At 71.0% G+C, this 57,671-nt stretch carries 23 protein-coding genes and 1 pseudogene (1 of these 24 running past the window's edge); 8 read left to right on the top strand and 16 right to left on the bottom strand.

Translation table 11 applies throughout. From position 1 onward, the window contains the following. On the top strand, positions 1-36,742 hold the 3' portion of the coding sequence (locus tag V8688_RS09885) for a non-ribosomal peptide synthase/polyketide synthase (RefSeq protein ID WP_342800665.1). The gene continues 5,630 nt to the left of window position 1, outside the view; 36,742 of the gene's 42,372 nt are visible here — the last part of the coding sequence; its start codon lies off the left edge, out of view; it ends in the stop codon at positions 36,740-36,742. A gap of 250 nt (positions 36,743-36,992) precedes the next feature. Further along, entirely contained in the window at positions 36,993-38,015 is a 1,023-nt protein-coding gene (locus tag V8688_RS09880) for an ATP-grasp domain-containing protein (protein WP_218716774.1), read from the top strand. Here the strand turns inward: V8688_RS09880 and V8688_RS09875 are convergent, their stop codons facing one another. Further along, positions 38,016-38,651: a TetR/AcrR family transcriptional regulator C-terminal domain-containing protein gene (locus V8688_RS09875; protein ID WP_218716773.1), complete on the bottom strand. Its 636-nt coding sequence runs from the start codon at positions 38,649-38,651 to the stop codon at positions 38,016-38,018. A gap of 91 nt (positions 38,652-38,742) precedes the next feature. Here V8688_RS09875 and V8688_RS09870 point away from each other — a divergent pair, with 91 nt between their 5' ends. Next, complete coding sequence (locus V8688_RS09870) at positions 38,743-39,741, top strand: NAD(P)-dependent alcohol dehydrogenase (RefSeq protein WP_342800664.1); 999 nt, start codon at positions 38,743-38,745, stop codon at positions 39,739-39,741. Between the two features lie 74 nt (positions 39,742-39,815). Here the strand turns inward: V8688_RS09870 and V8688_RS09865 are convergent, their stop codons facing one another. Beyond that, positions 39,816-40,949 (bottom strand): GDSL-type esterase/lipase family protein, encoded by a 1,134-nt coding sequence (locus V8688_RS09865; RefSeq protein ID WP_342800663.1) that lies wholly within the window; start codon positions 40,947-40,949, stop codon positions 39,816-39,818. Between the two features lie 106 nt (positions 40,950-41,055). On the opposite strand from V8688_RS09865, the gene V8688_RS09860 reads away from it, so the two are divergent. Then, a complete protein-coding gene (locus tag V8688_RS09860; RefSeq protein WP_218716771.1) occupies positions 41,056-41,538 on the top strand; it encodes a MarR family transcriptional regulator in 483 nt (160 codons plus the stop codon). Positions 41,539-41,595: 57 nt separating this feature from the next. Here the strand turns inward: V8688_RS09860 and V8688_RS09855 are convergent, their stop codons facing one another. From V8688_RS09855 to V8688_RS09840, 4 genes are all read right to left on the bottom strand, one after another. After that, a complete protein-coding gene (locus tag V8688_RS09855) occupies positions 41,596-43,635 on the bottom strand; it encodes a 5-oxoprolinase/urea amidolyase family protein (protein WP_342800667.1) in 2,040 nt (679 codons plus the stop codon). A 128-nt stretch (positions 43,636-43,763) separates the two neighbouring features. Then, a complete protein-coding gene (locus V8688_RS09850; protein WP_218716770.1) occupies positions 43,764-44,384 on the bottom strand; it encodes an urea amidolyase associated protein UAAP2 in 621 nt (206 codons plus the stop codon). After that, positions 44,381-45,133: a DUF1989 domain-containing protein gene (locus tag V8688_RS09845; protein WP_342800662.1), complete on the bottom strand. Its 753-nt coding sequence runs from the start codon at positions 45,131-45,133 to the stop codon at positions 44,381-44,383. Before V8688_RS09845 ends, V8688_RS09850 begins: the two co-directional genes overlap by 4 nt. Before the next feature lie 204 nt (positions 45,134-45,337). After that, complete coding sequence (locus V8688_RS09840; protein ID WP_342800661.1) at positions 45,338-46,873, bottom strand: amino acid permease; 1,536 nt, start codon at positions 46,871-46,873, stop codon at positions 45,338-45,340. A 218-nt stretch (positions 46,874-47,091) separates the two neighbouring features. On the opposite strand from V8688_RS09840, the gene V8688_RS09835 reads away from it, so the two are divergent. Further along, positions 47,092-47,769: a TetR/AcrR family transcriptional regulator gene (locus V8688_RS09835; RefSeq protein ID WP_218716767.1), complete on the top strand. Its 678-nt coding sequence runs from the start codon at positions 47,092-47,094 to the stop codon at positions 47,767-47,769. A 19-nt stretch (positions 47,770-47,788) separates the two neighbouring features. Here the strand turns inward: V8688_RS09835 and V8688_RS09830 are convergent, their stop codons facing one another. Next, the gene (locus tag V8688_RS09830; RefSeq protein ID WP_218716766.1) at positions 47,789-48,610 is read right to left on the bottom strand and encodes an alpha/beta hydrolase; all 822 of its coding nucleotides are present in this window, start codon (positions 48,608-48,610) and stop codon (positions 47,789-47,791) included. 120 nt (positions 48,611-48,730) lie between these two features. On the opposite strand from V8688_RS09830, the gene V8688_RS09825 reads away from it, so the two are divergent. Continuing rightward, positions 48,731-49,729, top strand: coding sequence for a helix-turn-helix domain-containing protein (locus V8688_RS09825; protein WP_218716765.1), 999 nt, complete (start codon positions 48,731-48,733; stop codon positions 49,727-49,729). A 4-nt stretch (positions 49,730-49,733) separates the two neighbouring features. Here V8688_RS09825 and V8688_RS09820 read toward each other — a convergent pair whose 3' ends face one another. From V8688_RS09820 to V8688_RS09795, 6 genes are all read right to left on the bottom strand, one after another. Next, the gene (locus tag V8688_RS09820; RefSeq protein ID WP_316576121.1) at positions 49,734-50,261 is read right to left on the bottom strand and encodes a hypothetical protein; all 528 of its coding nucleotides are present in this window, start codon (positions 50,259-50,261) and stop codon (positions 49,734-49,736) included. A gap of 57 nt (positions 50,262-50,318) precedes the next feature. Beyond that, a complete protein-coding gene (locus V8688_RS09815) occupies positions 50,319-51,116 on the bottom strand; it encodes a family 1 encapsulin nanocompartment shell protein (protein ID WP_218716763.1) in 798 nt (265 codons plus the stop codon). Continuing rightward, positions 51,117-52,169, bottom strand: a complete 1,053-nt coding sequence (locus V8688_RS09810; RefSeq protein WP_342800660.1) for a Dyp-type peroxidase — start codon at positions 52,167-52,169, stop codon at positions 51,117-51,119. A 73-nt stretch (positions 52,170-52,242) separates the two neighbouring features. Next, complete coding sequence (locus V8688_RS09805; RefSeq protein ID WP_218716761.1) at positions 52,243-52,569, bottom strand: cupin domain-containing protein; 327 nt, start codon at positions 52,567-52,569, stop codon at positions 52,243-52,245. 103 nt (positions 52,570-52,672) lie between these two features. Continuing rightward, complete coding sequence (locus tag V8688_RS09800; protein ID WP_218716760.1) at positions 52,673-53,161, bottom strand: dihydrofolate reductase; 489 nt, start codon at positions 53,159-53,161, stop codon at positions 52,673-52,675. Continuing rightward, complete coding sequence (locus V8688_RS09795; protein WP_218716759.1) at positions 53,158-53,961, bottom strand: thymidylate synthase; 804 nt, start codon at positions 53,959-53,961, stop codon at positions 53,158-53,160. The genes V8688_RS09800 and V8688_RS09795 overlap by 4 nt, the downstream gene beginning before the upstream one ends. Positions 53,962-54,006: 45 nt before the next feature. On the opposite strand from V8688_RS09795, the gene cobF reads away from it, so the two are divergent. After that, complete coding sequence (gene cobF / locus V8688_RS09790; protein WP_316576120.1) at positions 54,007-54,747, top strand: precorrin-6A synthase (deacetylating); 741 nt, start codon at positions 54,007-54,009, stop codon at positions 54,745-54,747. Positions 54,748-54,824: 77 nt separating this feature from the next. Continuing rightward, positions 54,825-55,694, top strand: coding sequence for a DNA-formamidopyrimidine glycosylase family protein (locus tag V8688_RS09785; RefSeq protein WP_316576119.1), 870 nt, complete (start codon positions 54,825-54,827; stop codon positions 55,692-55,694). 3 nt (positions 55,695-55,697) lie between these two features. Here the strand turns inward: V8688_RS09785 and V8688_RS09780 are convergent, their stop codons facing one another. The 3 genes and pseudogenes from V8688_RS09780 to V8688_RS09770 form a co-directional block, all read right to left on the bottom strand. Then, a complete protein-coding gene (locus V8688_RS09780; protein WP_342800659.1) occupies positions 55,698-57,137 on the bottom strand; it encodes an NAD(P)/FAD-dependent oxidoreductase in 1,440 nt (479 codons plus the stop codon). Then, a complete protein-coding gene (locus V8688_RS09775) occupies positions 57,134-57,379 on the bottom strand; it encodes a DUF2630 family protein (RefSeq protein WP_218716755.1) in 246 nt (81 codons plus the stop codon). The genes V8688_RS09780 and V8688_RS09775 overlap by 4 nt, the downstream gene beginning before the upstream one ends. A gap of 107 nt (positions 57,380-57,486) precedes the next feature. Continuing rightward, positions 57,487-57,671: pseudogene (locus tag V8688_RS09770) on the bottom strand (PLP-dependent aminotransferase family protein); the annotation flags it as partial.

Below are 57,671 nucleotides of genomic sequence, written 5' to 3'. Positions count from 1 at the left end.
CGGTGAGGCCGGCGGCATGTCGGCCGAGTTCTCCTACGCCCTCGATCTTTTCGAGGAGTCGACGGTCGCCGCGTTCGCGCGCAGGCTCGACAACATCTTCGCCGCGATCGTGGCCGATCCCGAGGTCGCCGTCGGCGACATCGATCTGCTGGCGCCCGAGGAGCACGCGCAGGTCCTCGTCGACTGGAACGACACCGCGCGCCCGGTGCCCGCCGGCACGCTGGTCTCGCTGTTCGACGCGCAGGTCGAGCGGACCCCCGACGAGGTCGCGCTGGTCTTCGAGAACGAGCGGCTGACCTACCGCGAGCTGCAGGAGCGCGCCAACCGCATCGCCCGCAGGCTGATCGCGGACGGCATCGGCCCCGGTGCGCATGTGGCTCTGGCCATTCGGCGTTCCACCGAACTGGTCGTCGCCATGTACGCGGTGCTGCAGGCAGGCGCGGCCTACGTGCCGCTCGACCCGGACCAGCCCGCCGACCGCATCGGCCACATCCTCGAGACCGCGCGGCCGGAACTGGTGCTCACCAGCCGCCGCGACGCGTTCGAGGCCGACGGCGTCACCGTGCGGGCGGTCGAGAACATCGCCTCGCCCGCCGATTTCGGCTCGGCGCCGATCACCGACGCCGAGCGCACGCAGCCGCTGCGCGCCACCAACACCGCCTACGTGATCTTCACGTCGGGTTCCACCGGCCGCCCCAAGGGCGTCGCGGTCGACCATGCCGCGATCGTCAACCGCCTGCTGTGGATGCAGCACGAGTACCCGATCGACGGCGCCGACGCGGTGTTGCAGAAGACCCCCGCCACCTTCGACGTGTCGGTGTGGGAGTTCTTCTGGCCCTTGCAGACCGGCGCTCGCCTGGTCGTCGCCAAGCCCGACGGCCACCGCGATCCGGTGTACCTGGCCCAGATCATCGCCGAACACGGCATCACCACCGCGCATTTCGTGCCGTCGATGCTGTCGGTGTTCGTCTCCACCCTGGGCAGCAACGGCAACGGCGACGCGGTGCGGCTGCGTCAGGTGTTCGCCTCCGGTGAGGCGCTGCCCGCGCCCACCGCGCAGCGCCTGCGCGAGCTGACCGGGGCCCGCCTGCACAACCTGTACGGCCCCACCGAGGCCGCGGTCGACGTCACCTATCACGAGGTGGTCGACACCGACGTGGAGTCGGTGCCGATCGGTCGTCCGGTGTGGAACACCAAGGTGTTCGTGCTGGATTCGCGTCTGCATCCGGTGGCCCCCGGTGTCGCGGGTGAGCTGTATCTGGCGGGCGATCAGCTCGCCGTCGGCTACCTCAACCGGGCCGACCTCACCGCCGACCGCTTCGTCGCCAACCCGTACGGCGCGGCCGGTTCGCGGATGTACCGCACCGGCGACCTCGTCACCTGGACCCGCGACGGGGAACTGAACTACCTGGGCCGCACCGACTTCCAGGTGAAGCTGCGCGGTCTGCGCATCGAGCTCGGCGAGATCGAGGCGACCTTGCTCGCCCAGCCGGGCGTCGCGCAGTCGGTCGTCGTCGTGCGCGCCGACGCGCACGCGGGCGATCAGCTCGTGGGTTATGTGGTGCCCGAAGCGGATTCGAGCATCGACGTGGCGGCGGTGAAGGCGGGCATCACCGCCGAGCTGCCTGCGTACATGGTCCCCGCCGCGCTCGTCGTGCTCGCGGAGTTCCCGCTCAACGCCTCCGGCAAGCTCGACCGCAAGGCGCTGCCCGCGCCGGTGTTCGAGGCCAAGGTGTTCCGCGCGCCCTCGACCCCGATCGAGGAGATCGTCGCGGAGATCTTCGCCGACCTGCTCGGCGCCGAGCGCGTCGGCGTCGACGACGACTTCTTCGCTCTCGGCGGCAACTCGCTGGTCGCGACCCAGGTCGCGGCCCGCCTGAGCAAGGCTCTCGACGCCGAGGTGGGCGTGCGCACCCTGTTCGAGGCGCCGACCGTCGGCGCGCTCGCGGCCCGGGTGGAATCGCACGCGGGCACCGGCGTGCGCGCCGAGCTCACCGCGCGTGCGCGGCCCGAGCACCCGCCGCTGTCGCTCGCACAGCAGCGCATGTGGTTCCTCAACCGCTTCGACCTGGGCGACTCCGGCGGCGCGGGCACCTACAACATCCCGGTCGCGGTCCGTCTGCAGGGCCTGCTGGACCTGCCCGCGCTGCGTGGCGCGGTCGCCGACGTCATCGCGCGGCACGAGTCGCTGCGCACCGTCTACCCCTCGCACGACGGCACCGCCTACCAGAAGGTGCTGGCCGCCGCCGTTTCCATCCCCGAGCTGGAACTGGTCGAGGCCGACGAGACCGACATGGCGATCTCGCTCTACGAGTTCGCCCGCCGCGGTTTCGATGTCACCGCGCAGGCCCCGGTCCGCCTGCGGGTCTACGAGCTGGGCGAGCGCGAGCACGTGCTGGTGATGGTGGTCCATCACATCGCCTCCGACGGCTTCTCGCTGCGCCCGCTGGTGCGCGACCTGATGACCGCCTACGTGGCGCGCACCGCCAACGCGGAGCCGGGCTGGCCGCCGCTGGCGGTGCAGTACGTCGACTACGCGCTGTGGCAGCGCGAAACCCTCGGCGAGGAGACCGATCCCACCTCGCTGATCTCCGAGCAGCTCGACTACTGGCGCGGCGCGCTCGCCGATCTGCCCGACGAGCTGCGCCTCGGCCACAAGTCGCGGCCCGCGCAGGCCACCTACCAGGCGGGGACCCACCGCTTCGAGGTGCCGGGCGAGCTCGTCGACGCGCTGAACCGGGTCGCCCACGAGCACGGCACCACGCTGTTCATGGTGGTGCACAGCGCCTTCGCGGTGCTGCTGTCGCGCCTGTCGGGCACCGAGGACATCGCCGTCGGCATCCCCGTCGCCGGTCGTGGCGAGCAGGCTCTCGACGACCTGGTCGGCATGTTCGTCAACACCCTGGTGCTGCGCGCCCAGGTCGATCCGGCGGCCTCGTTCACCGAGCTGCTGGCGCGGGTCCGCGAGCACGACCTGGCCGCCTTCGCGCACGCCGACGTGCCGTTCGAGCGCCTGGTCGAGGTGCTCAACCCGGCCCGCTCGCAGGCGCGCCACCCGCTGTTCCAGGTGATGCTCTCGTTCCAGAACCTGGGCCGCACCACCCTGGAACTGCCCGGCCTCACCGTCTCCGAGCTGGGCATCGACCAGCACGTGGCCAAGTTCGATCTGCAGCTGGCGCTCAGCGAGGTGCCCGCCGACGACGACAGCCACATGGACGCCGAACTCGTCTACGCCACCGATCTGTTCGACGCGGGCTTCGCCACCACCTTCGGCGCGCGTCTGCTGCGCGTGCTCACCGGCATCGTGGCCGATCCGTCGGTCGCGGTCGGTGACATCGAACTGCTCGACGACGCCGAGCGCACCCTGGTGCTCGATCGCTGGAACGACACCGAGTTCGCCGTCGACGCCGCGCTGAGCACCCCCAGCGACGACGACCCGGCGACCCTCAACGCCCTGTTCGAGGCGCAGGTCGCGCGCACGCCCGACGCGACCGCGCTCACGTTCGAGGGGACGAGTCTGTCCTACGCCGAGTTCGCGATCCGCGTGCGCCGGCTCGCGCGCTGGCTCAAGGACGCCGGCGTCGGCCCGGAATCGTATGTGGCCCTGGGCATGCGACGCTCGATCGACCTGCTGGTCGGCATGTACGCCGTGTCCGCGGCCGGTGGCGCCTATGTGCCGCTGGACCCCGACCACCCGGCCGAACGCATCGAGCACATCCTCGACACCGCGCAGCCGGTGTGTGTGCTGACCTCCGGCGAGAGCCTGCCCGGCGTGGCCGGGCGCGAGGTGCGCATCGATCAGCTCGACCTGTCCGGCCAGTCGGCCGAGCCGGTCACCGATGCCGACCGGCATCGTCCGCTGCGCTCGGACAACACCGCCTACGTCATCTTCACCTCCGGCTCGACCGGTCGCCCCAAGGGCGTCGCGGTCAGCCATGCCGCGATCGTCAACCGGCTGGTGTGGATGCACGCCGCCTACGGCCTGGCCGCCGACGACGTGGTGCTGCAGAAGACCCCCGCCACCTTCGACGTGTCGGTCTGGGAGTTCTTCTGGCCCTTGCAGGTCGGCGCGCGCCTGGTCGTCGCCAAGCCGGACGGGCATCGCGACCCGGCCTACCTGGCCCGCCTGATCGCCGCCGAGCAGGTCACCACGGTGCATTTCGTGCCGTCGATGATGGCCGTGTTCGTCACCGAACCCCTTGCCGCGGAATGTGTCTCGCTGCGTAATGTGTTCGCCTCCGGTGAGGCGCTGCCCGCGCCGACCGCGCAGCGTCTGCGCGAGCTGACCGGTGCCGCGCTGCACAACCTGTACGGCCCCACCGAGGCCGCGGTCGACGTGACCTATCACGAGGTCACCGACGCCGACGCCGACACCGTGCCGATCGGCGCGCCGGTGTTCAACACCCGTCTGTACGTGCTGGATTCGCGTCTGCGGCCCGTTCCGGTGGGTGTCGCGGGTGAGCTCTATCTCGCGGGCGTGCAGCTGGCGCACGGCTATGTGGGTCGGCCCGACCTCACCATGGACCGCTTCGTCGCCGACCCGTTCGCTCCCGGCGAGCGCATGTACCGCACCGGTGACCTCGTCACCTGGACGCCGGACGGCGAGCTGGAATACCTGGGCCGCACCGATTTCCAGGTGAAGCTGCGTGGTCTGCGCATCGAGCTCGGCGAGATCGAGTCCGCGCTCACCGCGCTGCCGCAGATCGCCCAGGCGGTGGTCGTGGTTCGTGCCGACGAGCGCACCGGCGATCAGCTGGTCGCCTACGTCATCCCGCAGCAGGGCTCGACCGTCGACACCGACGCGGTCAAGGACGCCCTCGGCGCCGAACTGCCCGTCTACATGGTGCCCGCCGCGTACGTGGTGCTGAACGCCTTCCCGCTCAACGCTTCCGGCAAGCTCGACCGCAAGGCGCTGCCCGCGCCGGTGTTCGCCGCGCGCACCTTCCAGGCGCCGGTCACCCCGGTGCAGCAGATCGTCGCCGCCACCTTCGCCGAGGTCCTCGGCGCGGGTCAGGTCGGCCTCGACGACGACTTCTTCGAGCTCGGCGGCAACTCCCTGGTGGCCACCCGGGTCGCCGCTCGCCTGTCCGAGGCGCTCGACACCCAGGTGCCGCTGCGCGCGCTGTTCGAGGCCTCGACCGTGGCCTCGCTGGCCGCGCGGGTGGAGACCGCCACCGGTCGCGGCGGGCGTATCCCGCTGGTGCCGCAGCCGCGGCCCGAGCTGGTGCCGCTGTCGCAGGCCCAGCAGCGGATGTGGTTCCTCAACCGCTTCGACAACCGCACCGCCGTCAACAACATCCCGGTCGCGATCCGGCTCACCGGCGACCTCGATGTCGCCGCGCTGGAAGCGGCCATCGCCGATGTGACCGCGCGGCACGAGTCGCTGCGCACCTTCTACCCGGAGGTGGAGGGCGCCGGTTACCAGCAGGTCCTGCCCGCCGACGAGGTACGTTTCGCGCTGCCCGCCCAGCCGGTCACCGCCAACGAGGTCGTCGCCCGCGTGGTGGAGCTGGCGAGCGTGCACTTCGACGTCACCCGCGAGGTGCCGTTCCGCGCGAGCCTGCTGCGCGTCGACGACCGGAACCACGTCGCCGTGCTGGTCATGCACCACATCAGCGGTGACGGGTTCTCGCTGCGACCGCTGCTGCGCGACGTCGTCGTGGCCTACACCGAGCGTGTCCGCGGCGAGGTCCCCGCGTGGGCTCCGCTCGAGGTGCAGTACGCCGACTACACGCTGTGGCAGCGGGAGGTGCTCGGCGAGGAGTCCGATCCCGAGTCGGTCGCCGCGAGCCAGATCGCCTACTGGACCGAGCAACTGCGCGACCTGCCCGACCAGATCGAGCTGCCCGCCGACCGCCCGCGCCCCGAGATCGCCACCAACGCCGGTGACCTGTACCGCTTCTCGGTCGACGCCGACCTGCACCGCGCGCTGACCGAGATCGCCCGCGCGCACGGCGTCACCCTGTTCATGGTGATGCACGCGGCACTGGCCACCTGGGCCGCGCGCCTGTCCAACAGCACCGACATCGCCATCGGCACCCCGATCGCGGGCCGCGGCGAGCGCACCCTCGACGACCTCGTCGGCATGTTCGTCAACACCCTGGTGCTGCGCAGCGAGGTCGACCTCGGCGGCCGCTTCGGCGACCTGCTCGACCAGGTCCGCAAGGTCGACCTGTCGGCCTTCGCCAATGCCGACGTGCCGTTCGAGCGCCTCGTCGACGTCCTCAGCCCCACCCGCTCGCAGGCCCACCACCCGCTGTTCCAGGTGGCGCTGACCTTCGAGGCGGCCACCGCCGCCGATACCGGCACCGTCGCCCTGCCGGGCCTCGACCTCGACGTCGTCGACTTCGACCCGGGCACCGCGAAGTTCGACGTGCAGCTGACCGTGGGCGAGGCCGCCGACGGCTCGCTGGCGATGTCCTGGAACTACGCCACCGATCTGTTCGACGCCGAGACCGTCGCCGCCTTCGGCGATCGCCTGGTGCGCATCCTGCGCACCGTCGCGGACAACCCCGACGTGATCGTCGGCGACATCGACCTGCTCGGCGAGGCCGAACAGCGCGATGTCGCGCAGCGCTGGGTGTCCTCCGGCGCCGACGCCATCGCCCTGCCGGTGATCCACGACGCCAGCACCCCGGCGGGTCACCGTCGCGGGCTGTTCGGCAACAAGCACACGACGCTGGTCGACCTGTTCGACGCGGCGGCCGCGGCCTACCCCGATCGCATCGCCGCCAAGTTCGGCGTCGAGTCGCTGACCTACGCCGAGCTCGATCGGCGCGCGAATGTGCTGGCGCGCAGGCTGATCGACGACGGCGCCGGCCCCGAGTCGCTGGTCGCGGTGATCCTGCCGCGCTCGCTCGATCTCGTCGTCGCGCTGCTCGCCGTGGTCAAGACCGGCGCGGGCTACGTGCCGGTCGACCCGACCTACCCGGCCGAGCGCATCGCCTACGTGCTCGAGGACTCCCGTCCCACCAGCGTGGTCCTCGACTCCACCGTGCAGGTGACGGTGCCCGCGCACCTGCCCTCGGTGGTGCTCGACGGGTTCGCCGTGGAGACCGGCAATATCGAGGACGCCGACGATCTGCCGATCACCGACGCCGACCGGATCGCGCCGCTGTCGCCGGACAACGTCGCCTACGTCATCTACACCTCCGGCTCGACCGGTCGCCCCAAGGGCGTCGCGGTCGCGCACCGGAACGTGGTGCGGCTGTTCGCCAACACCGACCGCGACTTCGGCTTCGGCCCGCGCGATGTGTGGACGCTGTTCCACTCCTACGCCTTCGACTTCTCGGTGTGGGAGCTGTGGGGTCCGCTGCTGTTCGGCGGCTCGCTGATCGTCGTCGACTACTACACCTCGCGTTCGCCCGAGCAGTTCCTGGAACTGCTGCGTGTCGAGCAGGTGACGGTGCTCAACCAGACGCCGTCGGCGTTCTACCAGCTCGCCGAGGCCGACCGGATCGCCGGACCCGGCCTGGCGCCGCTGGCCCTGCGCTACGTCGTCTTCGGCGGTGAGGCGCTGGAACTGCGCCGCCTGTCGGATTGGGTTGCCCGCCACGGCGACAGCTCGCCGACGCTGGTCAACATGTACGGCATCACCGAGACCACGGTGCACGTGTCGTTCCGCGCGCTGGACGCGAAGACCATTGCCGCCGCGGCGGGTTCGGTCGTCGGCCGGGCCATCGCCGGCCTGGGCGTGTACGTGCTGGACAACCGGCTGCGGCCGGTGCCGGTGGGTGTCGCCGGTGAGATGTACGTCGCCGGACCGCAGTTGGCGCGCGGCTACCTCGGTCGCCCCGACCTGACCGCGACCCGCTTCGTCGCCAACCCGCTCGCGGGCCCGAGCCAGGCGGGCTCGCGCCTGTACCGCTCCGGCGACCTCGCGCGCTGGAACCGCTTCGGCGAGCTCGAATACCTCGGCCGCGCCGACGATCAGGTGAAGGTCCGCGGCTTCCGCATCGAGCTCGGTGAGATCGAGGCCGCCGTGCTGGCCCAGCCCGGCATCGCCCAGGCCGCGGTCATCGTGCGCGAGGATCAGCCGGGCGACCAGCGCATCGTCGCCTACGTGGTCGCCGACGGCGACGCCCAGCCCGACCTCGACGTCGTGCGCAGCGGTGCCGCCGAACAGCTGCCCGCCTACATGGTTCCGGCCGCGCTGGTCCGCCTCGAGTGGATCCCGCTGACCGTCAACGGCAAGCTGGACCGTCGCGCTCTGCCCGCTCCGGCGGTGCAGGCCAGGGCCTTCCGCGCCCCGGTCACTCCGGTACAGGAGACCGTCGCGGCGGTCTTCGCCGACGTGCTCGGCCTGGACCGGGTCGGCGTCGACGACGACTTCTTCGACCTCGGCGGCAACTCGCTCATCGCCACCCGCGTGGTCGCCCGCATCGGCGCGGCGCTCGGCGCCACCGTGCCGGTGCGCGCGCTGTTCGAGGCCTCCACCGTGGAAGCCCTTGCGGCGCGGGTGGAATCGCACACCGGCGGCACCGCCCGCGCAGCGCTGGTCGCCCGTGAGCGCACCGAAGGTGAACTGGTGCCGCTGTCGTTCGCGCAGCAGCGCATGTGGTTCCTCAACAAGTACGACACCACCTCGGCGGCCTACAACCTGCCCGTCGCGATCCGCCTCACCGGCGCGCTCGACACCGAAGCGCTGGCGCTGGCGCTGGCCGACCTGGTGCGCAGGCACGAATCGCTGCGCACCCGCTACCCCGAGCACGGCGGCACCCCGGTGCAGCAGATCGTCGCGGCCGAACGCATCTCGCTGGATCTGCGCCCGGTCACGGTCGCCCAGGAGCAGCTGTTCGGCACCGTGACCGAGTTCGTGTCCACCGGTTTCGATGTGGCCGAACAGGTTCCGCTGCGTGCGCGCCTGTTCAAGGTCACCCCCGAGTCCGCTGGCGGTGCTCCCTCCGGGCGCGCCGACGCCGAGCATGTGCTGGTCGTGGTCGTGCACCACATCGCGGCTGACGGTTTCTCCATCGCGCCGCTGACCCGCGACGTGATGCTGGCCTACACCGCTCGTGCCCAGGGCACCGCGCCCGGCTGGGCGCCGCTGCCGGTGCAGTACGCCGATTTCGCGATCTGGCAGCGCGCGGTGCTCGGCACCGAGGACGACGCCGACTCGCTGATGTCGCGCCAGGTCGGGTACTGGCAGCGCCAGCTCGCCGGTGTCCCCGACGAGCTGACCCTGCCGTTCGACCGTGCCCGCCCGGCCATCGCCTCGCATCGCGGCGCCACCGTGCACCGCGAGCTGGCGCCCGAGCTCATCGCCAAGCTCGACGAGGTGGCCCGCCGCCAAGGCGCGTCGCTGTTCATGGTCATGCACACCGCGCTGGCGGTGCTGCTCTCGCGCCTGTCGGGCTCCGACGACATCGCCATCGGCACGCCCATCGCGGGCCGTGGTGAACAGGCCCTCGACGACCTGGTCGGCATGTTCGTCAACACCCTGGTGTTGCGCACCGGCGTGCGCCCGGCCGAGTCGTTCACCGACCTGCTCGAGCAGGCCCGCAAGGCCGACCTCGACGCCTACGGCAACGCCGACGTGCCGTTCGAGCGCCTGGTGGAACTGCTGGCGCCGGAGCGCTCGCAGTCGCGCAACCCGCTGTTCCAGGTGATGCTGGCCTTCCAGAACCTGGACCGCACCACCCTGGAACTGCCCGGCCTGGCCGTCTCGGCGCTCGATCTCGACGAGAGCGTCGCCCGCTTCGACCTGCAGTTCACCCTGTCCGAACTCGGTGAGCCGGGCAGCGGCGGCATGGCGCTGGCCCTGAACTACGCCACCGAACTGTTCGACGAGGCCACCGTCGACACCATCGCGACCCGCTGGGAGCGCGTGCTCGAAGCCGTCGCCGCCGACGCCACGGTCACCGTCGGCGCCATCGATGTCCTCGATGCCGCCGAGCGGGCCGATCTGGTGTCGCGCGTCGGCGAGCCGCCGGTGCCCGCGCGCACCCTGCGCAGCCTGTTGGCCGAGGCCGTCGCGCTGAACCCGACCGGCGACGCCGTCGTGTTCCAGGGGACAGCTCTGTCCTACGCCGAGCTGGATGAGCGCTCGAACCGCTTGGCGCGCTTGCTGATCGCCGAGGGGATCGGCGCCGAGGACCTCGTCGCCGTCGGCGTGCCGCGCTCGGCCGACTCGGTGCTGGCCGCCTGGGCCGTCGCCAAGACCGGCGCCGCCTTCGTGCCGGTCGACCCGACCTACCCGGCCGACCGCATCGCCCACATGGTCACCGACTCCGGTTCACCGCTGGGCCTCACCGTCGCCTCCGTGCGCGCGGGCCTGCCGGAATCGGCACGGTGGCTGGTGCTCGACGAGCTGGACCTGGACGCCTTCGACGGCGGCCCGATCGCGGATTCGGAACTGGTCCGCGCGACCATGCCCGAGCAGCCCGCCTACGTCATCTACACCTCCGGCTCGACCGGTGTGCCCAAGGGCGTCGTGGTCACCCACGCCGGCCTGGCCAACTTCGGCGAGGAGCAGGCCCAGCGCTACGCCCTCGCTACCGATGCCCGCGCACTGCATTTCGCCTCGCCCTCGTTCGACGCCTCGATCCTGGAACTGCTGCTGGCGCTGGCCCGCGGCGGCGCGCTGGTCGTCGTCCCGCCGGGTGTCTACGGCGGTGACGAACTGTCCGAGCTGATCCGCGCCGAGCGGGTCACCCACGCCTTCATCACCCCCGCAGCGCTGGCGACCTTCGACCCGAGCGGCCTGGATTCGCTGCGGGTGCTGGTCGCCGGTGGTGAGGCGGTGCCCGCCGATCTGGTGAGCAAGTGGGCGGTTCCGTTGGCGGACGGCACGACTCGCGCCTTCCATAACGGTTACGGTCCCACCGAGACCACGATCATGACCAACATCAGCGCCGCGCTGACCCCGGGCGAGCTGGTCACCATCGGTGGCCCGACGCGCGGCATGCGCTCGCTGATCCTGGACGCCCAGCTCCAGCCCGTTCCGGTGGGTGTCGCGGGTGAGCTGTATCTGTCGGGCATCCAGCTGGCGCGCGGCTACCACGCCCGCGCCGGGCTGACCGCCGACCGATTCGTCGCCGATCCGTTCGTGCCGGGGGAGCGGATGTACCGCACCGGTGACGTCGTGCGCTGGACCGCCGACGGCACCGTCGAATACGTCGGCCGCTCCGACTTCCAGGTCAAGATCCGCGGTTTCCGTATCGAACTGGGCGAGATCGACTCCGCGCTCGCCTCGCACGAGACCGTCGACTTCGCGACCACCATCGGCCACAAGAGCACGGCGGGCGCGGTCTCGCTGGTCGCGTATGTGGTTGCCGCGCCGGGCCATTCGATCGACGTCGCGGCGCTGACCGCGCACGTCGAGGACCGCCTGCCCGCCTACATGGTGCCGTCGTCGATCATGGTGATCGACCACGTGCCGCTGACTCCGGTCGGCAAGCTCGACCGTAAGGCGCTGCCGGAGCCGGTGTTCGCCACCGAGGTCACCTTCCGGGCCGCGCGCACCTCGATCGAGCAGACCATCGCCGAGGTCTTCGCCGAGGTGCTCGGGGTCGAGCGCGTCGGCGTGGACGACTCGTTCTTCGCCCTGGGCGGTGACTCGATCGTCTCCATTCAGCTCGTCTCCCGGGCCAAGGCCCGCGGCGTGCTGTTCACTCCGCGCCACGTCTTCGAACAGCGCACCGTCGCCGGGCTGGCCTCGGTCGCCGAGACCGCCGAGGTCGGTTCGGCCGCCGCCGTCACGCTGGCCGAGCTGCCCGGCGGTGGCGTCGGCGAGATGCCGCTGACCCCGGTCGTCCGGTTCATGGCCGAGCGGTCCGGCTCGTTCGACCGGTTCAACCAGACCATGGCGCTGGAACTGCCGGTCGGCATCGACCGCGCGGGCATCGCCGCCACTGTCGGCGCGGTCATCGACCGCCACGACATGCTGCGTTCGCGCCTGCACCAGGTCGACGGCCGCTGGGTCGTCGACACCGCGCCCGCCGGCGCGGTCGACGCCGACGCGCTGATCGACCACAGCACCTTCCCGGCCGATGCCACCGACGACCAGCTGATCGAGATCGCCTCCGCCGCACTGGATGCCAGCCTGGACCGGCTCGATCCCGCCGCGGGCGTCGTCGTTCGGTTCGTCTGGCTGGAGCCGTCCGCCGCGACCGCCCCGGCTATCTCGCTGCCCGGTGATGCCGCCCCGACCGGCGACACCGCCGCGAGCGTTTCCGGCGACACGACCTCGGCGACCGCCACCGACGCCGCGGCGTCGTCCGCCGGATCCCGGTCCGTCGCGCGGGCAGGTCGCCTGATCGTCGTCGCCCACCACCTCGTGGTCGACGGCGTGTCCTGGCGCATCCTGGTGCCCGACTTCGTCGCTGCCTGGGGCCAGCTCTCCGCCGGCCAGCAGCCGGAACTGGTCGCCCCGGCCACCTCCATGCGGGCCTGGGCGCACGCGCTCGCCGACGAGGCGCGCAGCCCCGAACGCGCCGCCGAACTCGACTTCTGGCGCGAGGTCGTCGCCACCCCGGATCCGCTGCTCACCGAGCGGCCGATGAACCCGGCCGTCGACGTCTCCGGCGTCATCGAGAAGCTGCCGGTCGAGGTGTCGGCCGAGGTCACCAAGGCCCTGCTGACCACCGTCCCGGCGTTGTTCCATGGTGGCGTCAACGACGGTCTGCTCACCGCCCTCGCACTGGCCGCGGCCAAGTGGCGCTCGACTCGCGTCGGCGCCACGGGCTCGACCACCCGTGCGGTCCTGGGCGACGGATCCGCTGCCGGTGACGGCCACCGCGCCGACAACGACGCACTGCTGGTCCGGCTCGAAGGCCATGGCCGCGAGGAAGAGGTCGCGCCCGGCGCCGACCTGTCGCGCACCGTCGGCTGGTTCACCGCTATTTTCCCGGTCCGCCTGGACCTGGCCGGTATCGACATCGACGCCGCGCTCGCCGGTGGTCCCGCGCTCGGTCAGGCCGTCAAGGCGGTCAAGGAGCAGCTGCTCGCCGTGCCCGACAAGGGCATCGGCTACGGCCTGCTGCGGTACATGAACGCCGAGACCGCGGCGGAACTGCCCACCCAGCTGCCCGGCCAGATCAGCTTCAACTACCTGGGCCGCGTCGCCGACAGCGACGTGCCCGACGCGCTGCGCGGCTTCGGCTGGATTCCCGCGCCCGAGCTGGCCGCCCTCGGCGGCGCCTACGACGCCGACATGCCCGCCATGGCGCCGTTGGACGTCAACGCGATCGTCGTCGGCGACAAGCTCAGCGCCAATATCGGCTACCCGAGCACCCTGCTCGCCGCCGCCGAGGTGCGCGAGTTCGCCGACCTGTGGGTCACCGCGCTGGAAGCCGTCGCCCGGCACGCCAACTCGGCCGACGCGGGTGGCCACACGCCGTCCGATTTCGCGCTGGTGCGCTCCACCCAGGGTGATATCGACGTCTGGGAGAAGCGCTACCCCGAGCTGACCCAGGTGTGGCCGCTGGCCGCGCTGCAGGCCGGTCTGTTCTTCCACGCCCGTCTGGCCGCCAGCTCGGTCGACGTCTACACCGCGCAGGCGGTCCTGACGCTCACCGGTCGCGTCGACGCCACCCGTCTGCGCGCTGCCGCCCAGGCTCTGCTGGACCGGCACGAGACCCTGCGCACGGCGTTCGTCACCGACCACGACGGCAATGCCGTCCAGATCGTCCTCGAGCACGCCGAGGTGGCCTGGACCGACCACGACCGCACCGAAACGGGCGAGTTCGCCGACCTCGTCGAGGCCGACCGCCATGCCCGCTTCGACCTGGCCGCGCCGCCGCTGATCCGGTTCACCCTGATCCGCATCGCCGAGAACGAGTGGCGCTTCGTGGTGTCCAACCACCACATCCTGCTCGACGGCTGGTCGACGCCGCTGGTCATGCGCGACCTGCTCGCGCTCTACGCCCTGCACGGTGACACGAGCGCGCTGCCCGCGGTCCGCTCCTACCGCCACTTCCTGGAATGGGTTGCCCAGCAGGATCACTCGGTGTCGGTCGCGGCATGGTCCGCCGCGCTGCGCGGCGTCACCGAGCCGACTCTGCTGGCCCGCCCCGACGCCAGCCGCGAGATCGCGGCGCTGTCGGAGGAGTACCTGTTCGACCTGGACGAGCCGACCACGGCCCGCCTGGTCGCGCTGGCCGCCGACCTCGGGGTCACCCCGAACACCGTGCTGCAGGTCGCCTGGTCGATCGTGCTCGGCCGGATGACCGGCCGCGACGACGTGCTGTTCGGCACCACCGTCTCGGGCCGCCCGGCACAGCTGTCGGGCGTGGAATCCATGGTCGGCCTGTTCATCAACACCGTCCCGGTGCGCGTGCGCTTCGACGCCGCCGAATCGGTGCGCGAGGTGCTGACCCGTACCCAGGGCGAGCAGGCCGACCTGCTCGACCACCACTACATCGGCCTGGCCGACATCCAGTCGGCCGCGGGCATCGGCGCCCTGTTCGACTCGCTGGTGGTCTTCGAGTCCTACCCGGTCGACGCCGAGGGCATCAAGGCCCAGGCCGCCGACATCGACGGCATGGCCGTCACCGGTCTGGACGCCGCCGACGCGACCCACTACCCGCTGTCGCTGATCGCCCAGCTGGACACGCAGCTCCGTATCCGGGCCGGCTACCTGAGCGATCTGTTCGACGCCGCCACCGTGCACCGCATCGCCGAGCGCCTGATCCGGGTGCTCACCGCGATCACCACCGAACCCGGTGTGGCCGTGGGCGATATCGAGCTGCTCGACGCCGCCGAACGCGAACTGGTCGTGCGCGACTGGAACGCCACCGCGCACGAGGTCGACACCACGGCCACCCTCGTCTCGATGTTCGAGGCGCAGGTGGCGCGCACCCCGCAGGCCACCGCCCTCAGCTTCGAAGGCGAGAACCTGTCCTACGCCGAGTTCGCCCAGCGGGTCTACCGCCTGGCGCGCTGGCTGATCGATCGCGGTGTCGGCCCGGAAACCTATGTGGCCCTGGGTATGCGCCGCTCGATCGACCTGGTGGTCGGCATGTACGCGGTGAGCGTGGCCGGTGGCGCGTACGTGCCGCTCGATCCCGATCACCCGGCCGAGCGCACGGAATACATTCTGGCGACGGCGGATCCGGTGTGTGTGCTCACCTCGGGCACCGATCTGGAGATCGACACCGCGCAGGTCCGCATCGACCTGCTCGACCTGGTCGGCTACGCCGACACCCGCATCACCGATGCCGAGCGCACGGCGCCGCTGCGTCCGTCGAACACCGCGTATGTGATCTTCACGTCCGGTTCGACCGGTCGTCCGAAGGGTGTGGCGGTCAGCCACGGCGCGATCGTCAACCGTCTGGTGTGGATGCAGGCCGCCTACGGCCTCACCGCGGACGATGTGGTGTTGCAGAAGACCCCCGCCACGTTCGACGTGTCGGTGTGGGAGTTCTTCTGGCCCTTGCAGATCGGCGCGCGTCTGGTCGTCGCCAAGCCCGACGGTCATCGTGATCCGGCGTACCTGGCCGAGATCATCGCTGCCGAGGGTGTGACGGTCACCCACTTCGTGCCGTCGATGCTCGCGGTCTTCGTCGCCGACGCCGCGGCCGCGCGCTGCGCGTCGCTGCGGATGGTGTTCGCCTCCGGCGAGGCACTGCCGCCCAAGCCCGCGCATCGTCTGCGCGAGCTCACCGGTGCGGCCCTGCACAACCTGTACGGCCCCACCGAGGCCGCGGTCGACGTCACCTTCCACGAGGTCGTCGACACCGATACCGACACCGTGCCGATCGGCGCGCCGGTGTTCAACACCGAGGTCTACGTGCTGGACGCGCGCCTGCGCCCGGTCCCGGTCGGTGTCGCGGGTGAGCTGTACCTGGCGGGCACCCAGCTGGCGCGCGGCTATGTCGCGCGGCCGGACCTGACCGCCGACCGCTTCGTCGCGAACCCCTTCTCCGCTGTGTCCGATGGCGTGGCAGCCGAGGGCCCTGCGGGGTCACGCTCCGCTACCTCCTCCGGGCCCGCCGGCAGCCCCGCGGGCGGCGCTCGCATGTACCGCACCGGCGACCTCGTCGCCTGGACCGAGCACGGCGAGCTGGAGTACCTGGGCCGCACCGACTTCCCGGTGAAGCTGCGTGGTCTGCGCATCGAGCTGGGTGAGATCGAGTCGGCGCTGACCGCGCTCGACGAGGTCGCCCAGTCGGTGGTCGTGGTCCGCGGCGATCAGCACACCGGCGATCAGCTGGTGGCCTACGTCATCGCCGCGCCGGGCCGCACCGTCGACATCGAGGACGCCCGCGAGGAACTGGGCACCAACCTGCCCGCCTACATGGTGCCCGCGGTCATCATCGTCCTCGACGAGTTCCCGCTCAACGCCTCCGGCAAGCTCGACCGCAAGGCGCTGCCCGCGCCGGTGTTCGAGGCCGCGGTGTTCCGCGCCCCGACCACGCCGGTCGAGGAGATCGTCGCCGCCACCTTCGCCGATGTGCTGGGCCTGGAGCGGGTCGGCCTCGACGACGACTTCTTCGCCCTCGGCGGCAACTCGCTGACCGCGACCCAGGTCGCCGCCCGCCTCTCGGCCGCGCTGGAGACCGACATCGGCGTGCGCGAACTGTTCGAGGCCTCCACCGTCGCCGGGTTGGCCGCGCGCGCCGAGACGCACTCCGGTACGGACCGTCGCGCCGCGCTGGTCCCGCAGCTGCGCCCCGAGCGGGTGCCGCTGTCGCTGGCCCAGCAGCGCATGTGGTTCCTCAACCGCTTCGACCCCGAGTCCGCGGTCGACAACATCCCGGCCGCCGTGCGGCTGTCGGGCCTGCTCGACCGGCAGGCGCTGCAGGTGGCCGTGGCCGACGTGCTCGCCCGTCACGAGTCGCTGCGCACCTACTACCCGGAGGTCGCCGGCGCGGCCCACCAGGTGATCGTGCCGACCGGCAAGGTCATCCCCGACCTCGCGCCGATCGAGACCACCGGTGCCGAACTGCCGCAGCGCCTCTCGGAGCTGGTGCTCACCGCGTTCGACGTCACCGCCGAGGTGCCGTTCCGGGCCGCCCTGTTCGAGATCAGCCCGACCGAACACGTGCTCGCCCTGGTCGTGCACCACATCTCGGCCGACGGCTTCTCCATGGGCCCGCTGACTCGCGACGTGATGACCGCCTACAGCGCCCGCGTCGAAGGCGCCGAGCCCGCCTGGCGTCCGCTCGAGGTCCAGTACGCCGACTTCGCCCTGTGGCAGCGCGCCGTGCTCGGCGACGAGGACGACGCCAAGTCCGTGATCTCCCAGCAGATCTCGTTCTGGGGTCAGCGGTTGCGCGGCCTGCCCGAGCAACTGGACCTGCCCGCCGACCGGCCGCGTCCCGCGGTCGCCAGCGGTCGTGGCGCCACCCACACCTTCGAGATCGACGCCGACACCCATGCGGCACTGGCCGAGCTGGCCCGCAGCCGGGGCGCGACGCTGTTCATGGTCGCCCACGCGGCGCTGGCGCTGCTGCTCTCGCGCCTGTCCGGCGAGAACGACATCGCCATCGGCACCCCGATCGCCGGTCGTGGCGAGCGTGCCCTCGACGACCTGATCGGCATGTTCGTCAACACCCTGGTGCTGCGCACCGAGGTCGACGGCGACGCGAGCTTCACCGACCTGCTCGGCGAGGTCCGCGCGGCCGACATCGCCGCCTTCGGCCACGCCGACCTGCCGTTCGAGCGGCTGGTCGAGATCATCAACCCGGCCCGCTCGCAGGCCCGCCACCCGCTGTTCCAGGTCATGCTGGCCTTCCAGAACACCGGCCAGACCAGCCTGGAACTGCCCGGCCTGACCGTCAGCGGCGTCGAGCTGCCGATCGACGTGGCCAAGTTCGACCTGAACGTGGTGCTCACCGAGAAGCGACCGGCGGGCCCGGAGGCGGTAGCGAAGCGTGACCACGCAGGGTCCTCGGGAGCGGAGCGGTCCAACGCCGCGAAGCCCGCCGACTCGCCCGCGGGCATCGTCGCCGAGCTGATCTACGCCACCGACCTGTTCGACGCGGCCACCATGGATCGCTTCGGCACCCGCTTCGCCCGACTGCTGGCCGCGATCGCGGCGGCGCCGGACCGGGCCGTCGGCGATCTCGAACTGCTCGACGACACCGAAAACGCGCTGGCCGTGCTCGGCTGGAACGACACCGAGCGCGCGCTGCCCGGCGCGGGCACCCTGGTCGACGAGTTCGCCCGCCAGGCCGCCGCCACCCCGGACGCGGTCGCGATCGTCGACCCGGCCTCCGGTGCGACGCTGACCTACGCCGAATTCGCCGCGCGCGTGCACCGTTTGGCGCATCGCCTGATCGAGGCGGGCGTCGGCCCGGAGACCCTGGTCGCGCTCGGCCTGCGCCGCGGCGTCGACCTGGTCGTCGCGGCCTACGCCGTGCAGGAAGCCGGCGGTGGCTACGTGCCGCTCGACCTCGACCAGCCCGCCGACCGCATCGCCTACGTGCTGGAGACCGCCGCCCCGGTGGTCGTCCTCACCACGGCGCGCGACGGTTTCGACGCGGGTGAGCTGCCGACGCTGGCCGTCGACACCCTCGAGGTGGCGGCCTACTCCGACGCTCCGGTCACCGACGCCGAGCGGATCGCGCCGCTGCGTCCTCAGCACCCGGCCTACGTCATCTTCACCTCCGGGTCGACCGGTCGCCCGAAGGGCGTCGCCGTGCCGCACGCCGCCGTCGTCAACCAGATCCGCTGGATCACCGGCGAATACGGCATCGGCGCCGACGACGTGGTGCTGTTCAAGACCCCGGCTACCTTCGACGTCTCGGTGTGGGAGCTGTTCGGCCCGCTCAGCACCGGCGGCCGGATCGTCGTGGCGAGCCCCGACGGCCACCGCGACCCGCAGTACCTCGCCGATGTCATCGCGGCGCAGCGCGTCACGATGACCTCGTTCGTGCCGTCGATGCTGACTGTTTTCGCGGGCAGCATCGATGCCGAGGGCGGAGCTCTGTCCTCGCTGCGCGCCCTGCTGATCGCCGGTGAGGCCTTCACCGGCGACGCGGTCGCCGCGCTGCGCAAGGTGAGCGACGCGGCCCTGTTCAACCTGTACGGTCCGACCGAGTTCACCGTCCACGCGACGCACGGCCCGGTCGCCGACCAGGTCGACGGTGCCGTCCCGATCGGCGCACCGGTCTGGAATTCGCGGGCCTACGTGCTGGATTCCCGTCTGCACCCGGTTGCTGCCGGGGTCGCCGGTGAGCTGTACCTGGCCGGCGCGCAGCTGGCGCGCGGCTACTTCGGTCGCGCCGATCTGACCGCCGACCGCTTCGTCGCCGACCCGTTCGGCGAGGACGGCGCCCGCATGTACCGCACCGGTGACCTCGTGCGGCGCGACGAGCACGGTGTCATCACCTACCTCGGCCGCACCGACTTCCAGGTCAAGCTGCGCGGTCTGCGCATCGAGCTCGGCGAGATCGAGGCCGCGCTCACCGCGCACGAGACCGTCGCGCAGGCCGTCGTGGTCGTGCGCTCGGACGCCCGCACCGGCGACCAGCTCGTCGGCTACGTGGTGCCTTCCGCGGGCGCGGCCGTCGAGATCGACACGCTGCGTACGCAGCTGGCCGCGCAGCTGCCGTCCTACATGGTCCCGGCCGCGTTCGTCGCGCTCGACGAGATGCCGCTGAGCGCCAACGGCAAGCTGGACCGGCGCGCCCTGCCCGACCCGGTGTTCGAGGCGCGGGAGTTCCGTGCGCCGAGTACGCCGATCGAGGAGATCGTCGCCGCGACCTTCGCCGAAGTGCTCGGCCTGTCCGGGGACCGCGCCGTCGGCCTCGACGACGACTTCTTCGACCTGGGCGGCAACTCGCTGATCGCCACCCAGGTGGTCGCCCGCCTCGGCGCCGCCCTCGACACCCGCGTTCCCGTGCGCGTGCTGTTCGAGGCGCCGTCGGTCGCCGCGCTGGCCGCCAAGGTGGAATCGCACGCGGGTAGCGGCAGTCGTCGCGAGCTCGTCGCCGGAGCGCGCCCGGAGCAGATCCCGCTCTCGCTGGCCCAGCAGCGCATGTGGTTCCTCAACCGCTTCGACAACGCGACCGGGGTCAACAACATCCCGCTCGCCGTCCGCCTGACCGGCGACCTCGACATCGACGCCCTGCGCCAGGCCGTCGCCGACGTGGTCGACCGGCACGAGGTGCTGCGCACCGTCTACCCCGAGACCGCCGAGGGCCAGGGCGTGCAGGTCGTGCTGCCCGCGGGCCAGGTGCCGATCTCGCTGAGCCCGATCACGGTCGGCGAGGACGAGATCCGCGACCGGATCAGCGAACTGGTGCTCGCCGGGTTCGATGTGACCGCCGAGGTGCCGGTGCGTGCCGCGCTGCTGCGCGTCGCCGGTTCGATGGACGGTTCGCATCCCGACACCCACGTGCTCGTGTTCGTCGTGCACCACATCTCCGGTGACGGCTGGTCGGTGCGCCCGCTGGCCCGCGACGTGATGATCGCCTACGCCGCGCGCTCGCGCGGTGAGGCGCCGGGCTGGGCGCCGCTGCCGGTGCAGTACGCCGACTTCGCGCTGTGGCAGCGCGAGACCCTCGGCGCCGAGGACGACGCGACGTCGATGATCGCGCAGCAGGTCGCCTACTGGTCCGAGCACCTGGCCGGCCTGCCCGATCAGCTCGACCTGCCCGCCGACCGGCCGCGTCCGGCCGTGGCGTCCAACCGCGGTGGCGTGCACGAATTCTCGATCGACCCGGCACTGGCGGCGAGCCTGAACGCGCTGGCCCGCGAGCACGGCGCCAGCCTCTTCATGGTCGTGCACGCCGCCTTCGCGGCGCTGCTGGCCCGCCTGTCCGGCAGTGACGACATCGCCATCGGCACCGCCGTCGCGGGCCGTGGTGAAGCGGTCCTCGACGACGCGATCGGCATGTTCGTCAACACGCTGGTCCTGCGCAGCGCGGTCGACCCGGCCCAGCCGTTCACCGCCCTGCTCGCGCAGACCAGGGAGAGCGACCTGGCCGCCTTCGGCCACGCCGACCTGCCGTTCGAGCGCCTGGTGGAGATCCTCAACCCGGCCCGCTCGCAGGCCCGGCACCCGCTGTTCCAAGTGATGCTGTCGTTCCAGAACACCGGCGAGGCGGCCTTCGAGCTGCCCGGCCTCGAGGTCGCCGGGGTGCCGCTGGACGTGGTCACCGCCAAGTTCGATCTGCACCTGAACCTGGCCGACCGGCATCGCGAAGACGGTTCCGCCGACGGCATGACCGCCGAATTCGCCTACGCCACCGACATGTTCGACGCCGACACCATCGCCGCGCTCGCGCAGCGCCTGGTGCGGATGCTGACCGCCGTCGTCGCGACGCCGGATCGCGCCATCGGCGAGGTCGAGCTGCTGGCTCCGGCCGAATACCGCCAGGTCGTCACCGACTGGAACGCCACCGCGCACCCGATCGACCCGGCCGCCACGCTGGTGTCGATGTTCGAGGCCCAGGCGCTGACCAGCCCGAACGCGACCGCCCTCACCTTCGAGGGGACGAGTCTGTCCTACGGCGAGTTCGCCGCGAAGGTGAACCGCCTGGCCCGGCATCTCATCGCCCAGGGCGTCGGCCCGGACACCATGGTCGCGCTCGGCATGCGCCGCTCGCTCGACCTGGTGATCGGCATGTACGCGGTGAGCGTGGCCGGTGGCGCGTACGTGCCGCTGGACCCCGACCACCCGGCCGAGCGCACCCACTACGTGCTCGAGACCGCCGCGCCGATCTGCGTGTTGACCACGGCCGCGGACGACGTCGACGCGGGCTCGACGGTCGCGCTGCGGATCGAGAGCCTGGACCTGTCGGGGTACTCCGCGGCGCCGGTCACCGATGCCGAGCGCCTCGCCCCGCTGCGTCCGTCCAATACCGCGTATGTGATCTTCACGTCGGGTTCGACGGGTCGTCCGAAGGGTGTCGCGGTCAGCCACGGCGCGATCGTCAACCGTCTGGTGTGGATGCAGGCGGCTTACGGTCTGACCGGCGACGATGTGGTGTTGCAGAAGACTCCGGCCACGTTCGACGTGTCGGTGTGGGAGTTCTTCTGGCCCTTGCAGATCGGCGCGCGTTTGGTCGTCGCGAAGCCGGATGGTCATCGTGATCCGGCGTACCTGGCCGAGATCATCGCTGCCGAGGGCGTCACCACCGCGCACTTCGTGCCGTCGATGATGTCGGTGTTCGTGGCCGAGCTGGCCGAGTCCGCCGCCGTGGCGCTCGCCGACGGCTCCGCCGCCGCGAGCAGCCTGCGCCTGGTCTTCGCCTCGGGTGAGGCGCTGCCCGCGCCGACCGCCCAGCGGCTGCGCGCGCTCACCGGTGCGGCCCTGCACAACCTGTACGGCCCCACCGAGGCCGCGGTCGACGTCACCTTCCACGAGGTCACCGACGCCGACACCACCTCGGTGCCGATCGGCGCCCCGGTCTTCAACACCCAGGTCTACGTGCTGGATTCGCGCCTGCACCCGGTGCCGGTCGGCGTCCCCGGTGAGCTGTATCTGGCCGGTGTCCAGCTGGCGCGCGGCTATGTCGCGCGTCCGGACCTGACCGCCGACCGCTTCGTCGCCGACCCGTTCGGTGCCGACGGCGCCCGCATGTACCGCACCGGCGACCTCGTCGCCTGGACCGAGCACGGCGAGCTGGAGTACCTGGGCCGCACCGACTTCCAGGTGAAGCTGCGTGGTCTGCGCATCGAGCTGGGTGAGATCGAGTCGGCGCTCACCGCGCTGCCGTCGATCGCGCAGTCGGTCGTGGTCGTGCGCTCCGACGATCGTCTGGGCGACCAGCTGGTCGGGTATCTGATTCCGGCTGTGTCGGATCGGCGGCGTTCCCTTGACCCTGCGGGGTCACGCTCCGCTACCGCCTCCGGGCCTAGCGGTCACGCCGCGGAAGGTGCGAGCATCGACCTCGATGCCGTGCGCACCGAGCTCGGCGGCGCGCTGCCGACGTACATGGTGCCCACCGCGTTCGTGATCCTGGAGGCCTTCCCGCTCAACGCTTCCGGCAAGCTGGACCGCAAGGCGCTGCCCGCGCCGGTGTTCGAGGCCAAGGTGTTCCGCGCGCCCTCGACCCCGATCGAGGAGATCGTGGCAGGCACCTTCGGCGACGTGCTCGGGGTGACCCGGGTCGGCGCCGACGACGACTTCTTCGAACTCGGCGGCAACTCGCTGCTGGCCACCCAGGTCACCGCCCGCATCGGCGCGGCCCTGGACACCCAGCTCTCGGTGCGCGACCTGTTCGAGGCGTCCACGGTGTCCGCGCTCGCGGCCCGCGCCGAGCACAACGCCGGCTCCGGCCGGACCCGCCCGCGCCTGACGGCGGGGGAGCGGCCCGCGATCATCCCGCTCTCGCCCGCCCAGCAGCGCTACTGGTTCCTCAACCAGTTCGATACCTCGACCTCGGCCGTGGACAACATCCCGCTGGCCGTGCGCCTCACCGGCGAGCTCGACGTGCCCGCGCTCGAGCAGGCCATCGGCGACGTGTTCGCCCGGCACGAGATGCTGCGCACCACCTACCCGCGCTCGGCCGACGGCCCGCACCAGGTGATCCTGCCGATCGCGCAGAGCCGCGCCGTCGTCCACCACATCGAGGTCGACGAAGCCGATCTGCTCGGCACCGTCATCGAATTCGCGATGACCACCTTCGACGTCACCGAAGAGGTGCCGCTCAAGGTCGCGCTGTTCCGGCTCAACGAGACCGACCACGTGCTCGCGTTTACCGTGCACCACGTCTCCGCCGACGGCTCGTCGATGGGCCCGCTGGCCCGCGACATCATGGCCGCCTATGTGGCGCGCGTGCAGGGCGAGGCCCCGCAGTGGGCGCCGCTGCCGGTGCAGTACGCCGACTACGCGCTGTGGCAGCGCGAGGTCCTCGGCGACGAGACCGACCCGGAATCGCTGGCCGCCAAGCAGGTCGCGTACTGGAGCAAGGCCCTGGCCGACCTGCCCGACCAGCTCGAGCTGCCCGCCGACCGGCCGCGCCCGCCCGCGCAGTCGTTCCAGGGCAAGGCGATCCGCTTCGAGATCGACCCCGTGCGCCACGCCGCGCTGCACGAGCTGGCCAGGGCCAACAACGCCTCGCTGTTCATGGTCGTGCACGCCGCCCTCGCGGTACTGCTCGCGCGACTGTCGGGCACCGACGACATCGCCGTCGGCACCCCGATCGCGGGCCGTGGTGAGCGCGAACTCGACGACCTGATCGGCATGTTCGTCAACACCCTGGTGTTCCGCACGGCCGTCGACCCCGGCGCCACCTTCGCCGAGCTCCTCGCCGACGTGCGCGAACGCGATCTGGAGGCCTTCGCCAACGCCGACGTGCCGTTCGAGCGCCTGGTCGAGGTGCTCAACCCGGTGCGCTCGACCGCGCGCAACCCGCTGTTCCAGGTGGGCCTGTCGTTCCAGAACCTGGCCGACACCACCTTCGAACTGCCCGGCCTGACCGTCAGCGCCGTCGACTACGACTCGCAGCTGGCCAAGACCGACCTGCACGTCACCCTCTACGACCGCTACACCGACGACGGCGCACCCGCCCAGCTGGTCACCGAATTCGGTTACGCCATCGACCTGTTCGACGAGGCCACGGTCCAGAGCTTCGCCGACCGCTTCGTGCTGGTGCTCGACGCCGTCGCCGCCGACGCGTCCGTGCCGGTCGGCGACATCGACCTGCTCACCGAGCAGGAAGCCGCGCAGATCGTCACCGCGTGGAACGACACCGCGAACGCGATCGATACCGACGCCACCCTGGTGTCGTTGCTCGACGCGACCGTGGCGGCGACGCCGGACGCCGTCGCGCTGGTCGTGGACGAGCCGGAGTCCGACGTGAGCACCGAGGGCGCCGGCTCCGCAGCGGGCGCCGCCGGCGTGGCGGGCACCCGCGTCGCCGGTGGACGCCGCGAGCTGACCTATGCCGAACTCGACGCCGAGGTCAACCGCCTTGCCCGGCACCTGATCTCGCTGGGTATCGGCACCGAGGACCGGGTGGCGCTGGCCATCCGCCGTTCCGCGGAGCTGATCATCGCGATGTACGCGGTGGCCCGTACCGGTGCCGCCTACGTGCCGATCGACCCCGATCAGCCCGCCGAGCGCACCGATTACATCCTCGAGACGGCCGCGCCCGCGATCGTGCTGACCACGGCGAACGCCGAATTCAGCACGGCGGCGGCCGACGTGCTCGTCCTCGACGAGCTCGATCTGAGCACTGTCAGCGCGGCCGCGATCACCGAGCGCCGTGGCGCCCTGGTGCCCGCGAACACCGCGTACGTGATCTTCACCTCCGGCTCGACCGGCAAGCCCAAGGGTGTGGCGGTCTCGCACGGCGCGATCGTCAACCAGCTGCTGTGGGAGACAGCCGAATTCGGTATCGGCGCCGACGACGCGATCCTGCTGAAGACGGCCGCGACCTTCGACCTCTCGGTGTGGGAGTTCTGGACCGCCGCCGTCGCCGGTGGCCGCCTGGTGGTCGCCACCGCCGACGGTCACCGTGACCCGGCCTACCTCAACGACCTGATGCGGGCCACCGCCGTCACCACGCTGCATGTGGTGCCGTCGATGCTCGACGCGCTGCTCACCGAATCCGGTGCGGCGCTGCCGCGCACGCTGCGCCGGGTGCTGGCGATCGGTGAGGCGCTGCCCGCGTCCACCGCGCAGCGCTTCCGCACCGCCAACGCCGCCGAGCTGTTCAACCTGTACGGCCCGACCGAGGCCGCGGTCTCGATCACCAGCCACGCGGTGACCGACGCCGACCAGGTGTCGGTGTCGATCGGCGCGCCGGAGTGGAACAGCCGGGTCTACGTGCTGGATTCCCGCCTGCGGCCGGTCCCGGTGGGTGTCTCCGGCGAGCTCTACCTCGCCGGTGCGCAGCTGGCCCGCGGCTACTACGGCCGCGCGGACCTGACCGCCGACCGTTTCGTCGCCGATCCGTTCTCCGCGCTCGGCGAGCGCATGTACCGCACCGGTGACCTGGTGGCCTGGAACGCCGACGGCGAACTGGACTACCGGGGCCGCACCGACTTCCAGGTGAAGATCCGCGGCTTCCGCATCGAGCTCGGCGAGATCGAGGCCGCGCTGCTGCGCCAGGACGGCATCACCTCGGCCGCGGTGCTGGCCCACACCGATCCGGTCGTCGGCGACCGCCTGGTGGCCTATGTCGTGGCCGGTGGGGAGTTCGACAAGCTGGCCCTGCGCACCGCGCTGGCCGCCGAGCTGCCCTCGTACATGGTCCCGACCGTGTTCCTGCGCCTGGACGCGCTGCCGCTGAACGCCAACGGCAAGCTGGACCGCAAGGCCCTGCCGGAGCCCGAGGTCGAGAAGGCCGTGTTCCGCGCGCCGGTCAGCCCGAGCGAGCAGCTCGTGGCCGCCACCTTCGCCGAGGTCCTGCGCCTGGGCGACCAGCCGCGACCGGCGGGCCAGGAGGCGGTAGCGAAGCGTGACCACGCAGGGCACTCGGGCACGGCTGAATCCGGCACAGTCAAGCGCTTCGGCCTCGACGACGACTTCTTCGCCTGGGGCGGTAACTCGCTGCTGGCGACGCAGGTCGCCGCGCGCCTGGGCGAAGCACTCGACACCCGTATCCCCGTGCGCCTGCTGTTCGAGGCGTCCACGGTGTCGGCGCTGGCGCAGCGGATCGAGCAGCACGCCGAGACGGGTGATCGCAAGGCGCTCACCGCCGGTCCGCGCCCCGAGCACATCCCGCTCTCGCTGGCCCAGCAGCGCATGTGGTTCCTCAACCGCTTCGACACCCAGTCGGCGGCCTACAACGTGCCGGTCGCGGTCCGCCTCACCGGCGACCTCGACGTGGCCGCGCTGCGCGCCGCGATCACCGACCTGGTGTCGCGCCACGAGATCCTGCGCACGGTTTACCCGCAGACCGAAGCCGGTGCGGCACAGGTGATCCTGTCGCCCGCACAGGCCGCGCCGGAGCTGATCGAGCGCACCGTGGCGGCCGACGAGATGGAATCGGCCGTCGCGGAACTGATGTCGACCATCTTCGACGTCACCGTCGAGGTGCCGCTGAAGGTCGCGCTGTTCCGCGCCGAGAGCACCGACGCGGAACCGGCCGCGCCGGGCGCGGTCTTCGGGCCCGCCCGCACCGTCTCCGGCGACTTCGTGCTCGCCATGGTCGTGCACCACATCTCCGGTGACGGCTCCTCGGTCGCCCCGCTGACCCGCGACCTGATGACTGCCTACGCGGCCCGCTCCACCGGTCAGGAGCCCGGCTGGGCACCACTGGCCGTGCAGTACGCGGACTACAGCATCTGGCAGCGTGAACTGCTCGGCAGCGAGGACGATCCGGACTCGATGGCGGCCAAGCAGGTCGCGCACTGGAAGCAGGCCCTCGCGGACCTGCCCGATCAGCTCGACCTGCCCGCCGACCGTCCGCGACCGGCGGTGCAGACCTTCGCCGGCAGCAAGGTCGACGTCCAGATCGACGCCGACACCCACCGCGCGCTGGTCGAGCTGGCCCGCGCCGAGGGCGCGACGCTGTTCATGGTCGTGCACACCGCCCTCGCGGTGCTGCTGGCTCGTCTGTCCGGCACCGACGACATCGCCATCGGCACCCCGATGGCCGGTCGTGGCGAGGCCGCCCTCGACGACATGATCGGCATGTTCGTCAACACCCTGGTCTTCCGCACCAAGGTGGACGGCGGCGAGGCGTTCACCGAGTTGCTGGCTCGCCAGCGTGAGGACGACATCGCGGCGTTCGCCAATGCCGATGTGCCGTTCGAGCGTCTGGTCGAGGTCCTCAACCCGGTCCGCTCCACCGCGCGCCACCCGCTGTTCCAGGTCGGTCTGTCGTTCCAGAACCTGACCCGCGCCACCCTGGAACTGCCGGGCCTGACGGTGTCCGGCCTGGACATCGACTCCCAGCTGTCGCAGTTCGACCTGCACCTGATCGCCACCGACCGTTACGGCGACGCCGGTGAGCCCGAGGGTATTTCGGGCATCTTCACCTACGCCACCGATCTGTTCGATCACGCCACGGTCGAGGGCTTCGTCGAGCGGTTCGTTCGCCTGCTCGGCGCGATCGTCGCCACTCCGCGCACCACGGTCGGCGACATCGAACTGCTCGCACCGGCCGAACGCGCCCAGATCCTGGACGCCCGCAACGCGACCGCCTACCGGGTCGACACCGAGGCCACCCTGGTCTCGCTGCTCGACGCGTCGGTGGCCGCCGATCCGAAGTCGACCGCCCTGGTCACCGACGACGGCGCCCAGCTGACCTACGCCGAACTCGACGCGAAGGTGAACCGCCTGGCGCGGCATCTGATCTCGCTCGGCGTCGGTCCCGAGGCCCGCGTCGCGCTGGCGCTGCGCCGCTCGGTGGATCTGATCGTCGCCATGTACGCCGTCGCCAAGTCCGGTGGCGCGTACGTGCCGGTCGACCCCGATCAGGCGGCCGAGCGCACGAACTACATCCTCGAGACGGCGGCACCGGTCTGCGTGCTGACCAACGCCGAGGCCGAGTTCGACACCGCGGTCGCGCCGCTGGTGCGGATCGACGAGCTCGAACTCGACGAGGTCGGCGCCGCACCGGTTTCCGACGCCGAGCGCATCGCACCACTGCGGCCGGAGCACACCGCGTATGTGATCTTCACGTCCGGCTCGACCGGTCGCCCGAAGGGTGTCGCGGTGCCGCACGGCGCCATCGCCAACCAGCTCCAGTGGAAGCTGATCGAGTTCGGCATGGACGCCGCCGACGCGGTGCTGCTCAAGACCGCCGCCACCTTCGACCTCTCGGTCTGGGAGTTCTGGTCGGCCGCCGTCTGCGGTGGTCGCCTGGTGATCGCCTCGGCCGACGGCCACCGCGATCCGGCGTACCTGAACGAGCTGATGTCGCGCGAGTGGGTCACCACCCTGCACGTGGTGCCGTCGATGCTCGACGCGCTGCTTGCTTCGGGTATGCCCGATTCGCTGTGGCGGGTGCTCGCCATCGGTGAGGCGCTGCCGGGTTCGCTCGCGCAGCGGTTCCGCACCGCGTTCCCGCGCACCGAGCTGTTCAACCTGTACGGCCCCACCGAGGCCGCGGTCTCGATCACCTCGCATCGGGTGAACGCCGCCGATCAGGGCTCGGTCTCCATCGGTGGGCCCGAGTGGAACAGCCAGGTGTACGTGCTCGACGCGCGGCTGCGCCCGGTGCCGGACGGCGTCGCGGGTGAGCTGTACCTCGCGGGCGCGCAGCTGGCCCGCGGCTACTTCGGCCGCCCGGACCTGACCGCCGACCGCTTCGTGGCCAACCCGTTCACCCCCGGTACCCGCATGTACCGCACCGGTGACCTGGTGGCCTGGCACAACGGCGAGCTCGACTACCGCGGCCGCACCGACTTCCAGGTGAAGATCCGCGGCTTCCGTATCGAGCTCGGCGAGATCGAGGCCGCGCTGCTGGCGCTGCCCGAGATCGCCCAGGCCGCCGTCATCGCCAAGTCCGACCCCCGCACCGGTGATCGCCTGGTGGCGTACCTGGTGGGTACGGATATCGATGTGGCACAGGTGAAGTCGACGCTGGCCGCCGGGCTGCCGTCGTACATGGTGCCCGCCGCGTTCGTGGTCATGGACGCGCTGCCGCTCAACGTCAACGGCAAGCTCGACCGCAAGGCGCTGCCGGAGCCGGAGTTCGAGGCCCAGGCGTTCCGCGCGCCGTCCACCCCGATCGAGGAGATCGTGGCCGGCGTGTTCGCGGACGTGCTCGGCGTCGATCGCGTCGGCGCCGACGACGACTTCTTCGCCCTCGGCGGCAACTCGCTGCTGGCCACCCAGGTGGCGGCCCGCCTCGGCGCCGCCCTGGACAGCCGGGTGCCCGTGCGCCTGCTGTTCGAGGCGTCGACTGTCGCCGGTCTCGCGGTGAAGGTGGAGCAGGGCGCGGGCGCCGGTGGGCGACGCGCGCTGGTCGCCGGACCGCGTCCGGCGCAGGTGCCGCTGTCGCTCGCGCAGCAGCGCATGTGGTTCCTGAACCAGTTCGACACCAGCTCCGCGGTGAACAACATCCCGGTCGCCGTCCGCCTGACGGGATCGCTGGATGTCGAGGCGCTGCAGCTCGCGGTCGCCGACGTGCTGGCCAGGCACGAGACCCTGCGCACGGTGTACCCGTCGACCGACGGCACCCCGCACCAGGTGATCCTGCCGGTCGAGGGCAATGTCCCGGATCTGACGCCGGAAACCGTTGCACCCGAACAGGTTCGCGACAAGATCGCCGCGCTGATCTCCGCCGGCTTCGACGTGCTCGACGAAGTTCCGTTGCGCGCCGAGCTGATGCAGGTCGCCGATGACGAGTTCATCCTTGTCTTCGTCGCCCACCACATCAGCGCCGACGGCTGGTCCATGGGCCCGCTGACCCGCGACGTCATGGTGGCCTACGCCGCCCGCGCCGCCGGGGAACGCCCGGGCTGGGCGCCGCTGCCGGTGCAGTACGCCGACTTCAGCATCTGGCAGCGCGAGGTGCTCGGCTCCGAAGCCGACGCGACGAGCCTGATCTCCCAGCAGGCCGACTACTGGAAGCGGGCCCTCGCCGGCGTCCCCGACGAGCTGAACCTGCCGCTGGACCGGCCGCGTCCGAGCACGCAGTCCTTCGCCGGTGGCCGGGTGCTGTTCCCGATCGACACCGAGATCCACGCCGGACTCTCGGCCATCGCCCGCGAGCAGAACGCGACGCTGTTCATGGTCGTGCACACCGCGCTGGCGGTGTTCCTGGCGCGCATGTCGGGCACCGAGGACATCGTCATCGGTACTCCGATCGCCGGTCGTGGTGAGGCCGAACTCGACGACGTCATCGGCATGTTCGTCAACACCCTGGCACTGCGCACGCAGGTCGGCGGCCAGCTCGTTTTCGCCGAGCTGCTGGCCCAGGCCAAGGAAGCCGACCTGGCCGCGTTCGCGCACGCCGACATCCCGTTCGAGCGCCTGGTGGAACTGCTCAACCCCGAGCGCTCCACCGCGCGGCACCCGCTGTTCCAGGTGGCGCTGTCGTTCGAGAACCTGCCCGACGCCGGCTTCGAGCTGCCCGGCCTGTCGGTCTCGGCCGTCGACTTCGACGTCGACACCGCCAAGTTCGACCTGCTGCTCACCGTGCGTGAGGCGCAGGCAGGCGACACCGGCGCGGCCGGCGCCTACGCCGAGTTCTCCTACGCCAGCGATCTGTTCGACCAGTCCACGGTCGAGAAGTTCGCGCAGCGCTTCCAGCGCCTGCTCGCCGAGGTCGTCGCCGACACCACCACCCCGGTCGGCGATCTCGAACTCCTCGACGCGGTCGAGCGGACCGAACTGCTCACCCGCACCGGCGGTCCCGCCGCGTCGACGAGCACCCTGCCCGAGCTGCTGGCCCAGGCCGTCGCGACCAACCCGGACGGGCAGGCGATCGTCGCGCCCGGCGAGCCGGTCGATGCCGGGTTCGCCCGCGCGCTCGCCATGGGCAGCTCCGGCGACGAGGACGCGCTGGCCGGCACGGCGGTGTCCGCGCTGACTTACGCCGAGCTCGACGCGGCGTCCTCGCGCCTGGCCCGGGTGCTCATCGCCCGGGGCGCGGCACCGGAGACGGTCGTCGCCATCGCTATGCAGCGTTCGCTGGACACGACCCTGGCCATCTGGGCCGTGATCAAGTCGGGTGCCGCGTTCCTGCCGGTCGACCCGAAATACCCGGCCGAGCGCATCGCGCACATGATGTCGGACTCCGGTGCGGCACTGGGCATCACCGTGTCGGCCGAGGTCGACCATCTGCCCGCGCCCGCGCTGGACGAGTGGCTGGTCCTCGACGACGCGGTGCTGCGGGCCGAGGCCGGCAGGCAGCCCGCCGCGCCGATCACCGACGCGGACCGTCGGGGCGCCGTTCGCTCCGGCAACACGGCCTACATGATCTACACCTCCGGCTCGACCGGCCTGCCCAAGGGCGTCGTGGTCAGCCACACCGGTGTGGCCAACTTCGCCGCCGCCCAGGTGGCGCAGTTCGGGCTCGGCTCCGAGGCGCGCACCCTGGCGTTCGCGTCGCCGTCGTTCGACGCGTCGATCCTCGAGTTCCTGCTCGCGGTCGGCTCGGCGGGCACGCTGGTCATCACGCCGGTCGGCGTGGTCGGCGGCGAGGAACTGGCCGAGATCATCGTGGGCCAGCAGCTGACCCACGTGTTCCTCACCCCGCTGGTCGCGGCGTCGATGGAACCCGCGGCACTGGCCGGACTGGAAGCGCTGATCGTCGGTGGCGACAAGGCCCCCGTCGACCTGGTGGCGAACTGGCACAGCGCGGGCACCGACCCGGCGCACCACCGGTTCTACAACGCCTACGGCCCGACCGAGGCGACCATCGCGACCAACCTGTCCGACCCGCTGCTGCCCGGCGACACCATGAACATCGGTGGGCCGATCGCGGGCGCGACGGTGTTCGTGCTCGACAACCGCCTGCGCCCGGTCCCGGAGGGCGTGGCCGGTGAGCTGTACCTGGGCGGCGTCGCCCTGGCTCGCGGCTACCACGCGCGCCCCGGCCTCACCGCCGAGCGCTTCGTGGCCAGCCCGTACGCCGGGTCCGACGGCGAGCGCCTGTACCGCACCGGTGACGTCGTCGCCTGGCGCACCGTCAACGGCCGGTCCGTCGTGGAGTACGTGGGCCGCAACGACTTCCAGGTGAAGATCCGTGGCTTCCGTATCGAACTGGGCGAGATCGACGCGGTCCTGACCGCGCACGACGACGTCGAGTTCGCCGCCACCATCGGCCGCACCACCGACGCGGGCGCCACCATCCTGGTGTCCTACGTGCGGGCGGCCCCCGGCGCGGCCGCCGACCCGGCCGCGCTGGTCGAGTACGCGGCACAGCAGCTGCCCGCGCACATGGTGCCCGCCGCCGTGATGGTGCTCGACGAGATCCCGCTGACCCCCGCGGGCAAGCTGGATCGTCGGGCCCTGCCCGAGCCGGTCCTCGCTCCGCGCGAGTTCCGCACGCCCACCAGCGAAGTCGAGGCGATCATCGCCACCGTCTTCGCCGAGGTGCTCGGCGTCGACGCCGTCGGCCTGGACGATTCGTTCTTCGCCCTCGGCGGTGACTCGATCCTGTCCATCCAGCTGGTCTCCCGCGCCAAGGATCGCGGCGTGCTGTTCAAGCCGCGCGACGTGTTCGAGAAGCGCAGCGTGGCCGGCCTGGCCGAGATCGCCGTGCTCGCGGGCGATTCCGAGCAGATCGTGCTCGAGGAACTGCCGGGCGGCGGTGTCGGTGACATCCCGATGCTGCCGATCATGCGCCAGATCCTGAGCAGCGGCTCCACCTACGACCGGTTCTCCCAGTCGATGGTGCTGCGCCTGCCGGAGAACATCACCGAGGAAGTCCTGCACGCCACCATCGGCGCGGTCTTCGACCACCACGATGTGCTGCGTTCGCGGGTCGCCCGCGCGGAGCGACCGGCGGGCCCGGAGGGGGCAGCGGGGCGTCACCACGCAGGGCACTCGGGAGCGGAGCAATCCGACACCGCTGCCGAGAACGGCTGGGTCTTCGAGGCATTGGCGCCCGGCGAGGTCGACGTGACCGCGCTGGTGCGGCGCGTCGAGGTGGCCGGCGAGGTCACCGACGAGCAGCTGTCCAAGCTGGCCAGCGTCGAATACGACGAGGCCATGGGCCGACTCGATCCGGCGAACGCCGCCATGGTGCAGTTCGTCTGGTTCGCCTTCGGTGAGAACGCCGACGGCCCGCGCCGTCGCGACGCGCTGCTCATCGTCGGCCACCACTTCGTGATCGACGGCGTCTCCTGGCGCATCCTGATCCCGGACCTCGGCATGGCCTGGGGCCAGATCGCGGCCGGTCAGCCGGTGACGCTGCCCGCCAACGGCACCTCGATGCGGCGCTGGGCGCACAGCCTGGTCGAGCAGTCGACCGAGCGCCGCGCGGAACTGCCGTTCTGGCGCGAGGTCTCGGCCACCGCCGATCCGCAGCTGGGCGCACGGGCGTTCGACCCGCGGGTCGATACCTTCGCCACCGTCGACCGGGTGCAGGTCACCCTGTCGCCGGAGGTCACCGACGCGGTGCTCACGGCCATCCCCGGCCTGTACCACGGTGGGGTCAACGACGGTCTGCTCACCGCGCTGGCCCTGGCCGTCTCGCGGTGGCGCGGTGACGAATCCGGTACCGCGGCGCTGATCAAGCTGGAGGGCCACGGCCGCCAGGAGGAGATCGTCGCCGGTGCCGACCTGTCGCGCACTGTCGGCTGGTTCACCACCGCCTTCCCGGTCCGCCTCGACCTGGCCGGTGCGGACCTCGACGATGCCTTCGCCGGCGGCGCCGCGCTCGGTGCCGTGATCAAGTCGGTCAAGGAGCAGATGCTGGCCGTGCCCGACAAGGGCATCGGCTACGGCATGCTCAAGTACCTGACCGGTGAGGGTGCCGATCTGCCGTCCGTCGGCCAGATCAGCTTCAACTACCTCGGTCGCGCGACGGCGGGCGAGATCCCCGCCGAACTCGCCGAACTCGGCTGGGTGCCGGTGGCCGACCTGGGCCAGCTCGACGCCGAGATGGACCTGGACATGCCCGCCAACGCGACGCTGGACATCAACGCCATCGTCAACGACGGCGACGAGGGCCCGCAGCTGGGCGCGAACATCGCGTTCCCGACCGGGCTGCTGACCGCCGACCAGGCCCAGGAGTTCGCGGATCTGTTCGTGGCCGCGCTCACCGCGCTGGCCACCCATGCACAGCGGGTGGACGCGGGCGGTTTCACCCCGTCCGATATGCCGCTGGTGCGGGTGGAGCAGTCCGATATCGAGCTGTGGGAAGGCCATTACCCGGCGCTGTCGGAGATCTGGCCGCTCTCGCCGCTACAGGCGGGCCTGATGTTCCACGCCATGCTCAGCTCGGCGACCGTCGACGTGTACACGGTGCAGGCCGTCCTCGACCTGACCGGCACGCTCGACACCGAGCGGCTGCGGCGCGCGGCCCAGGCCGTGCTCGACCGGTACCCGAACCTGCGGACCGCCTTCGTCACCGACTCGGCCGGGCAGCCGGTGCAGGTCGTGATGTCGGAGCTCGAGGTGCCGTGGCGCGAGGTCGACCTGACCGACCTGCCCGCCGACGAGCGGCTGCCGCGCATGCAGCAGCTGCTGGTCGCCGACCGCGCCGACCAGTTCGACATGGCCACGGCCCCGCTGATCCGCTTCGGCCTCTACAAGACCGACGAGGGCAAGTCCCACCTGGCGATCACGGTGCACCACATCCTGATCGACGGCTGGTCCATGCCGCTGCTCATGCGCGACCTGCTGGTCCTCTACGCGGTGCACGGTGACCTCACCGCGCTGCCGCGCGTGGCCTCCTACCGCAACTTCCTGTCCTTCCTCTCGGGCTGGGATCGCGAAGTGTCGTTGCAGGTCTGGGCCGAGGCGCTGGCGGGGGTCGAAGGCCCCACCCAGCTGGCGCCCGCGCCGCGCACCGAGGAACGCTACGAGCTCGGCAAGGTCATCGTCGAGATCGACGCCGATCGCACCAGGGCACTCGGCAAGTTCGCCGGTGAACTCGGTGTCACCGTGAACACGCTGCTGCAGACCGCGTGGGGCATCGTCGTCGGCCGCCTCACCGGGCGCGACGACGTGGTGTTCGGCGCGACCGTGTCCGGCCGCCCGGCCGAACTGCCCGGCGTCGAGTCGATGGTCGGCCTGTTCATCAACACCCTGCCGGTGCGAATCCAGATCGACGACCGGATCAGCGCGGAGGAGTTGACCAAGCGGGTCCAGGCCGAGCAGGCCGACCTGCTCAGCCACCACTTCGTCGGTCTGTCCGACATCCAGCGGGTGGCGGGCGCTGGCGCGGCCTTCGACACGCTGCTGGTGTTCGAGTCGTACCCGATGGACAAGGACGCAGTCACCGCGGCGAGCTCGATCGACGGCATGCAGGTCACCGGTGTCGGCCTGGACGACGCCACCCACTACCCGCTCACGCTGGTGGTGATGGCCGAGGCCACCATCGAGATCACCATGCGCTACCTGCGCAGCACCTACACCGAGGACGAGGTCCGCACCCTGTCCGCCCGACTGCTGCGGGTGCTCGACGAGCTGCTCGCCAACCCGACCGGCCTGGTCGGCGACATCGACATCCTCGACGCGGGCGAACGCGCGCAGTTGCTCGCCGAATCCGGGGTGACCGCGGCGGTGTCGGCTCCGGTCGCCACGACGGGTGTCGGCGCGCAGACGGTGGCCAAGGTGCTCGCCGAGGTCGTCGAGGCGGATCCGCAGGCCCCCGCCCTGCTCCGCGGCGACAGCGAAATCGCCTACAGCGCATTGGATCGCAAGTCCTCGCAGCTGGCCCGCGTGCTCATCGCGCGCGGTGCGGGCCCCGGCGACATCGTCGCGATCTCGCTGCCGCGCAGCGTGGACTCCGTGCTCGCCGCCTGGGCGATCCAGAAGGCGGGCGCCGCGGTCCTGTTCGCCGGCGAACTGTCCGGTGTCGAGATCGCCGCGACCGGCGCGGCCTACGGCATCAGCGACGCCCCCGTCGCCGGTGTCGCGGGCGAGTGGCTGATCCTGCCCGACGTGGACGCCGAGATCGCCGCCGCCGCGGCGCATCCGGTCTCCTACGCCGACCGGGTCCGCCCGCTGTCCGAAGACCACCCGGCCTTCGTGCTGCCCGCGGCCGAGGCGATGTCGACGCTCACCCAGAGCGCCGCGCTCGCCCTCGCCGACACCCTGCGCGAGACCCACGGCATCGACTACGAGTGCACCACCTTCACCACCCACGCCTCCGGCCCGGCGGCCATCCAGGAATTCCTGGCCGCCGTCACGGCGGGCGCCCTGTCGGTCCTCCCCGACGGCCCGGTCGCCGACGACCTGGCCGACGGCGAGGTCACCCACTGGTTCGTCGCCTCCGGCGACCCGACCGAGGCGGCCGACGGCGAAGTCACGGTGATCGTCGCCGAGTAGCGCTGCCCGGCTGCTCGCCTACCGCGTTTCCCCGGTAGGCGAGCAGCCGCACCATTTCCCTCTGTCCGACCCGCCGCGGACCTCACGCGCCTGCGATATCCAGGGTGTGACCTGCGGTCTTGCGTTCCGAAATGTGCGGAACGCGGAACCGGGATAAGGTCCGGTTCTCACCGGGAAAAACAGGAAGGGAGCGGTTGCCATAACGCTTCGGATTTGGCTGAGCAGTGCAGGTGCGGCGACCGTTCAGGTCATGCGGTTGCTACGGGAGAACCCGGACGGTGTGGACGTCACCATCTACGCCAGCAATGTGGATCCGGGTGCGGCCGCTCTCTCGGCGTGCGATGTCTCGGCGATCGAGCCTCGGTATGTCGGCAACGAGGAGTACGCGCAGTTCGCGCTCGAGTTCTGCCGGACCCATCGCATCGATGTCCTCATCCCGCCCCGGCGTCTCGACGCGCTCGCGGGCCGGGCCGCGGACTTCGCCGCGGTCGGCACCAGTCTCATGTGCTCGCCGCTGGCGGCGGTGCGGGCGCTGACCAGCAAGGTCCGCACCTACGAGATCGCGGGCGCGGCGGGCATTCCCGTGCCCCCGTGGCGTGAGGCCACCGATGCCGACGAGTTCTACGCCGCCGTCGAGGAACTGTCCCGGGACGGGGAGACGCTGTGCATCAAGCCGAGCGGTGAGTACTCGGCCTTCGGCTTCCGCATCCTGGACGACCGTCCGCTGACGATGGCGAGCCTGCGGGTCGCGCCCCGGCCGGTGGCCTCGGTCGAAGCGGTTGCCGGGGCATTGCGTCGGGCGGCGGCGGACGGGGAGTCGGTGCCCCCGCTGCTCGTCATGCCGTTCCTCGACGATCCGGAGATCAGCATCGACTGTCTGTCGGCTCCGGGAGGTGAACTGCTGGTGGGTATTCCGCGGGCCAAGCAGGGTCGCTTCCGTATTCTGCTGGACGACCCGGCGGTGGTCGACATCGCGCGCAGGCTGGTCCGGCATTTCGAGCTCGCCTATCTGACCAACGTCCAATTGCGCTATCGCGGTGGGGAACCGGTGCTGCTCGAGGCCAATCCGCGCCCCTCGGCCGGGCTGTTCCATACAGCTTTCGCCGATGTGAATCTGCCGTGGGCGGCGGTGCGGCTGCTGCTGGAACGGGATTCGGGATTGCGGTTCCCGCCGCGACTCGGCGCCTGTCTGGCGGTGGCGGAAGCGGTCATGGAGGTCACCGGTCGGCGCGAGGACCAGAGTCGTCGGAGCGCGGATCTGGTCGCGGGCTGACTAGGGGAGCAGGCGAGCGAGGCCGTCGAGGAGCAGATCGAGGCCGAAGGTGAAATCCGCGGTACCGGAATGCGTTCCGTCGATGACCAGGGCGGCCAGGGCGTGCATGTGCGGGTGGGTCTCGGTGGGGATGAGGGGCAGGAATCGCTGTGCCGCCGAGGCGTACTCCGACGGGTCGAGGGGGAAGTTGATGGCCTGGAGGGTGAAGCCGTAGATGTGGCTGTCCAGCGCGTTCCAGGCACGGTCGGCCTGTTCGTAGGTGAAGCCCGCGGTGATCAGGCAGGCGAGCGTGGCGTCGATGTAGCGGAGCATGGCGGGCCCGACGTTCACCCGGGAACCGAGCAGGCCGGTGGCCCAGCGGTGGCGGAGCAGGACCTCGTGGGCGGAGACGGCGCGGCGGCGTAGCTCGGTCCGCCAGTCGCCGTCCGCGCCGGGGACGTAGATCTCGGCGACGACCAGGTCGATGATGCCGTCGAGAAGGTCGTCCTTGTTGGCGACGTGGTTGTACAGCGACATCGCCTCCACGCCGACTGCCTTGGCGAGTTTGCGCATCGACAGCGCGTCCAGACCCTCCCGATCGGCGAGATCGATCGCCGCGCGCAGGACGCGTTCCCTGGTCAGCGGGGTGCGTGGCATGCGGCTCCTGACTGCTTCCTTGACCTACTTACGGCGTAAGCGTACCGTCTGGGCAACAGACTTACGCTGTAAGTGCGAGATGAGGGATGTCATGACCGGTGTGGACACGGCTTCGATGACCGCGTGGGTGGCTCCTCGCTACGGCGGGAGCGAGGTGTTGCGGACCGAGACCGTGCCGCGCCCCGACCCGGGGGAGCGGGAGGTGGTGGTCCGGGTGCGAGCGGCCTCGCTGTGCAGCGGCGATCTGCATCTGCTCACCGGGACCCCGTATCTGCTGCGGCTGGGGTTCGGGCTGCGCGGGCCCAAGCGCCGGATGATCGGGCAGAATCTCGCGGGCGAGGTGGTCGCGGTCGGTGCCACGGTCACCGAATTCCAGCTCGGCGACCGGGTTTTCGGTGCGGTGCCCAGCGGCGCCTTCGCCGGGTTCGTGTGCGCCGACGCTGGTTCCTTCGCGCTGGTGCCCGCCGCGCTGAGCATGGAAGAGGCCGCGGCGATACCGGATTCGGGGATGACCGCGCTACAGGGCCTGCGTGACATCGGCGACGTCGGACCGGGCCACCGGGTTCTGATCAACGGCGCGTCCGGCGGCGTCGGTAGCTTCGCGGTGCAGATCGCGAAGGCGCTCGGCGCGCACGTGACCGCGGTGTGTAGTACCCGGCACATCGAGATGGTGCGCGGAATCGGCGCGGATGTCGTGATCGACTACACCGCCGAGGATTTCACGAAGTCCGACGAGCGCTACGACGTGCTCTTCGATCTGGCGGGCAATCACCGCCTGCGCGACTGTCGCCGAGTGCTGACGGCGGAGGGAGTGTTCATCTCTTCCGCCGCCGCACCCGGCGACGACTGGTTCGGTCCGGTCCGCTGGCTCGGCCAGGTGGTGCTCACCGACCTGTTCGCCCGTCAGACGCTGAAAGCGCTGCTCATGCGCCCCGCGGCCGCCGACCTGGACTACCTGGCCGGACTGGCCGCCGACGGTGCCCTGCGCCCGGTGATCGAGCGCCGCGTCCCCCTGTCCGACGCGGCGTCCGCCATCGAGATCTTCGCGCGCGGGCACGCCTCGGGGAAGACAGTGCTCACCGCCCCGTGAGGACCCGGCCGCAGCGACTGTCCCACCCCGTCTCCGGCCGAAAAGAGGCGCGCCGTGCAGCGCCCCCTTTGCCGTCACCTCGCGGTGAACAGTGCGGTCAGGTCGAGGGTGTGGGCCATGGCGGCGGCACCCGCGTCGTTGAGGTGCATGCCGTCGCCGCTGTCGAACTCGGGGCGGATGAAGTCCGGGCGCTGCGGGTCGGCCACCGCCTGGTCGACGTCGAAGATCGAGTCGAAGATGTCGGTGCCACGGATCCATTCGTTGACCGCGTGGCGAGTCGGCTGGGTTTCCAGCAGTGGCATGCCCGGGTAGACGCAGCCGGCGTAGGGGCCGATGGTCGCGACGTGAATCCGCAGGCCGGCCGCGTGCGCGCGCTCGGCGAGTGCGGTGAAACCGGCGATCAGTTCCTCGGTGGTGGCGGAGGGCTGTCCGCCCATGGCGCCGAGGATCAGGTCGTTGATGCCGAAGTTCACCAGGATGTCGGTGACGCCGGGAACCGCGAGGGCATCGGCATCGAGGCGGGCCAGCCCGGATTCGCCGATCTCACGGGCGGTGAGGCGGTTACCGGCGATGCCGTTGTTCACCACCCACCCCCGGGTGAGACGTGAGTTGATGACGTCGACGGAACGACGGTTGGCGCTGAGGGTGGTGCCGACACCCTCGAACCAGGAATCGCCGAACGCCACCGCGATCGGGGGCCGCGCCCCGGTGCGCACGTCGACACCGGTGACGAAGAAGCGGAACGGAAGCTCCTGCGCGCCGGGCAGTTCCGCGTCGGCGGTGCGATCGCCCGCCGCGAGGTAGGCGATCTCACCGGGTTGGTGGGAGAACGTCGCCAGGCCGGTCGGGCCGGGGAGGTACAGGCTGAGCAGCAGGTCCTCGCCGGCGGCGACGGCCAGGTCCAGCGGGTCGCTCACCAGCTCCGCGCCGGGCTCGATGACCGCGATCGGCGCGCCGTCGAAGCGGACCTCGGCATCGGTGGTGATCGCCGAGCCTTCCTTGCGCACGGCCAGGCGGGCGGCGCCGATCATCAGCGGCGCGGACCCGTACCTGTTGGTCAGCCGCACCCGCACCGCGTCACCGCCGCCCGCCAGGCGCAGCACCTGCCGCACCGTTTCGTCGGTGAACGATCGCGATTCGGCGAGCTTGATCTGCTCGTCCGGGCTGATGACACCCGACCGGAATCCGGCGACCCACGTCTGCTGCATGACCACTCCATTAGTTGCTGCGAGGAATATTGCGTAGGCATAGATCTACCCCTAAGTATTCCTCGTGTCAACTATCCGCATGGCAAGCATCGGCTAGGGTGGTCTCATGCACGAACTGTTCGACGACCCCCGCCTGACCATCTCCGGCCTGCTCTTCGAGGCCACCAGCGGGTTGATCGCCAAGGTCGAACCCACGTGGCACGCGCACGGCCTCTCGGGCCTGGACCTCAATGCCCTCATGCGGCTGAGCCGCTCGCCGAAGCATCGGCTGCGGATGTCGGACCTGGCCACCCAGACCGAGCTGTCCACCAGCGGCGTCACCCGGCTGGTCGACCGGCTCGCCAAGGCGGGCCTGGTCGAACGTCAGCTCGATCCCACCGACCGCCGCAGCGCCTACGCGGCGCTGACCCCGGCGGGCATCAGCCGCCTCGAAGCGGTCCTCCCGGACTACCTCGACGCGCTGGAGACTTGGCTCACCGGCCTGCTCACCCCGGACCAGCTCGACGGTCTGGTCACCGGCCTGCGCATCATCCGCGACGTCACCAATCCCTCGGCGACGGCCGTCGCCGACCCGCCACCTCGGTCGTGAGCCAGGCGTCGCCGTGACCTGCCGAGCCGCGGGCGCCGACGGCCCGGCGCGGGGGTCTCAGTCGGTGAGTTCTCCGGCCGAACGCCAGGACTGGCGTTCGGCGGCGAAGGCCTCGGCCTGCACGGCGCGGAAATCGGTGATGGCCGCGGCGTTGTCGGCGAGGAAGGCGCGGTAGTCGGCGAGGCGGAATTCGCCGTCCTCGGTGGGGACGTCGACCTTTCCGGCGGCGAAGTCGGCCCGCAGGTCCAGCAGTTCGCCGGGCTCGACGGGATGCCAGCGGATGCGGTCGAAATAGCGCAGCAGCCAAGGAGTTTCGGCGTCGTTGGCGAAGCGGTCGACGCCGGGGCCCGCGGTGCCGGTGGGCCGGGCGCGGTGGTTCCAGACCTGGGTGGTGCGGCCGACGAACTGGTAGCCGCCGGGGCCCTCCATGCCGTAGATGCACAGGTAGGCGCCGCCGATGCCGACGGCGTTCTCGGGGGTCCAGGTGCGGGCGGGGTTGTATTTGGTGGTGACCAGGCGGTGCCGGGGGTCGGTGGGAGTGGCGACGGGGGCGCCCAGATAGACATCACCCAGGCCGAGAACCAGGTACTCGGCGTCGAAGACGGTGCGATAGACGTCCTCGACCGAGTCCAGGCCGTTCATGCGACGGATGAACTCGATATTCCAGGGGCACCACGGAGCGTCGGCGCGGACGCCGTGCATGTAGCGGGTGATCGCCTCGCGGGTGGCGGGGTCGTCCCAGGACAGCGGGAGGTGCACGGTGCGGCTCGGGACGACGAGCTGGTCGGAATTCGGCAGCTGCGCTTCGGCTTCGGCGAGCAGGTCGAGCAGACGGGCGATCGGCAGCACGGCCGGGTCGACGCGGATCTGCAGGGAGCGGATGCCGGGGGTGAGTTCGACGACCCCGCGCGGCCCGGCCGCGATCAGATGCTGATGCAGTGCGTGCACGCGGGCGCGCAGCCCGAGATCCAAAGTGAGCGTGCCGTATTCGACCAGGACGCCGTCGTCGCCTTGGCGGCGGTAGGTCACGCCGGTCTCGTCGTCGACCTCGGTGCGGCGCAGGATGCCGTCGTCGCCGTCGCGGCCCGCCGAGAGCACGCTGCCGAACGACGCGCGTCGGCGTGCGCCGAGTTCGCCCGCGGGCGCGGCGTGTTCGGCGCGGACGGGGACGAAGCGGACCGTGTCGCCCGGGGTGAGCTGGCCGAGCTTCCAGCGATCGGCCGCGACCACCGTCACCGGGCAGACGAAGCCGCCCAGGCTCGGGCCGTCGGGGCCGAGCAGGATCGGGGTGTCGCCGGTGAAATCGAGCGCGCCGATCGAGTAGGCGTTGTCGTGGATGTTCGACGGGTGCAGGCCCGCCTCGCCGCCGTCGGTGCGGGCCCACTCCGGCTTCGGGCCGAGCAGGCGCACGCCGGTGCGGTCGGAATTGAAGTGCACCTCGTAGTCGGTGCCGACGATGGTGTCGAAGTCGCCGCGGGTGAAGAACTCCGGCGCGCCGTGCGGACCCTCGGTGACGGCCAGTTCCCAGCGGTGCCCGAAGGCGGGGATGTCGGTCATCGGGACGGCGGGGGCCAGGCGGGTCGCCGGTGCGCCGAGGGGCAGCACGTCCTCGGCGCGCAGGGCCGCGCCGGTGCCGCCGCCGAATTTGCCGAGGGTGAAGGTCGCCGCGCTGCCGAGGAACTGCTCGACGTCGAGACCGCCGGAGACCAGGATGTAGGTGCGCATGCCGGGGCCGCGGATCGCGCCGACCTCGAGGACGCCGCCGGCCGGGACTTCGACGGTGCGCCACTGCTCGACCGGCCTGCCGTCGACTCGCACGTCGGCGACCGCGCCGGTGACACACACCCACGTCGCCTCGCTGAAGCGCAGCGCGGGGCCACCCAGCGTGCATTCGAGCCCCGCCGCGCCCTCCGGGTTGCCGAGCACGCGATTGCCGAGCCGGAACGAGAGGTCGTCCATCGGGCCGGAGGGCGGAACGCCGATGTGCCAGTACCCGATTCGCCCGGGCCAGTCCTGCACCGTGGTCTGCATGCCGGGGCGGAGGACCTGCACGGACCGGGTGCCTGCGGGCAGCGCGACCGGGGTGCCCGCCACCATGGCGGACTCGGGTGCGCCGACGACTCCGGCGGTGCGCGTGCCGGTAGCGGCGGCCACGGAAGTGCGGTGCTCCGCGCTGACCGAGGGGAGCGCGGTATCGACGACGGCGGAACGGGTTCCGGTGAGAGTCATCGGGTCACCACCATGCGGACCGGCGTCGGGTCGAAACCGTTGCAGGGGTTGTTGATCTGCGGGCAGTTGGAGACCAGCACGAGGGTGTCGATCTCGGCGCGCAGGGTGACCTTCTTGCCCGGCGCCGACAGACCGTCGACGATGCCGAGCGTGCCGTCGGCCTCGACCGGGACATTCATGAACCAGTTGATGTTGGACACCAGATCCCGCTTGCCCAGACCCCATTCGAGCGCGGCGGTGAGGAAGTTCTCCACGCAGGCGTGCTGGTGGCGGGTGTGGTGGCCGTAACGCAGGGTGTTGGATTCCTGCGAGCACGCGCCGGCGATGGTGTCGTGGTTGCCGACCTCGTCGGCGACCACGGTCATCAGCGGGGTGCCCGCCTCGGTCAGCAGGACGCTGCCGGTGGTCAGGAAGATATTGCGCTGCGCGGCGACGGTGGCCTGGGCGCTGTAGCGATCGGTGCGGTCGGCGGCGGAGTAGAGCAGGCAGTCGACGGCCTGGTTGCCGTGCAGGTCGATGATCTCGAGCTGATCGCCCGCGCGCACGATCGCCGACCACGGCGCCTGAGCGGGGACGGTCTCGTCGAGGACGACGGTGCGGATGGTCGCCGTGGTCATGCCAGAACCTCCGAGTTGAGTGCGGCCGCCCAGGCGGCTTCGGTGTTGTCGACGGCCCGGCGGTATTCGGGGTCGTCGTTGGGGGTGGCGGCGAGCTCGGCGGGGGCGGACCAGGCGAGCAGGTCGAGGTCGCCGGTGGGCCGATCGTCGAGCGGGTGGGCCGCATTGGCGACCAGCAGCGTGACCGGGAGGTGGATCAACAGGTCGACCGCTGATCCGGCGGCGGCGTTGCCGGTCGTGACGAGACCACCGTCGGCTTCGACCCGGACGCCACGGAACAGCGAGACCGACGGGCCGATGTCGCGGGGTTCCAGGCCCTGCTTGGCCCCGGCCAGGTGCAGCTGGTGGCGGCCTTCGGCGCTCGGCCCGCACAGCGTGTCGTGGTGACCGGAGGAGTCGGCGACAACGGTGGCGAGCACCCGGCCCTGGTCGGACAGCAGCGGGTGGCCCGCGCTCAAATAGGCCTGCCACGGCACCTTCACCGTGTCGGCGACATTGAGCCGCTCCCACGGAGATTCGGCGCGCAGCAGGAACAGGTGCGCGCAGGCGGCGCCGGACGGGTCGGCCAGCCGGACCCGAGTGCCGCGGCCCAGCACCACATTCGCGTAGCCGCCGGAGGGAATACGTTGCGCGAGAACAACGGCGGCGGGGTCGACACCGGCGGGTGTCGCCGGTCGTGCGATCGTGGCCGCGGCGGCCTGCGCACGCGCGTGCGCGCGGGCGCCGTCGGTGGACTGGGTACTCGTCATCGTGATCTCCTGTGTCATTGGAGCGTTGGCCCGCTCGAGGTCGCGGCCCCTGCTGTCCCGCCGATCAGGCACCGGTGCTTGCGCCTTGGTCGCTTGCGCAACGGCGCCTGATGGGCGGGACGGCCGCGACGGCCGACTTCGTCGGCTGCCCCTCCTCGGGGTCGGGGCGTGCGGGGCTGGGTGGGTGGGGTCGCGGCGGGTGAATCAGGCTGTGGCGGGGATGGTTTCGGCCGATGGGAGGTCGTCCTTGGTTGCCACCACGAAGCGGTAGACCACGGCGCCCACGGTGAGGATCACCGCCACCGACAGCGGGCCTGCCCACAGCTGCCACCAGCTGCCACCCGCCGGGGTGTAGACCTCCGGGCGCGGCCACGCCAGGTTGATCACCATCGCGATGCCCCAGACCACGGCGAGCGCGTTGATCGGCACGCCCCAGCGGCCGAGGGTGAACAGGCTCGGGTCGTCCACGGCGGGCAGGCCCTTGATCCTGCGCACCATCAGCGGCACGGTGACCAGCAGGTACGCCAGGTACAGGCTGACGATGCAGACGCTGGCCAGGGTGGCGAAGATGGCCGGGTTGCCCAGGTTGAGCACCAGCAGGCCGATGCCGAGCGCGCCGATCACCACGGCGGGCCACACCGGGGTGCCGAAGCGCGGGTGCACGGTCGACAGGGCCTTGGCGAACGGCAGTTTGCCGTCGCGCGCCATCGAGAACATCAGGCGCGAGCCCGCCGTCTGGATCGCCAGGGTGCACACGATGACCGCGACCGCGACGCAGCCGAGCAGTACCGAACCGGCGGGGCTGTCGAGCTTGGAGGTGATGACGTAAGCCAGTCCGCCCGACGCCAATTCGCCGTCGGACAGGCTGGGCGCGGCCATCAGCGCGCCGAGCAGCATGAGCCCGCCGCCCAGTGCCGACACCGACAGGGCCAGCAGAATCGTGCGCGGGGCGACCCGGCGCGGGTTCTTGGTCTCCTCGGACAGTTCCCCGGCGGAGTCGAAGCCGACCATCACGTAGGCGGCCATCAGGCCGGAGACCAGGAACGCCGCCCAGTACGGGCCCGGCGCGGCCTGGTCGGTCTGCAGGACGACGCCGGGACCGCGCTCGGTGCCGGTGAAGAACAGCGCGATGATCGCCAGCACGCCGACGATCTCGACGGTGACGCCGATCGAGTTGATCCTCGACATCAGGTCGATGCCGATGACATTGATCGTGGTGGTGACCACCAGCAGCACGCTGCCGAGCAGCACCGCGTTCATCGCGCCGTCGCGGGAGGTCAGCGCGGTGTCGGTGCCGATGAACTGGAAGCCGCTCCAGATCGTCGGCAGTACCACCTGCAGGGCGATGGCGGCCGCGGCGGCCGTGACGACCTGCGCGATCACCATCATCCAGCCGGCGAACCAGCCGATCAGCCCGCCCGCGAGGCGGCGCGACCACTGGTAGATACAGCCGGAGATCGGATACCGGGCGGCCAGCTCGGCGAAGTTCAGCGCCACCAGGAACTGGCCGGCGAAGACCAGCGGCCAGGTCCAGAAGAACGCGGCGCCGCCGAACGAATAGCCGAAGCCGAAGAACTGGAAGATCGTGGTGAGGATGGAGACGAACGAGAACCCTGCCGCGAAGGACGCGTAGCGCCCGAGCTTGCGGTGTAGGACCGGTTCGTAGCCGAATGTGGCGAGGTCGGCGCTGTCGCGGCCGGTATCGGGGGGAACAGCGGCGGTATCGAGAGTCGTGGCCATGTCGGTGTCCTTCGGCGGTGCGGCCAAATATCTATCAGTCGATAGTTTTGCGCGCGCGATCGCTCGAACGGTGTCGTGCGTGTATCGGCTGTGGGGCCCGCGGTAACTTCTGCGTTGCCCACGTTTCTATCGAGTGACAGGAATTCGACCGACCGGCATCCTCGCTGGTGAGGTGCCCGCTGCCGCCCAGGTCGGCGCCCGATGACAGAATCTTGGACGTGGCAAACCTCGGTCCCGGGCGTCCCCGGCTGGAACAGCGGCGTAGGCAGGGGACGACGCCGCGCGCGGAGATCCTCGACGCGGCGGCGGAGCTGTTCACCACCAAGGGCTACGCCAACACCTCCACCCGGGCGGTAGCCGACGCGGTCGGGATCAGGCAGGCCTCGCTGTATCACCACTTCGCCGCCAAGGACGACATCCTCGACGCGCTGCTCGCCGAAACCGTCGCGGGCCCGGTCGAGCTGGCACAGCGGATGGCCACCGAACCCGCCGACGCCGCGACCCAGCTCTACGCGCTCGCCCTGTTCGACGTGCGCCAATTACGCACCGCGCGCTGGAATCTCGGCGCGCTGTATTTGCTGCCGGAGCTGCGCACCGAACGTTTCGCCACGTTCCGGCGCCGCCGCGACGAACTGCGCGAGCACTACGAACGGCTCGCGGCCGAATCCGCCGCGGCGACCGGGCAACCCGACGACGCGCGCATCCTGCCGTTCCGGTTGGTCGAAACGGTGATCGGCATCCGCTCCGACGCCGGGGCGGCGAGCGAGGACACCGAGCGGGTGATCCCGGACGCGATCTTGCGCATCGTCGGCCACACCGCCGACACCGCACCCGTGCGCACGGCCGCCGAAGCGCTGCTCGCCCGGCTGGCCGCTCAGGCCGTCGAGTCGGCCTGAGCGGTGCCGAAGCCCGCGATCAGTCGGCGATGAACGCGAGGATATCGGCGATCAGTTCCTGCTGGTAGGCGCCGAAGATGCCGTGCGGCGCACCCGGATACACCTTCAGCGTGCCGTTCTTCACGAGCTCGATCGACTTCAGCGCGGCACCGGCGATCGGCACGATCTGGTCGTCGTCGCCGTGGGCGATGAAGATCGGCACCTCGAGCGCCCGCAGATCCTCGGTGAAGTCGGTCGCCGAGAACGCCGCGACACACTCGTAGGCGGCCTGGATGCCTGCCAGCATGCCCTGACGCCAGAAGTCGTCCTGCGCGCCCTTCGACACGGCCGCGCCCTCGCGGTTGAAGCCGAAGAACGAGGGCGCGAGCTCCTGATAGAAGGTGGAGCGGTCGGCGAGCACCCCGGCGCGGATATCGTCGAACGCTTTCATCGGCAGACCGTCGGGATTGGACTCGGTCGCGACCATGATCGGCGGCACCGCGCCGATGGTGACGACCTTGGCGACGCGGTCGCGCCCGTGCTGGGCCGCGTAGCGCACGACCTCGCCACCGCCGGTCGAATGTCCGATGACGACGACGTCGCGCAGGTCGAGGGATTCGACGAGCTCGGCGAGGTCACGCGCGTAGGTGTCCATGTCGTTGCCCTGCCACGGCTGCGACGAGCGGCCGTGGCCGCGACGGTCGTGCGCGATGACGCGGTAGCCCGCGTCGGCCAGGGTCTTGCGTTCCAGCGCCCACGCGTCGGAGCTCAGCGGCCAGCCGTGGCTGAAGACGACCGGCCGTCCGGTGCCCCAGTCGGAGAAGTAGATCTCGGTGCCGTCGGAGGTGGTGAAGTAGGGCATGTCGCTCCCGTCGGAGAGGTGGATGACTAGGTTGCCCATCGTTGTCGGGCGGGTCGCCGCTGTCGCCTGCCGGAACGGCCGCGGATCCCGCACTTTCGGACAGGCAGTACATTCATCGGCATGTCTGTCGCTCCGGAACGTGCTCGATCCACTGTACCGACCGGGCGGCGGCGCATCGGATTTCTGCTGTTCGACGGGGTGAAATCGCTCGATTACGTCGGTCCGGCCGAGGTCTTCATCGAGGCGAACCAGTTCGCCGATGCCTATGAGGTGATGTTGTTCTCACCCACCGGTGAGCCGGTGCACAGCTCGGTCGGCGGCGGGGTTGCGGTGACGGCGGCCGCGGCCGACGCGCCCGCCCTGGACACGCTCGTGGTGCCGGGCAGTGAGGTCCGCCCCGTCGAGTTCGTCGGCCCCGAACTCGTCGAGGCGGCGCGCGTCCTCGCGGCGCGCAGCCGCCGGGTCGTCTCGATCTGTAGCGGCGCCTTCGTGCTCGCCGAACTGGGGCTGCTCGACGGCCGCGGCGCCACCACGCACTGGAAGTTCGCCGCCGAACTCGCGCGCAGGTACCCGCGGATCGATGTGCGGGCGGATCGAATCTTCGTGCGCGAGGCCGACATCGCGACCTCGGCCGGGGTCGCCGCAGGCATCGACCTCGCGCTGGCGTTGGTCGCCGAGGATCTGGGCAGCTCGATCGCGCGCCAGGTCGCGCAGGGTCTGCTCGTCTATCTGCAGCGGTCCGGCGGACAGACCCAGTTCTCGACGCCGCTGCGCGCCGCGGCGCTGCCGCCGGGGCCGGTGCGCGCGGTGACCGATCTCATCGCCCGCGATCCGGCCGAGCGCCACAGCGTGCGTGACCTCGCCCGGCACGTGAATGTGAGCCCCCGCCACCTCACCCGGCTCTTCACCGAGGAGACCGGGCTCAGCCCGGCCGAGTACGCGGCGAGCGTGCGGTTCGATCTGGCCAGGGCCCGGCTCGAGGCTGGCAGCTCGGTGAGCCGGGCGGCATCGGAGGCGGGATTCGCCAGCGCCGAGGCGCTGCGCCGCACCTTCGTCGCGCGGCTCGGGGTGTCGCCCTCGGACTACCGGCGCGGATTCGAGTCCGGGCTCAGCGCGTAGGACCTCAGCGGGAGGTGGGCGGGGCGATCTGCCAGTGCTGGTTGAGCGCGCCCGCGATCTCGGGGAGGACGGTGACCGGAATTCGCTTGGCGCGCAGTATCTCCCGGATCTCGGTGACCTGCTCGCGTTTGCGCATGTCGTAGGCGCCCGCGACCGGGCGCACCACCGGCGGGATGGACAGCAGGACCAGTTCGTCGCTGGTTCCGCCATTGAGGTCAAGGGCCAGTGCCCAGCGGGATCGCTCGTCGAGGGTGAAGCGGCCCGCGACGACGCGATCCCACGGCACGGTCGACGAGCGGAACGGAGTCCTGGCGTAGATGGCGTGCTCGGTGAGCTCGACGACATCGCGCACGAACAGCGCCACGCCCGCCGCCACTCCGGCGATCGCGCCGACGAGCAGGCCGGTGATCACCCGGTTGACCCCGAACATCGCCACGAACAGCCCGACGACGCCGGTGGTGACCAGCACCCCGATCAGGCAGTAGAGCAGGCTCCGCCCCGCGGGCACGACACCGGCACGCACGACCGCCATGCGAGACCTCCCTCTCACGAACTCGCGGCCCACCCTAGCGGGTGGGCCGCGCCGGGCTCACGACCCGAGCGATACCGCCGCTTCGGAGGTCTCCACGAGGAAGGTGAACGTCTCCTGGAAGTACAGCTGCACGGTCTCGGCGTCGTGGCTGAGGTAGCCGATCGACAGATCCTGGCCCAGCGCCAGCTCGAAGTCGCCGCCGCGGGTGGTGAGCGCGAAACCGCCGGTGATCGCGGGCGCCCAGATGATCTCGCCGTCGATCAGCCGCTCGATGTGGGTGCGGATCGGGTGGCCGTGATCGGAGGTCTCGCTGACCTGCGTGTACAGCTCGGCGCTGAGGACGACCGAGTACGGCCCCTGCACACCGGCCAGCCGCAGCCCGGTCAGCGCGCGCGAGATCGCGTCGGGAATGTCGACGACATTGCTCGGCAGCGCCACCGCGGCGTTGGAGGCGGCGTCGCGGATGCCGGTGATGCCCGCCGCGGCGTAGCTCTCGAAGATCGCGCGGTCCTCGGCGAAGGCGATCTTCTGGGCGGCGGTCTTGAGATTGTCGAAGTCGGCGTCACCCGCGCCACGCTCGATGTCGTCGAGTTCGCCGCGCTTCAGGGTGAACGGCACCCGGAGTTCCACCAGCGGCTGCACCACGCGCTGGTGGGCGACGACACCGTCGTCTGGCGAGGAGATCGCGGTCAACCTGCCCCGGTTGCGCGCCGAGTAGGCCACGCCGTGCGGACCCGAGACGTCGACGACCCGGCGTCCGGCGATATTGCGCTTGAACGTGCGGGTGGCTTCCTCCTCGATCTGTGCCCAGGCCTCGGCGGTGATCGGCGCGAGTTCGCGATGCAGGTTGTTCATTCAGATACTCCTTTTCATCGAGCCGATGGCGAGCGAGCCGTCCGAATCGGAAGCGACGGCGTCGGCCCGTTCCACCGGGGTGAACACGGGCAGCGAATCGGAAATTTCTTCGGTGGCAACGGACTCGGGGGCGTCTGGCGGATCGTCGAGGAAATCGACGGTGGGTGTGAAGAACAGCGTGCCGGTGACCGCGAACGAGAAGTCGAGGATGCGGTCGTAGGCCGCCTCCTCGGTGCCGAGGAACATCCGCTCCAGCATGCGCTCGGTGACGCTCGGGGTGGCGGCGTAGGCGATGTAGTAGGTGCCGAACTCGCCCTGGCCGATCGTGCCGAACGGCATGTTGGCGCGCACGATCTGGCGTTCGGTGCCGTCGGGGTCGACCAGGGTGTTCACCGCGACATGGGAGTCGGCGGGCTTGATGTCGTCGGGCAGTTCGTAGTCGCCGAGCTTGGTCCGCCCGATCACCCGCTCCTGCTCCTCGATCGACAGCGCGTTCCACCGGTCGAGCGGGTGGGTGTATTTCTGCACGATGACGTAGCTACCGCCGGCGAAATCCGGGTCCTCGTCGCCGATCAGGGCCGCCGAGTACGCGGCGCTGCCCTCGGGGTTCTCGGTGCCGTCGACGAAGCCGAGCAGGTCACGCTGTTCGAAGTAGCGGAAACCGACGGTCTCGTCGACGATCGTGGCCGCGCCGCGCAGGCGCTCGCCGATCGCCATGGCCAGTTCGAAGCACGCGCCCTGGGTCTCGCCCCTGATGTGGAACAGCAGGTCGCCCGGGGTGGTCGGCGCGCTGTGGATCGGCCCGTTGTAGCCGGGGAATTCGTGCAGCTCAACGGGTTTGGGGCCGGCGAACAGGCGGTCCCAGGCCGTGGAGCCGATCGAGGTGACGCAGGTCAGGCCCTCGCCGGGCACCCGGAAACCGACCGAACGGCGCAAACCGGTGATGTTCGACAAGAGGTCGCGGACCGCCGACTCGCCGCCCTCGTCGATGGTGGCGACGAGGAAGATGGCGGCCGGCGTGAGCGGTTCGAGGATCGGCTGTGGCTCACCCATGCCGTCCAGAGTAGAGCGCGGCGCGGACAGGTTGGCGGCACGCCCTCGCGTGTCAGCGACCCGCAGGCAACCCTTATTTGGCGACGGTCAGCAGAAACGCCACGTTATCGATGGCTTTGACGCTGTGCCGGGCGCGCGGGACGACGATGAGATCGCCCGCCGAACCCTTCCACTCGTCGGTGCCCGCGATCAGCACGAGCGTGCCGCTGAGGACCTGGATGGTGGCGTCGCCCGCGTTGTCGTGCTCGGCCAGGCTCTGGCCCTCGGTCAGGGCGACGACGGTCTGGCGCAGCACATGGGTGTGGCCGCCGATGACGGTTTGCGAACTTCGGCCACTCGTCGAGGTGGCCGCCAGCTTCAGCTGTTGGCGGGCCACCGCGGTCAGCGATTTCTTGTCCATGGCATAGCGCCTTTCGCAGGCTCTCGCGGGGCTTGGTATCTGGGAGTATGCCCGAGACCGCGCCCGCGGTCGGGCGTTTTGCCAGACCGTTAGCCAGGTGTTGTCAGCGCCGGGTGTAGCGGCGAATGCGGTAGCGGAGACCGGTTTTCGACTCCTGCCACGGCGTTTCCGGCGCCTGCCACTCGGGGCCGATGACCGGGGCGAACGCGTCGCCGGTCACTCGCGTGTCGACCTCGGTGACCAGCAGCGTCGTCGCCAGCGGGAGCGCGGCGCGATAGATCTCGCCGCCGCCGGCCACCCAGACATCGCCCGGTCCGGCCAGGGCCAGCGCGTCGGGCAGCGAGGCGGCGCGTTCGGCGCCTTCGCCCGCCCAATCGGTCTGCCGGGTGACCACGATGTTGCGACGGCCCGCCAGCGGGCGGTAGGCCTCGGGCAGCGAGTCCCAGGTACGCCTGCCCATGATGACCGGATGGCCCATGGTGGTGTCCCGGAAATTGGCCATGTCCTCGGGGAGGCGCCACGGGATGGTGTTGTCCACCCCGATCACGCCGTCGGCGGCCTGCGCCCAGATGAGGCCGATCTGACCGCTCACACCGCCACCGGCGCCTTGATGGCCGGGTGGTGCTGGTAGCCGGTGAGCTCGATGTCGTCGTAGGTGTAGTCGAACAGGCTGGTCGCCGGGCGCAGGTGCAGGGTCGGGAACGGGTAGGGCTCGCGGCTGAGCTGCTCGCGCGCCTGGTCGACGTGGTTGTCGTAGATGTGCACGTCGCCGCCGGTCCAGATGAACTCGCCCGGCTCGAGCTCGGTCTGCTGGGCCACCATCAGGGTCAGCAGTGCGTAGCTGGCGATATTGAACGGCACGCCGAGGAACAGGTCGGCGCTGCGCTGGTACAGCTGGCACGACAGCTTGCCGTCGGCGACGTAGAACTGGAAGAAGGCGTGGCACGGCGCCAGGGCCATCTTGTCCAGGTCGGCGACGTTCCAGGCCGAGACGATCATCCGGCGCGAGTCCGGGTCGGTGCGCAGGGTGTGCAGCACCTGGGCGATCTGGTCGATGTGGGTGCCGTCGGGCGTGGGCCAGGAGCGCCACTGCACGCCGTAGACCGGGCCGAGCTCGCCCTTGTCGTCGGCCCACTCGTCCCAGATGGTCACGCCGTGCTCCCGCAGCCAGGACACGTTGGAGTCGCCGCGCAGGAACCACAGCAGTTCGTAGGCGATCGACTTGAGGTGCACCCGCTTGGTGGTGATCAGCGGGAAGCTCTCGGCCAGGTCGTAGCGCAGCTGATGACCGAAGATGCTGCGAGTTCCGGTGCCGGTGCGATCGGCTTTGGGGGTGCCGTCCGCCAGCACGTGCCGGAGCAGATCCTCGTACTGCGTATCAGGAGTGGCCACGCCTGGCGATTCTACGGTGCACGGCACCTGGCAAGCTCTCCGCGTATGCGCAAGCTCTACGTGATCGGCATCGGTGCCGGTGACCCCGACCAGGTGACGATGCAGGCGGTCAAGGCCATGCGACACGCCGACGCCTTCTTCGTCATCGGCAAGGGCGCCGAGAAGCAGGAGCTCGTCGACGTGCGCACCGCGATCCTGGCCGAGCACGTCGAGGGTCCGCACCGGATCATCGAGATCACCGACCCACCCCGCGACCGCACCCCCGACGACTACGCAGGCGTCGTGCGGGACTGGCACGAACGCCGCGCCGAACTGCTCGCGGCCGCCTTCGCCGAGGTCGACGGGGTCGGCGCGATCCTGGTGTGGGGCGACCCGGCCCTCTACGACAGCACCCTGCGCATGGTCGAACACGTGCTGGCCGGCGGCCGCGCCACGTTCGACTACGAGGTGATCCCCGGCGTCACCAGCGTGGCCGCGCTGGCCGCCCGCCACCGCACGGTCCTGCACCGCATCGGCGAACCGGTCCACGTCACCACCGGTCGCAGGCTCCGCGAGGAGGGTCTCGGCGCCGGGTCCACCGTGGTGATGCTCGACGGCGACTGCTCGTTCACCGAGATCCCCGGCGACGACGTGCACATCTGGTGGGGCGCCTACCTCGGCATGCCCGACGAGACCCTGATCGAGGGACCGCTGCGCGAGGTCGAGCAGCGGATCGTGGCCCGCCGCGCGGAGCTGCGCGCCGCCAAGGGCTGGATCATGGACGTGTACCTCCTGCGGGGACGTTGAGTCCCGACGCGGCCACGCACCCCGACCCCGAGGCGGGACGGCCGCGAACGCGCCGCACCAGCCGCTAAACTGGCGCTGTGCCCGAGCTACCCGAGGTGGAGGCGCTGGCGCAGTTCCTGCGGGATCATGCGGTCGGTGCGGTGGTGGGGCGAGTCGACGTGGCCGCGTTGAGCGCGGTGAAGACGTTCGACCCGCCGGTGACGGCGCTGTCCGGACGGGATGTCACCGGGGCGGGGCGCTGGGGCAAGTTCCTCGGAATGGACTGCGGCGGGCTGTGGCTGATCACCCATCTCTCGCGCGGTGGCTGGCTGCGCTGGGTGGACGAACCGAATCCGTTGCCGCCCAAGCCGGGCGGCAAGTCGCCGCTGGCCCTGCGGGTGCATTTCTTCACGCCGGCGGGCGCGACACCGTCGATCGACCTGACCGAGGCGGGAACCAAGAAGCGGCTGGCGGTCTATGTGGTCGACGATCCGAAGGCGGTGCCCGGCATCGCGCGGCTCGGTCCGGACGCCCTGGCGGTCACCGAGGACGAGTTCGCGGCGCTGCTGAAGGGAACCTCGCAGCGGATCAAGACCGCCCTGGTCGATCAGACGCTGATCGCGGGGATCGGCAACGCCTACTCCGACGAGATCCTGCATACCGCCAAGATCTCCCCGTTCGCGAACACGAAGACGATCCCGGCCGACAAGGTGTCGCAGCTCTACACCGCCATGCGCGAGGTGCTGCTCGACGCGGTGCGGCGCTCGGTCGGGCAGGACGCGGCCAGGTTGAAGGGCGAGAAGCGTTCGGGCATGCGGGTGCACGCGCGCACCGGGCTGAAGTGCCCGGTCTGCGGTGACACCGTGCGCGAGGTGTCCTACGCGGAGCGTTCGTTCCAGTACTGCGCCACCTGCCAGACCGGCGGCAAGGTGCTCGCCGACCGGCGGATGTCGCGGCTGCTCAAGTAGGGTTCAGCGGTCGCGCCACGCCTCCAGCAGGCGCAGCCAGAACTCGCTGACGGCGGGGAATGCCGGCACCGCGTGCCACAGCGTCTCCAGCGGAACCCGGCCGACCACGGCGATGGTGGCCGCGTGCAGTTGCTCGCCCATGTCGGGGCCGACGAAGGTCGCGCCGAGCAGCCGGTCGGACGCGGTGTCGACGACGAGCTTCGCGCGGCCACGGAAATCGTCGCGCGACAGCGACGAACCGGCCACGGCGATATCGATCTCGACGGTGTCGACGGCGTGCCCGGCGGTGCGCGCCTCGTGTTCGGTGAGGCCGACGGAGGCGAGTTCCGGTGCGGTGTAGACGACCTGGGGCACCTGCTGGTGGTCGGCGCTCGCGGTGAACCGGGGCCGGTCCAGCGGCCTGCCCTCGGCGCGGGCGGCGATGACGTCACCACACACCCTGGCCTGGTACTTGCCCATATGTGTCAGCGCCGCACGATGATTCACGTCACCGACGGCGTAGAGCCAGTCGCCGGGCACATCGCGCACGGTCAGCTGGTCGTCGACCTCGACGTAGCCGGCGGGCAGGCCGACGGCGTCGAGTCCGAGCCCGTCGGTGGCGGGGGTGCGGCCGGTGGCGACGACGAGTTCGTCGACCTCGAGTTCCCCGTCGTCGAGAACGAGGGTGACCGGTCCGCCGTGGATGCGGCCGACGCCGGTGTCGGCGGGGTCGCGCCGGGAGATCAGCGACGGTTCGGTGTGCAGCCGCACCGTGACGACGCCGGTCTCGCGCAGGCCGCGCAGCACCAGCTCCGCGGCGAACGGTTCGGCGCGCGGCAGCAGGCGGTCACCGCGGACCAGCAGCGTCACCTCCTCGGCGCCGAGCTCGGCCAGCCAGGTCGCCGCCTCGCAGGCGACGACACCGCCGCCGATGATGGCGACCCGGCGCGGCACCACCGTCAGATTGGTGACGTCGCGGGAGATCCACGGCAGGGCCTCGGCGAGGCCGGGAATACGGGGAATGGTGGCGGTGGTGCCGGTGGCGAGCACGACCGCGTGCCGGGCGCGCAGGACGCGGACGCCGTCGTCGGTGACTACCTCGACGAGGCGTTCGCCCACCAGCCTGCCGGAGCCGCGCACCGGGTCGATGCGGGCCGACTTCGCCCAGTCGACCTGGGAGGTGTCGTCGCGATCGTGGGTGAAGGAGTCGCGCCGGGCGAGCACGTCGGCCACCTGGGGCCCGCTCGCGGTCACCCCCGGCATCGCCCGGCCCAGGCCCAGGACGGCACCGGAGCGCAGCAGCGCCTTGCTCGGAATGCACGCCCAATAGCTGCACTCGCCGCCGAACAGTTCCCGTTCGACCAGCGCGGCGGTGCGGTCGCTGCCTGCGATGGCGTAGGCGGCGGCGTTCTCACCGGCCGGGCCCGCGCCGAGGACGATGACGTCGTATTCGGCGTCGGTCACTGCAGATAGCCCTCGACCTCACGCGGGGAACGCATCCCGGTGTCGTCGGGGGATTCGGCGGCGCCGGAGCGGGCGCGGCGCTGCCGCAACAGATCCCACGCCTGATCGAGCATCACCTCCAGCTGGGCCAGCTGCTGGCGTTCGGCGACCGGGTCGATCTCGCCCGCGGTGGCCTTGGCGCGCAGCGCGTGCTCGTCGTCGACCAGTTGCTTGATCCGCGCCAGAATGTCCTGATCGTTCATGTGCTCACCACTTCGATGGTCGGAGGGGTAGTGCCCGAACAGCGACCCGCACGGGGTCGGGGTCCATGCTACGACCGTGCCGGGCGGGGGCGCGGCGATCAGGCGCGCTACCGGGGGAGATCGTGGCGCGCGGCGGCGAGGCAGTCTGCGGCGATCGGCACCGCGGCGACCAGGTCGGCCGTGCTCGGGGCGGTGTAGCCGATGGCGACGCCGAACCGGTACGCCGCGGCCAGATGATGCCGCGCGAGGCCGTCGAGCAGGACGCCACGGTCGCGCGCGGCGGCGAGCGCGC

The sequence above is a fragment of the Nocardia sp. No.11 genome (genome assembly GCF_038752175.1).
In the GTDB taxonomy this organism is placed as follows: domain Bacteria; phylum Actinomycetota; class Actinomycetes; order Mycobacteriales; family Mycobacteriaceae; genus Nocardia; species Nocardia canadensis.
The sequence above is the reverse complement of the archived record's forward strand: the minus strand, read 5'-3'. Positions and strand labels throughout refer to the sequence as shown.

Excerpts from the sequence above, each read along its gene's own strand:
- V8688_RS09825 (WP_218716765.1), top strand. The coding sequence starts at position 48,731 with ATGTCTGTCGCTCCGGAACGTGCTCGATCCACTGTACCGACCGGGCGG.
- V8688_RS09880 (WP_218716774.1), top strand. The coding sequence starts at position 36,993 with ATGCGGTTGCTACGGGAGAACCCGGACGGTGTGGACGTCACCATCTAC.
- V8688_RS09870 (WP_342800664.1), top strand. The coding sequence starts at position 38,743 with ATGACCGGTGTGGACACGGCTTCGATGACCGCGTGGGTGGCTCCTCGC.
- V8688_RS09860 (WP_218716771.1), top strand. The coding sequence starts at position 41,056 with ATGCACGAACTGTTCGACGACCCCCGCCTGACCATCTCCGGCCTGCTC.
- V8688_RS09805 (WP_218716761.1), bottom strand. The coding sequence starts at position 52,569 with ATGGACAAGAAATCGCTGACCGCGGTGGCCCGCCAACAGCTGAAGCTG.
- V8688_RS09820 (WP_316576121.1), bottom strand. The coding sequence starts at position 50,261 with ATGGCGGTCGTGCGTGCCGGTGTCGTGCCCGCGGGGCGGAGCCTGCTC.
- V8688_RS09830 (WP_218716766.1), bottom strand. The coding sequence starts at position 48,610 with ATGCCCTACTTCACCACCTCCGACGGCACCGAGATCTACTTCTCCGAC.
- V8688_RS09775 (WP_218716755.1), bottom strand. The coding sequence starts at position 57,379 with ATGAACGATCAGGACATTCTGGCGCGGATCAAGCAACTGGTCGACGAC.
- V8688_RS09810 (WP_342800660.1), bottom strand. The coding sequence starts at position 52,169 with ATGGGTGAGCCACAGCCGATCCTCGAACCGCTCACGCCGGCCGCCATC.
- V8688_RS09845 (WP_342800662.1), bottom strand. The coding sequence starts at position 45,133 with ATGACGAGTACCCAGTCCACCGACGGCGCCCGCGCGCACGCGCGTGCG.
- V8688_RS09850 (WP_218716770.1), bottom strand. The coding sequence starts at position 44,384 with ATGACCACGGCGACCATCCGCACCGTCGTCCTCGACGAGACCGTCCCC.
- V8688_RS09875 (WP_218716773.1), bottom strand. The coding sequence starts at position 38,651 with ATGCCACGCACCCCGCTGACCAGGGAACGCGTCCTGCGCGCGGCGATC.
- V8688_RS09815 (WP_218716763.1), bottom strand. The coding sequence starts at position 51,116 with ATGAACAACCTGCATCGCGAACTCGCGCCGATCACCGCCGAGGCCTGG.
- cobF (WP_316576120.1), top strand. The coding sequence starts at position 54,007 with ATGCGCAAGCTCTACGTGATCGGCATCGGTGCCGGTGACCCCGACCAG.
- V8688_RS09840 (WP_342800661.1), bottom strand. The coding sequence starts at position 46,873 with ATGGCCACGACTCTCGATACCGCCGCTGTTCCCCCCGATACCGGCCGC.
- V8688_RS09865 (WP_342800663.1), bottom strand. The coding sequence starts at position 40,949 with ATGCAGCAGACGTGGGTCGCCGGATTCCGGTCGGGTGTCATCAGCCCG.
- V8688_RS09855 (WP_342800667.1), bottom strand. The coding sequence starts at position 43,635 with ATGGTGGCGGGCACCCCGGTCGCGCTGCCCGCAGGCACCCGGTCCGTG.